We start from the raw sequence: 56,680 nt of genomic DNA, 5'->3' as shown, positions 1-56,680 counted from the left end.
TGGCGTGGAATCCGCACACGATGGCTCGGCCATCAGCAAAGCATTGGATTACAGCCTCAAACGCTGGACGGCGCTGTCGCGCTATCTCGATGACGGCGCCGTACCCATTGACAATAATTGGGCAGAGAACCAGATCCGGCCATGGGCGTTGGGGCGCAAGAACTGGCTCTTTGCAGGTTCACTGCGCAGCGGTAAACGGGCAGCGGCGATCATGAGTTTGATCCAGTCAGCTCGACTCAACGGGCATGACCCGTACGCCTATTTGAAGGACGTGCTCACGCGTCTGCCGACGCAGCGGGCAAGTGAGATTACGGAGCTGCTGCCGCATAGGTGGCGACTGGTTTAGTTGCGCAAGACGGGATGCCCAGACGCATACTGTAGAACTAACCAATCTACTACCGTATAGCGGTAAAGTGCGATGCCTATTCGCTTACGCTCCAGGCAGGAAAATTGATCACCTGAACATATTATTCAGGGAGACGACCTGTGGCAGCGGAGGGTTGCAGTAGTGCGCTGGAGTATTGCAGTAACTCTCGGCCGCCGAGTTTTGCGGTGGCACCTTAGCGCCGAGCCTGAATTCGGAGCACCCGGCCAGCAGGAAGAGCACGCATGCTACGGTGGTGAAGAGTGATTTCATGGTATCCCCTTTTTTGTTCTTGTCGTACTCATTCAGTGGATAACTGAATGGTAGTCAGTATCTGGGCGATGTACATACCTTTGGCTTATCGCGGCAGTGCCACTCATCGGTTCGTTACGAATCCTGAGTTCAGAATGCTCGTGGGAGGTCAGGGGCTACGTGGAGATCTCGAGACCCCACGGGCTGGCTATCTCCGCCTTAGATCATTCGGATGGGGCAGGCCGGCGACATTCCAGGTTATCGATCAGGCGTGTCTTGCCGAGGAACGCTGCTACCAGAATCACCAGATCCTGGTCTGTGGCAGCGGCTGCCTGCAGCGTTCGCGCTGAGCGGATATCCAGGTAGTCCAAGTTGAAACCGGTCTGCTCCAGTGCTGTACCGGTGCTTTGGATCAAGGCGGAAAGATCCTTCTCGCCTCTCTTAATGGTTTCCACCATCCTCTTGAGATTTTCGTACAAGAGGGGGGCGATATTGCGCTCGGCCGGACTGAGGTAGCCATTGCGCGAAGAGAGCGCAAGGCCGTCGGCTGCTCGGACTGTCGGTGCGCCCAGGATGCGGACGGGAAAGTTCAGATCCTGGGCCATGGCTCGGATTACGGCCAGTTGCTGGTAGTCCTTCTGACCGAATATCGCGACATTGGGTTGTACGATATTGAACAGTTTACTGACCACGGTTGCCACTCCTTCGAAATGTCCAGGACGGCTATTGCCGCACAGGTCTTTGGATACCTCGGGAACCGACACGCTGCAGTGGCTGTGTAGCCCGTTCGGGTACATCTCTTCGGTGCCTGGGATGAATAGCAGGTCACATCCCGCTCGAGCCAGGGTTTCCCGATCCTCTCGCGGTGTTCTCGGATAGGCCTGCAGATCCTCCCTGGGGCCGAACTGAAGTGGGTTGACGAAGATACTGGTGACCACAAAGCCGCTTTCCCTGTGAGCCATTTCCAGGAGGGAAAGATGGCCCTGGTGCAGGTTACCCATGGTTGGAACCAGGCCGATGGGCCTGTTCTGCTCCCGAATACTGTGCAGAATGGTGCGTAATTCTTCGATGCTGCCGGTGATGATCATGGGATTTACTCGAGGTCGGTTGGCGGGAACCCATCTGAGGCGGCATGGGTGGGCGAACCGGTTGCGGCACCTGCTCCATGGTCTGCCAAGACAAATGCCGCTGTGCTCAGAGATAGTCGGTGGCTGTGGCCAGCGCCTGCCATTGCAGTTGCTCTCTTTCGACAAATGCGTTCTTGGCCTGGACGATACGCCGTGCGTCGCGGCCGAACTGGATACGTAGTGGCGGCTTATCGGCAGTTACCAACTGCAGTAGAGCCTGAGCCAGTTTCTTGGGGTCACCGGATTGCTTATGGTTATGGCTGATGCCCATTTCTCGGGCAAGCCCCGCCGTCCCTGCATAGTCTTCGATCAGACTCTGCGAGGGGATGAGCGAGGAGGTGTCGAGAAAGTCGGTGCGGAAATGTCCGGGCTCTAGCAGGGTAACCTTGATGCCCAGCGGCAATAGTTCTCCGTGCAATGCCTCTGAAAGCCCTTCCACCGCGAACTTGGTTGAGCAGTAGATGCCGAACCCAGGGCCTGATTGGTAGCCCCCGACCGAAGATATATTGATGATGTGGCCCGAGCGTTGTTCTCGCAACCGAGGGAGTACGGCGCGTGTGACATTGAGCAGGCCGAAGACATTGGTCGCGAAAATTGCACTGACCTCTTCCGCGCTGGCCTCCTCGATAGCACCCAGAATCCCGTAACCGGCATTGTTCACCACGACGTCGATACGTCCGAAACGCGCGATACCGTCCTGTACGGCCCGCCTGGCCGCCGCTTCATCACGGACGTCCAGATCGAGGGCGAGCAGTGATTCGGAGGAGCCGAAGCGCCGGGTCACGGATCGTGCGTCCCGGGCGGTGGCGACTATCGCGTCTCCATTGGCCAGGGCGGCCGCCACGACTTCTGCGCCAAGGCCCCGTGAGCTTCCCGTAATCAGCCAGACGCGTTGACGAGTGGGATGGTCGTTCATGCCTTGTCTCTCTTCTCAGGCATATTATTTATCATGCTTGAACGACCGGGATCTGGGCGTTCGCCGCCGCTTCGCGGAAGTCGGCGATCTGGTCGAAGCTCAGGTAGCGGTAGATGTCGCCAGCCATGCTGTCGATATCCTTGGCGTAGGCCATGTACTCCTCGACGGTCGGCAGTTTGCCGAGAATCGAGGCGACCGCAGCCAGTTCGGCAGAGGCCAGATACACGTTGGCGCCATCGCCCAGACGGTTGGGGAAGTTACGGGTGGAGGTCGATACCACGGTGGAGTTGGCAGCGACGCGCGCTTGGTTACCCATGCACAGTGAGCAGCCCGGCATCTCCATGCGTGCACCGGCCTTGCCGTAGATACCGTAGTAGCCTTCCTCGGTCAGCTGGTGGGCATCCATCTTGGTCGGCGGCGACAGCCACAGGCGCGTCGGGATACCGCCCTTGACCTTGTCAAGCAGCTTGCCGGCAGCACGGAAGTGACCGATGTTGGTCATGCACGAACCGATGAACACTTCGTCGATCTTGTCGCCGGCCACGGTGGACAGCAGGCGGGCGTCGTCCGGGTCGTTCGGGGCGCAGAGGATCGGCTCCTTGACTTCGGACAGATCGATCTCGATGACTTCGGCGTACTCGGCGTCCTTGTCGGCTTCCAGCAGTACCGGGTTGGCCAGCCAGGCTTCCATCGCCTGGGCACGACGCTCCAGGGTACGAGCATCACCATAGCCTTCGCTGATCATCCAGCGCAGCAGGGTGATGTTGGATTTCAGGTACTCGGCGATAGCTTCTTCCGGCAGCTTGATGGTGCAGCCGGCAGCCGAACGCTCGGCGGAGGCGTCGGATAGCTCGAACGCCTGCTCGACGGTCAGGTTGTCCAGGCCTTCGATCTCGAGGATGCGGCCGGAGAAGATGTTCTTCTTGCCTTTCTTCTCGACGGTCAGCAGGCCCTTCTGGATGGCGTAGTAGGGGATGGCATGGACCAGGTCACGCAGGGTGATACCCGGTTGCATCTTGCCTTTGAAGCGCACCAGCACCGACTCCGGCATGTCCAGCGGCATCACGCCGGTGGCGGCGGCGAAGGCGACCAGGCCGGAGCCGGCCGGGAAGCTGATGCCGATCGGGAAGCGGGTGTGCGAGTCGCCACCGGTGCCGACGGTGTCCGGCAGCAGCATGCGGTTCAGCCAGCTGTGGATGATGCCGTCGCCCGGACGCAGGGACACGCCGCCACGGGTGCGGATGAAATCCGGCAGGGTGTGGTGGGTGGTGACGTCGATCGGCTTCGGATAGGCCGCGGTATGGCAGAAGGACTGCATCACCAGGTCAGCCGAGAAGCCCAGGCACGCCAGGTCTTTCAGCTCGTCACGGGTCATCGGGCCGGTGGTGTCCTGAGAGCCGACGGTGGTCATCTTCGGTTCGCAGTAGGTGCCCGGACGGACGCCTTCGACGCCGCAGGCCTTGCCGACCATCTTTTGCGCCAGGGTGAAACCCTTGGTGCTGGCAGCAGGCTGATCCGGCTTCTTGAACAGCTCGGAAGCACCCAGGCCCAGTTCGGCACGCGCCTTCTCGGTCAGGCCGCGGCCGATGATCAGCGGGATACGGCCACCAGCGCGGACTTCGTCGAGCAGTACCGGGGTCTTCAGTTCGAAGGTGGTGATGACGTCGTCGGTGCCGTGCTTGCAAACTTTGCCGGCAAACGGATAGACGTCGATCACGTCGCCCATGTTGATGTTCGACACATCGAACTCGATCGGCAGGGCGCCGGCGTCTTCCATGGTGTTATAGAAGATCGGGGCGATTTTGGTGCCGAAGCAGAAGCCGCCTGCGCGCTTGTTCGGAACGTACGGAATGTCGTCACCGAAGAACCACAGCACCGAGTTGGTGGCGGATTTGCGCGAGGAGCCAGTACCGACCACGTCGCCGACGTAGGCAACCGGGAAGCCCTTGGCCTTGATTTCTTCGATTTGCTTCAGTGGGCCGATGGAGCCCGGCTGATCGGGGGTAATACCATCACGGGGCATCTTCAGCATGGCCAGTGCGTGCAGCGGGATGTCGGGGCGCGACCAAGCGTCAGGAGCCGGGGAGAGGTCGTCGGTGTTGGTCTCGCCGGGCACCTTGAACACGGCCAGGCTGTACTTCTCGGCGATTTCCGGCTTGCTGGTGAACCACTCGCCGTCAGCCCAGGACTGCAGTACGGCCTTGGCGTTGACGTTGCCGGACTTGGCCTTCTCGGCTACGTCATGGAAGGCGTCGAACATCAGCAGGGTGTGCTTGAGTTGCTCGGCGGCAACGGCGCCCAGAGCGGCGTCGTCCAGCAGTTCGACCAGGGTGGCGATGTTGTAGCCGCCCTGCATGGTGCCCAGCAGCTCGATGGCTCGGAACTTGCCGATCAGTGGGGAGCTGTCCTCGCCCTTGACGATGGCCGAGAGGAAGCCAGCCTTGACGTAGGCAGCCTCGTCGACGCCGGGCGGTACGCAGTTGGTCAGCAAGTCGAGAAGGAAAGGTTCTTCGAAGGCGGGCGGGTTCCTCAGCAATTCGACCAGACCGGCGGTTTGCTCTGCGGTCAGGGCCAGGGGAGGAAGACCTTCCTTCTCGCGTGATTTTACGTGTTGGATATAGGACTCGAGCACAGTGATACCTCCTGGCAATGAATAAAAAAGCAGGGGCAGCATTGCCCTCCCGGGGATGACTTGCCCAGCCAGGCAGCCACTCATTCCGCTCCTGCTGAAACCCTGTCGACGCATGTGATCCGTTGTGTATTTCTGTACCAGGCGTCGATACGAAAAGGATGCGTGTTGACAGCGGGGGTCATGACTGTCAAAAATGACAATCAATCAGTTATTGCGTCGACATTGTTGTCATTTTCTCGAATGGAAACAAGAGCCGATTGCTACCGACTGCATGAAAAAATCACATTGCCGAGTGCTATTGCAGCGCACCGGCTCTCCATCACCGACGCAGAGAGAGTGTATGAACGTACTGGTTCCGATCAAAAGAGTGGTTGACTACAACGTCAAGGTTCGCGTCAAGGCGGACAACAGCGGCGTCGACCTCGCCAACGTCAAGATGTCCATGAACCCCTTCTGCGAAATCGCCGTGGAAGAAGCCGTACGCCTGAAGGAGAAAGGCGTGGCGAGCGAAATCGTCGTCGTCTCCATCGGCCCGGCTACCGCCCAGGAGCAACTGCGCACCGCGCTGGCTCTGGGTGCCGACCGTGCCATCCTGGTCGAATCCAATGACGAGCTGAACTCCCTGGCCGTGGCCAAGCTGCTCAAGGCAGTGGTCGACAAGGAGCAGCCGCAGCTGGTGATCATGGGCAAGCAGGCCATCGACAGCGACAACAACCAGACCGGCCAGATGCTGGGCGCCCTGACTGGCTTCGGCCAAGGCACCTTCGCCTCCAAGGTCGAAGTGGCTGGCGACAAGGTCAACGTTACCCGTGAGATCGATGGCGGTCTGCAGACCGTTGCGCTGAACCTGCCGGCGATCGTCACCACTGACCTGCGTCTGAACGAGCCGCGCTACGCGTCGCTGCCGAACATTATGAAGGCCAAGAAGAAGCCGCTGGAAACCGTTACCCCGGACGCTCTGGGCGTTTCCACCGCTTCCACCGTCAAGACCCTGAAAGTCGAAGCGCCGGCTGCCCGCAGCGCTGGCATCAAGGTCAAGTCCGTGGCTGAACTGGTCGAGAAACTGAAGAACGAGGCGAAGGTAATCTAAATGACTATCCTGGTTATCGCTGAACACACCAATGCCGCTCTGGCTGCCGCTACCCTGAACACCGTTGCCGCCGCGCAGCAGATCGGTGGCGACATTCACGTACTGGTCGCCGGTGCCAACGCTGGCGCCGCTGCCGAAGCCACCGCCAAGATCGCTGGCGTGGCCAAGGTTCTGCTGGCCGACAACGCCGCCTACGCCAACCAGCTGCCGGAAAACGTCGCGCCGCTGGTAGCCGAGCTGGGCAAGGGCTACAGCCACATCCTGGCCGCCGCCACCAGCAACGGCAAGAACATCCTGCCGCGCGTCGCCGCTGCGCTGGACGTCGACCAGATCTCCGAGATCATCGCCGTCGAGAGCGCCGACACCTTCAAGCGTCCGATCTACGCCGGTAACGCCATCGCCACCGTGCAGTCCTCGGCTGCCGTCAAGGTGATCACCGTGCGTAGCACCGGTTTCGACGCCGCTGCCGCCGAAGGCGGTTCCGCCGCAGTCGAAGCGGTTTCCGGCCCGGCCGATGCCGGCAAGTCCGCCTTCGTCGGCGAAGAGCTGGCCAAGTCCGACCGTCCGGAACTGACCGCTGCCAAGATCGTCGTCTCCGGCGGCCGTGGCATGGGCAATGGCGACAACTTCAAGCATCTGTACGCGCTGGCCGACAAGCTGGGCGCCGCCGTCGGCGCTTCCCGTGCCGCCGTCGACGCCGGCTTCGTGCCGAACGACATGCAGGTCGGCCAGACCGGCAAGATCGTCGCGCCGCAGTTGTACATCGCCGTCGGTATCTCCGGCGCGATCCAGCACCTGGCCGGCATGAAGGACTCCAAGGTGATCGTTGCGATCAACAAGGACGAAGAAGCGCCGATCTTCCAGGTGGCCGACTACGGCCTGGTGGGCGACCTCTTCGAACTCGTTCCGGAACTGGAACAAGCCCTCTGAAACAGGGCCTGGTGGAATAGCCAGGCACAAGTCCCCAACTTTCCCAGCGGATGCGTTTCTGCTCATCCGCGGGAAGCAGTTTGCCCGCTCCTGCGGAAAGACGGAAACCGGCACTTGATCGATGACGTGGCACCAGGGATTCTGAGCGTTCCCACGTGGAGGCGTCGAACCGCCCGCGTGGAAATGCTGCTACAGACGCTTTACGTCTGCGGGATGCGTAGCGCTCCAGGATCAGGCTCCCATGCTGATGGTTCGACGCCTCGACGTGGGAGCTATCAAACGAAAACGCCCCGTCAAGCGGGGCGTTTTCCTTGGTGCAGGCTATCAGGCTTCTTCTTCGGCCATGATCTGGCCGTCTGCCTTGCCCACTGCTGTGAACATCTTGATGATGTCGCCAGAGGTCACTCGGCGGCGTACTTCACCTTCGGCCAGTGGGGCCGGCCCGCCATAGGACTTGGGTTCGGTATCGACGTTCTGAGCCAAGGCACGTAGCGCTCCGACGGTGCATTTGTCGCGGCCGCCCATCTTGCCGAAGGCGTCGAAGTTGTAAAGGCGCAGGGCGTTGCCATGGGTGATTTTGTCGATTGCACGATCCGATAGACCGTCCAAGGATGCCAGCAGCATGTCAGCGGATTCCGGCCAGACAGTATCGGAATGCGGGTAGTCGCATTCATAGGAAACGTTGTCTTCGCCTATCTCATCGAGATTCTTCAGGCCGAAGCGGTCGTCGATGAAGCAGGTCTGGAAGTGCTCGCGGAACACGTCACTGGGCTTCTTGTTGCCGAAGTCGGCATAGGTCCATGCCTTGTGGTGCTCGTGGACGAAGTCGGCGCGCTCGAGGAAGTAGGGAATCCAGCCGATACCGCCTTCGGACAGGGATATCTTCAGATCCGGATAGCGGTGCAGGGCCTTGAGGTGCAGCCAGTCGGCCGCCGAGTTGACGATGGAAATCGGCATGGTGATGATCCAGGCATCGATCGGCGAGTTCATCGAGGCGTGAGGGGCCTGGGCGCCGGAGCCGATATGGATGTTGATCACCACCTTGTTTTCCGCACAGACCTTCCACAGCGGCTCCCAGTGGGCGTCATGGATGCTAGGTTGGCCTTTCAGCGAGGGGTTGTCGGAGAAGGAGATGGCATGGCAGCCCTTGGCCACGACGCGTTTGATCTCCGCAACGGTGGCGTTGATGTCCCAGTAGGGCACTATGGCGTTGGGGATGTTGCGCCCCGGGTAACTACCGCACCATTCGTCGATATGCCAGTCGTTGTAGGCCTGCAACAGAGCCAGGGCATTCTGCTTGTTGTTGAACTGGTGGAACAGGCTGCCATCGAAGGTCACCACGCTGGGGAAGTTCAGCGACGCAAGTAGACCGTTGGCGTTCATGTCGTCGATACGGGCGTGGATATCCCAGGCACCCTTGCGCATCTGGTCGAAGGAAATCGGCTCGCAGCCGTACTCTTCGCGCAGGCGGCCGACCACGGCGTTGAGTCCGATATTGCCGGCGCGACGGCCTTCAAAGAGCCAGTAATCGGCACCGTTCTTGTCTTTCAGTACCTTGGGGGCGAAGGCTTTCTGGGCAGTGGTGAGGTGCTGCTCGAACATGGTAGGTGGCTCGACGATATGGTCGTCGACGCTGACAAGAATGAGATCATCGAGTTTCATGCGTTATCTCCAGCGCTTAAGCGGCCCCTCATCAGGTGGATCGGGCTGCTCGTAGTTTTTTGTTGTGTGCGATATCGAAAGTTACCCCGAGCCGGGCTGTTCGGCAATAGAAAAACGGACAAATAGTCAGTTATTGGTAGCTGTTCTTGCTGAGTGATGGCCTGCCGGCCTGGCTCTTACCTTCCCGTCGAAGCTGGAAACTGTCAATAGGCCAAGGTTCTTAGGCGCATGAGCAGCGAATTGCCAGGGTGGAGTACCTGCTCTACAAGTAATATAATGTCACCTTTGTGGCCGAGGGATGAGTTGGGGATGACCGCTATGGGTTCAGGAAAGGTTCTGTGCTGGGTTGGTCTGGTGGTGGGGTTGATGGTCGCTACGGGTGCCAGTGCTGTTCCCGATGGTTATCAAGCGGATGAGCGTGAGGCGCGAGAGCTGCTGGAAAGCGCCGTGGCCTACTATCGAGAGCACAGAACGCAAGCCTTGCCTGTATTCAGTCGGCAAGGGGCTTTCGTGCGTGGCAGCCACTATGTCTATGTGCTGGATGTGAACGGCGTGATGTTGGCCAGCGGCGGGCCTTCTGCCAGCCTTATTGGTAGTAATCTGCTGGCACAGCTGCCATCGGATCTGAAGAAGTCCTTCACTGAAGCGCTCGAGGTGCAGGAGGGGCAGGGGATTCAAGAGGCGGAGTATCGCTGGAGAAACTGGCAAACCGGCCGTGTCGAACGCAAGCGGGTTCTCTTTCAGCGTGTTGGCGATGTGCTTCTGGGGGCCGGATATTTCGTCTCGAGAGCATCCCAGGCCAATGCCCTGGAGTTGCTGGAAAAGGCTGCCACAGCGGTGGCTTCCGAGCCGCAACAGACCTTTACGGCGATCAACGCTGAGAACCTGGCTTTCCTTCAGGATGATCTGCGTCTTTGTCGTCGACATGAGCACATCACGCTACGTGGCTCATGGCTATAACCGGCGCGTGGTCGGTACCGACTTTCGCCGGGTGAAGGATCCCCAGGGCAAGCCGGTTGGGCAGGCAATGCTGGCCGCGGCGGAGAAAAAGAGCACCGGGGAGTACGATTATCTCTGGGAGAATCCACTGAGCCGGAAAATCGAGCGCAAGCACACCTATTTTCGGCGAGTAGGGACGTACCTGATATCGGTTGGTTACTACGAGAATGCCGGTAGGTGAGTTCGAGTCTCGGCGCCGGCTATCTGCAGGGCGATCCGTTGGCAGAGGGGAATAAGGGCTTGTGGGTCGCCATCACAGCCTTCCTGCCAGATTCCGAGTCCCGTCAGCATGGAGAGAATAGCCGTACTTGCCAAGTTGTTCTGCGCGAAAAGGCCCTGGTCTGCACCTGAGGCGAGTAGGTTCTTCAGTTCCCGTTCATAGCAGGTCTTGATCGCGATGATATGTTGTCGGCTGCCTTCCGGGAGGCTGCGCAAGTCCATGCTGGCGATCAGGCTTTCGGCCTTGCGCTCGCTCTGGAAAGACAGGTGGTGGGCGACAAAGGCTTCAAGACAATGCCGCGGGTTGCGCGACTGTCTGGCGAAGTCTTGCCAGGACTGCAGCAGATCCTCCATATAACTGGTGATCAGGTCGAGCAGGAGATCATCCTTGCTCCTGTAGTAGGCATAGAGTGAGCCCGCCTGCAGGCCGCAGCTCTTCGCCAGTTGTCGCAGCGAAACAGCCCCGAAGCCGTGCAGTGCGATCAACTGGATGGCGTTGGATCTGATCTCTTCGATCCTGGACATGCAGCGTGTTCCTGCGGCTCAGCTTGCGAGGCTGGCCGCCAGATCCTTGAGGCTGACCGACTCGTCGGACAGGTTTTCGAGCGCGCCGGAGAATCCCATCTGTACGAGTTTCTTGATGGCCATGAACTCCTGCTGCCGGTTGACGCAGTCGGCCGCGATCAGGCGTCCTTCACGCGCATAGAAGGCCACGAAAGAGCGCAACGCCCTAGAGCCTCGCAGCAGCACCTGGTCGTAGCCCTGGCTGATGCCGGCAATCTGCAGCTTTAGATCGTACTGATCCGACCAGAACCAGGGTAGCGAGCGGTAGGGGGCCTGTTTGCCGACAATGGCCGCGGCTGCGGCGCGTGCCTGTTCAATGGCGTTGGGGATGGACTCCAGGCGCATGCGGCAGCTGTAGTGCTCATTGAGATGATTGCTGCAGTCGCCGATTGCGTAGACATCGGTGGCGCTGGTGCGGGAATGGTCGTCCACCAGTATGCCATTCTCCACCGCAAGGCCAGCCTGTTCGGCCAATGCGGTGTTGGCTATGGCACCTACGCCGATCAGCACGAGGTCGAGCGGAATGCGTGTGCCGTCGATAGTGACCAGGGACTCCACTTTCCGGCCCGAGGCGTCGAGGCAGAGCTGCTCCAGTTGGGCGTTCACATGCAGTTCGATGCCGGCGGCACGGTGTACCTGTTCGTAGAAGCTCGATACTTCGGCGGCCGTAACGCGTGCCAGCACGCGAGTCTGGGCCTCCAATACCGTGACCTGCAGCCCGTTTTTGCGGGCGGCGGCAGCGACCTCCAGGCCGATGTAGCCTCCGCCGACGATCACCAAGCGCTGGCCCTCCACCAGTTGATCGCGAAGGCGCTCGGCGTCCGCCTGGCTACGCAGGTAGTGCAGGTTGTCCGCTTGGCGCTCGCCTGCTCCGGTGATATCGAGCCGCCGTGCCCGGCTGCCGGTGGCCAGGATCAGGTGGTTCCAGGGCAACTCCCGTCCATCGGCAAGGCGAACGTACCGTTCGTCGAGGTTCAGGCTGCTGACCTCCACCCCATTCAACATCTCGATGGCGGCTTTCTCATAGGCTGCGGCCGGGCGAATGGGCAGGGCTTCTGCGGCGAGGGTTCCGTCTAGGAACGCCTTGGACAGCGGTGGGCGCTGGTAAGGCAGACCGGGTTCATTGCTGACGATCAGGATGCGCCCTTCAAAACCGTTCTGGCGCAACGAGACGGCAGCCTCGCTACCGGCGTGGCCACCGCCGACGATCAAGGCGCAGGCCTGTGGGTGGGAGGTTTTCATGGTAGTTCTCCAGGAGCACCAGGCTCGATTCAGTCTATTTCCAGCATGGCGAAGTCTTCCTTGGTTGCCCCGCATTCAGGGCAGATCCAGTCCTCCGGAACATCTTCCCAGCGGGTACCGGGCGCGATGCCTTCATCAGGCAGGCCCAGGGCCTCGTCATAAATGAAACTGCAGAAAAAGCATTGCCACTTCTTCATATCTACTCCGGGTTCAGGCTGTGCCAGTTGATGGCATCGTTTTCGTTTGTCATTTGTGGTTTTGTCGACCAGGTACGACAGGCTGCCTTCAGTCGATATGCACCAGTACCTTGGCGGACTGGTGCGGATCCTGTGCCATGGCAAAGGCTTCGGCGAAGCGGTTGAACTTGAACGTGTGGCTGCACATGCCTTCGAGCGTCAGGCGATCGTCACCCAGCATCGCGAGGACTTCCGGGAACTCGTTGGGGTAGGACAGGGAGCCGTGAATGGCGAGCTCCTTGATCAGGATCTGAACCATGTCCAGCTCTACCGGCTGTTTGTGGGTGGCCAGTATCAGGATACGGGCCATGTCCTTGGCCATGCTGACCGTCTGCTGGAGCAGTGCGCCTTGTCCGGCGCAGTCGATGTACAGGGAGCAGTCCACCAGGGGTTGTCCCGTGAGCTTGCCGGGGACGGTGCCGAAGTTCTTCTGCAGCGCGGTCTCCAGTGCTTCCCGTGCCGGATTGATGGTCTGCTCGGCGCCGAGCTGGCGGGCGCGTTCCAGCCGCTCGTCGACAATGTCGACCACGGCGATTCGCTCGACGCCACGATGTTTGAGGGCGGCAACGACGCCGAGGCCGATGGGGCCGGCACCGAACAGGACGACCCGGTCGCCAGGTTCGGCCTGGCACAGGTTCAGACCGTGAACGCCGACTGCGACGGGCTCGGTCAGGACGGCGCGCTCGAACGCCAGGCTGTCGGGAATGGGGAAGATCGATTCGCCCAGAACCGCATCGCGTACCAGCAGGAATTCGGCAAAGCCGCCATGTTCGGGGTCGCCAGTGCCAATGCGATTGCTCCCCTTCATCGGGTGAACCACGACGCGCTGGCCGATCGCGATGTCCCGCACCGCCTCACCCACCTGGTATACGGTGCCTGCCAGTTCATGCCCGAGGGGCATCGGTTGCGGACTCGGGCTGCCGATGTAGCCATTCCTGGCGAAGTTGAGGTCGCTGCCGCAGATGCCGAACACGGCGACCTTGACCACCACGTCCCGTGAACCGGCCTGAGGCATCGGTACGTCGTCGATGCGCAGATCCTGCGGGCCGTACAAACGGACTTGTTTCATTTTCACCTCCGGCTATGGGGAGCAGTGCGCCTGGCGTCGGCTCAGGCCTGCAGGTTCTCGCGGCCTTTCACCAGGCGCAGCGGGGTATACACCATGACCACGCTGCCATCCTGTTTGATTACCTGGTTGCGGGTGCGCACGAGGCCCATGCCTGGCTTGCCCTTGCTCGGGCGGGACTCGATTACCTCCACCTCGACATGCAGGGTGTCGCCGGCGAAGGTCGGCCCCTTGATGTCCAGCTCCATGTTCAGGAAGGCCACGCCCACACCCTGCAGGGCTGTCTGGAACAGCAGGCCCTCGGCCATGCAGAAGACCTGGCCGCCGGGCACCAGGCGACCGTCGAAGCCCGCGTCGCGCAGGAACTCCTGGTTGGTGAACAGCACTTCCAGCATGCCGGTGGCGGAAATGAAGTTGACGATGTCCGCTTCGGTGATGGTGCGGCCGTAGGTCTTGAACCTGCGGCCTACTGGCAGTTCGTCCCAGGTGAAGCCGGTGCCGATGGTTTCGATCTCGCTCATGCTGCGCGCCTCGTGGTTCTTGTCAGAACAGTCAGATCGGATCCCAGGTGGTGAGCTGGGGCGAGGGGATGTTCTCGTAAAAGGAATTTTTCATTGCGGGGATGGCATGTTCGGCGATGCTTTCCGGTGTCCAGCCATCGCTGCGGTGTACCGAGCGGAGCACGCGGGGCTGGGAATAGAGGTAGATCTCGTTGGCGCGCACGCCGAAGACCTGCCCGGATACGCCGGCGCCTGCATCGCTGGCCAGGTAAACCGCCAAGGGCGCGATCTTGCGGGGCTCCATGGTCTTGAGTTTCTCCATGCGCGCGGCGGTTTCCGGATCGTCGGTGGGAACCGAGGCGGTCATGGCGGTCCAGGCAAAGGGAGCGATGCAGTTGGAACGCACGTTGTAGCGTGCCATATCGAGGGCAATGCTCTTCGACAGGCCCGCCAGGCCCAGCTTGGCCGCCGAATAGTTGGCCTGCCCGGGATTGCCGATCAGCCCGCTGGTAGAGGTCATGTGGATATAGGCACCGCTGTTCTGGGCCTTGAAGTACGGGGCCGCGGCACGAGCGACATAAAAGGAGCCATTGAGATGGACGTCGATCACGGCTTGCCATTCTTCGAGGCTCATCTTGAAGAAGAAGCGGTCGCGGACGATGCCGGCATTGTTGACCACGCAATCCACTTTGCCGAAGTGATCCATGGCGGTTTGCACGATGCGCTGCGCGGATACCCACTCGGAGACACTGTCGGTACTCGCCACGGCCTCGCCGCCCGCTGCGCGAATCTCCCCGACTACGACTTCGGCTGCGCTACCCCCCGACTCGGTTCGGCCCAGATCGTTGACCACAACACGTGCGCCCTGTGCCGCGAAGGCCAGGGCAAACTCCCGGCCTATACCGCTCCCGGCCCCGGTAATGACTACGACTTTTTCTGCAACCATGTTCGGCATGTCGCCTCCTGAGCTGTCTTCTGGGTTTCCATGCACTGGGTGGGTGTGCGTGGGCCATGCCCTTATAATAACTGTAAATGTGTCAGTTATGTATAGGGGGTGGTGCTATTTTCGATCCTTGCTGATGACGTAAAGGTGCTGGGTCTAGTGGATATGGGTAGATGGTGTTGTTGGATTACCCTTTATAGATTCGACTGAGAGCTGTCATTTTGTTTATTATTAGGGTGCTTGCGCTCGTCAGGTTCGAGGGGCTAATGGCCTCAGGCAGGTCGACGTCGGGTTTGGCGTGCCAATCTTGAATTCATGAGTTAAAGGGAGAGAGGGTCGCGCATGGCGTATGAAATCAGCATGAACAAGCAGGGGCAGGTGCTGGGCCGTAAGGGCCAGGAAACACGCCAGCGCTTGATGGCCGCTACTCGGCGCCTGCTTTTCACCCATCCATTGGTGGACATCACGGCCGTTGCCATCTCCAAGGCTGCAGGTACGTCCTCTGCCAGCTTCTACATGTACTTCGATGATGTTCAGGATGTGCTCTATTCGCTGGCCCTGGAGGCCGGTGAAGATATGGCCAATGTATCGAAGCTGCTTGAGGAGCCTTGGCCTGTCGAGCGATTCGAGGAGGAGGCCCTGCGCTTGATTGAAGCGTTGAACGGGGTCTGGAGTCGTCATCGAGAAGTGCTGCGCTACCGCAACCTCGAGGCTGATCGGGGGGATCCGCGTTTTGAGGAACTGCGGATGAACACCTATATTCCGTTCATCGAGCGTTTTGCCAAGCTGATTCTTGCCGTCAATCCGGCAGTTGGCAGCCGAAAGAAAAGTGATGCTTATGCCGAAGCCACTGTGCTGCAGGCGGCGATGGAGCGCTTGGCTTCGACTGACCCGGTGGTGATGGAGCGCGGGCTGGGTTCCAAGCGAATCAACGCGGCCATTGCGCGCATCGTGGTGCAGACCTTGCGCTCCGGCATGCCTGATGAGGCTGCTGGCACCGCCCCGACTCCTCGTGCCCGCAAGCCGCGCGTCACCAGGGCCTCGGCTGCGAAAGCGACGACCGAGGGCTGAGTCCGTTTGCCTGGTGGAGTACCTGCTCAGGCTTCGAACTCGATGAGGCCATGGCTGAGTACCGGCTTGTCGCGCTCAACCACATGCATGCGGAACAACGCGAGGCCTGGTTCGATCCGCCATAGCTCGATGCGCATGGTCTCGCCGCTGTACATCGGGCCGGCATAGCGCACCGACAGGCTGCGCAGACGTGTGGCGTCATTGTCGCAGGCCATCTGCAGTACACCGCGACCGGCTAGGCCGAAACAGCCGACGCCACGAATCATCGCCTGGGTCGTGCCTTGGGTTTGCGCCGCGATGGCGATATCCGCGGAGAGGCGGAAGGGTGTATCCGCCTCCCTCGGCGTGAGAATTTCCAGTACCTGATCCGCGGGGCGCTCCGGCAATGGCATGGGGCGCGGTGTATCTTGCGGCTTCCCGCCAAATCCACCGTTACCGCGCAGGACGGTGGTGACTTCTATGGTGGCTACGGTTTCGCCGGCCGGTTCGCTGAGTGTCAGCGTCTGCAGCATGACGGCGCCTCTCTCGGTGCCGCGATCAAAGACCTCGTCGATCTTCTGTGTGACCACCAGTTCACCTTCGCTGGCCAGTGGGCGATGCACGCGCAGGGTTTCCTGGGCGTGGACGATCTGTTGCCAGGCGATACCGGTGCGTGGATCCTTCTGCCAGAACTCGCCATCGGCCAGGGCTACCGCGGACATCGGCAATACCTGCAGCTCCGGGCCGGGTTCGAGGTAGGGGCGGTCGGCTGTGGCCCATTCCTTCGATGCGCCCGCGCCGAAGCCGCGAGCAAAACGGATGCAGTCTTCCTGACCGTAACGGCGGGTTACGGCGGGGAAGGGCCAGTCGATAAGTGTTTGATAGAAGAGGGACACCTGGAAACTCCGGAGCAGTTGAAGGGGGCATACCAGCGCACCTGCGCTCCCGCCTGTGCGGGAGCGACGGCACGTATTTTTCTGATCAGGACTGGGCTTTCTTGGCCGCTTCCATCGATGCCCGCATGCCGGCGGCCGCGACCTCGAAGTGCTCCTTGGTCGAGGTGCTGAGGATGTGGGTGTCGAAATGCGCCATGATCGAGTTGCGGAAGCCCATGATGTCCGCCGTGCGGTTGAGCGAGCGCTTGAGCATGCGAATGCCGATGGGGGGGGCTGCGGCGATGCGATTGGCCAGATCCAGGGTGAACTGCTCCAGGTCGGCGCGGGGAACCACATGGTTGACCATGCCCCACTCCTTGGCCTCGGCGGCTGGCAGACGCTGGCCGGTGAAGAGGAACTCCTTGGCCTTGCGTGTACCCATCACCCAGGGGTGTACCAAAGCTTCCACCGAGGCGGCGGCCAGGCTGTGACCCACCGGATCGCTGAAGAAGGCATCGTCGGCGGCGACCAGCATGTCGCACATGTTGGCGACCATGAAGCCGCCGGCGATGCAGGCACCCTGTACCTGGGCGATGGTCGGCTTGGGGAAGTCCCAGATGCGCAGGGCGTTGCCCAGGTAGTGCTCGCTTTCCCACAGCCAGTGCTGTTCGGGCGAGTAGTCGCCGCGCTTTTCCATGCCGTCCATCAGGTCGTGGCCGGCGGAGAAATGCTTGCCGTTGGCGCCGATGATCAGCACGCGGATGGTGTCGTCGCGCTTGGCGCAGTCCAGGGCGTGGTCAAGCTCGGCCAGCAGGTTCTCGGTTTCCGCGTTGGCCTGGGCCGGGCGATTGTGGCAGATCCTGGCTACCGGGCCGAGGACTTCGTAAGTGATTTCCGAGTAGTTCATCTTGTTATTCCTCGAGGCGGCTAGGCAGCGAATTCCACGTAGCCATTGTTGAGAATGACCAGGTCGCGCTCTACCACGCGCGCCCGGAAACCGGCTTTGCCCGGGCCTTCCAGCCACACTTCGAGCTTGAGTGTTTCGCCCGGGTACATGGGCGCGGCGAAGCGCAGGTTGAGCACCTGCAGGCGTTCGGGCTGGTTGTCGCACAACAGTTTGACCAGCGCCCGACCCGCCATGCCGTAGCTGCTCATGCCGTGCAGAATCGGTTTGTCGAACCCCGCCCGGGCGGCGAAGGCCGGGTCGATGTGCAGCGGGTTGAGATCGCCGGAGAGGCGGTAGATGGTCGCCTGCTCCGGACGACTGGGCAGCTCGATGCTGAGGTCGAAGGGGCGGTCTTCCGGCAGCGCATGGGGTCTGGGCTGGCCTTCGGCGGTGCCGCCGAAGCCGCCATTGCCGCGCATGAAGGTGGACCAGCTGGACGTGGCCAACAGCTCTTCGGTGTCGGCATCGTAGATGCGGCGCGACATGTACATCACCGCACCCTTGTCCGCGCCCTTGTCGTAGATCTCGTCGACGCTGTCACGGCCGATCAGGGTGCCCTGTGCTGGCAGGGGCTTGTGGATGCGCAGGAACTGCTCGCCGTGCAACACCTTGCTCAGGTCGATGCCGGCTTGCGGATCGGCCATCCAGAACTCGCCACTGGCCATGATGGTGGCCATGGTCGGCAGGGCCTTGAGGCCTTTCTCGTAGACGAATTGCAGGTCTTCGGCAGGCAGCGGGTTGCTGGTCGCGGCGCCTACGCCCAGGGCATAGAGGATGGTGTCGCGAGTGCTGTAGCTCTGCCGGCCTTCGCCGATGGGCCAGTTCTTGATGCGTTGGTAGTCGAGAGGCACGTCGTATTCCTCGGTGGGCCGTTTCTGGTCTCTAGCATTACGCTTCGATTGAAAACTGTCAAACAGTCAGTTACATAATGTAGTATGCCCGTGTTGGGCATTGAATGCGGGTGCTTGATCTGCTTTTCATGACGGCATTTCAGTTGGCTCATGGTGCCGGAACTCCCGTGCCGAAGCGCGGAGAGACCTCCGGGCAAGGGCCGAAGCCCGCCCAAACAAGAACATTCTGGAGACAGACAATGGCTCTACTTGAAGGAAAAGTCGCGATCATCACCGGTGCTGGGCGTGGCCTGGGTGCCTCTTATGCACAGCTCCTGGCGGCTGAGGGCGCGGCCGTGGTGGTCAACGACCTGGGGCGTGACGAGAGCGGCGGCTATACCGCCGAGGCGGTGGTCGCAGCCGTGCGCGCCGCCGGTGGCCGCGCCGTGGCGCATACCCGGGACATCTCCACGGTGGAGGGTGGCCAGTCGCTGTTGACCACCGCCCTGGATGCGTTCGGTCGTGCCGATATCCTGATCAACAATGCCGGCATCCTGCGCGACAAGTCGTTCCTCAAACTGGCCGAGGAAGACTGGGACGCGGTGCTCAAGGTCAACCTGAAGAGTATGTACGCCGTCACCCAGCCGGTCTTCGCCTGGATGAAGGAAAACGGCGGTGGGGTGATCGTCAATACCGCCTCCACTTCGGGGTTGGTGGGGAACTTCGGCCAGAGCAACTATGCGGCGGCCAAGTGCGGTGCCTGGGGGTTGTCCAACGTGCTGGCCATCGAGGGGGCCAAGTTCGGTATCCGCGTCTGGACCCTGGCGCCGGCTGCCATTTCCGCCCTCACCGCGCCGTTGATGGACGAGGCGACCAAGGCCGAGATGGCACCCGAGTTCGTGGCACAGGTGGTGCTGTACATGGTCAGCGAACTGTCCGGCCAGCGCACCGGCCATTGCCTGTTCGCTTCCGGGCAGAGTGTGCGCGAGCTGAAGCTGGTATCGGCCGAGGGCATTCCCGGTGGTGGCAAGGATGCGGCCTTTGATGCCCGCAGCCTGGCGGCGGCCGAGAGCAAGGTGTTCCGCCCCGAGGCGGCGTTGACCATCATGGACTTCGCCAAGTAACAGCCCTGCAGAGAGACGGGGCGTGTGGCCCCTAGGAGTACGACATGAGCAACAAGGTACTGGTCGCCGGTGTGGGGATGGTCAAGTTCACCAAGCCCGGCAAGAGCGAGATGTATGACGTGATGGGGGGCGATGCCGCCGCCCTGGCGCTGAAGGACGCCGGCATCGACTATTCCGAAGTGCAGCAGGCCTTCGCCGGCTTCGTTGCCGGGGACACCTGTTCCGGGCAGACCGCGTTGTACCGTGTCGGCATCACCGGCATTCCGGTAATCAACGTCAACAATGCCTGTGCCAGTGGATCTTCTGCCTTGTTCCTGGCGCGTCAGGCTGTGGCCAGCGGTGTGGTCGACGTGGCCCTGGCGGTCGGCTTCGAGCAGATGAACCCGGGGGCCATGTCCACCGGTGACGCGGCGCTGCGCACACCGATCACGGTGAAGATCGACGAGGCGGTGCGCAAGATCCGTGGCTGGGACGACAACGCCCCGAGCGGGCCGCAGTACTTCGGCGGTGCGGGTGCCGAATACCTGGAGAAGTACAACGTTTCCGCCCATCTGTTCGGCCGCGTTTCGGTCAAGGCGCGCAGCCATGCGCTGCGCAACCCTTATGCACTGTTCACCGAGCCGCTGACCCTGGAGCAGGTGATGACCTCGCCGCAGATCTTCGGCCCGGTCACGCGCCTGATGTGCTGCCCGCCAACCTGTGGCGGGGCAGCTGTGGTGGTGGTTTCCGAGGCGTATGCGCGCAAGCATGGCCTGCGCAACTGCGTGGAAATCGCCGGCATGAGCCTAACCACCGACACGGCCGATAGCTTCGATTCCGGCAGCATGCTCAACGTGGTCGGCGCGGGCATGACCCGTCGCGCGGCGGCCCAGGCCTATGAGCAGGCCGGCGTGGGGGCGGAGGACATCGATGTACTCGAGTTGCACGACTGTTTCTCGCCCAACGAGGTCATCACCTATGAGGCGCTCGGCGTGTGCGAGGAGGGTGGTGCCGAGAAATTCGTTCTCGACGGACAGAATACCTATGGCGGTCGTGTGGTCACCAACCCGTCCGGCGGCCTGTTGTCCAAGGGCCATCCCCTGGGCGCCACCGGCCTGGCGCAGATTACCGAGCTGACCTGGCACCTGCGCGGCCAGGCTGGTGATCGCCAGGTGGAGAATGCCCGCGTCGCCCTGCAGCACAACATCGGCCTGGGGGGCGCCGGGGTGGTCACCATCCTCAAGAGCATCTGAGGCTGAAGCGCCCGGCGTTTGCCGGGCGCCTGTTCAATGAGATCAATGGGAGAGATGCTGATGAGCGAATCCATGCCCCAGCACTACCGGGAGATATTGCTCGGTATCGGGGAGAACCCCGCTCGTGAAGGCCTGCTGGACACCCCCAAGCGCGCTGCCAAGGCCATGCAGTACCTCTGTCACGGCTACCGGCAGACGCTGGAGGAAGTCACCAACGGCGCACTGTTCAGCTCCGACAACAGCGAAATGGTGTTGGTGAAGAACATCGAGCTGTACTCGCTGTGCGAGCATCATCTGCTGCCGTTCATCGGCAAGGCTCACGTCGCCTACATTCCCAACGGCAAGGTGCTCGGCCTGTCCAAGGTGGCGCGCATCGTCGACATGTTCGCCCGCCGCCTGCAGATCCAGGAAAATCTCAGCCGGCAGATCGCCGAAGCCATCGAACAGGTCACCGGCGCCCTCGGCGTGGCGGTGGTGATCGAGGCGCAGCACATGTGCATGATGATGCGCGGTGTGGAGAAGCAGAACTCGTCCATGGTCACCTCGGTGATGCTCGGTGAGTTCCGCAACAACCCGGCAACCCGCAGCGAGTTCCTCCAACTGATCGGACGAAAGTAGCCAATGGCGGGCCTACAACCTGGCATGGCGCGCATCCGTGTCAAGAATCTGAGTTTGCGCACCCATATCGGCATCAAGGAAGAGGAGATTCTCAATAAGCAGGATGTGCTGATTAACCTGACTATTCTTTATCCCGCCGCCGAGGCGGTGCGGGACAACGATATCGAACATGCATTGAACTATCGCACCATCACCAAGGCGATCATCGGCCATGTCGAGGGCAATCGTTTCGCCTTGCTGGAACGCCTGACTCAGGAGATTCTCGATTTGGCGATGCGGGATCCGCGTGTGCGTTACGCTGAAGTGGAGGTGGATAAACCGCACGCCCTGCGCTTCACCGAGTCGGTTTCGATAACGCTGGCTGGCAAGCGCTGAGCGTATTCGTTTTGTGTGTGCCTGCGCGCTGTGGCCGACCAATAGGTGATCGGCTATCGACGATCATGACCAGCAGGCTGGCTCCTTCGCTTGATCTGCATAAGGGCGCAGGCGGAGGTCTGGAGTCTGGTTTGTAGACGGCCAGATTAGTGCTGTTCCGCGTTTCAGGATAAAGCCGGCTAGAGGAGTTCGCCCCTCCACCAAAAGAGGGGCGCTCGTTTCATGCGCTGACAGGTGTGGTCAGTCGCTGCCATAGCTGGGTGCCATCCTGTGCCAGCACCTGCCGGCCAATCCGCTCCGACCACCAATGCTCGCTGCCGGCCTCGGCCCGCCATTGCCAGAGACGGCGGGTGTAGTAGTGCAGGCTGTGCTCGTCGGTTACGCCGATGGCGCCGAACACCTGGTGAGCGATGGCGGCCGCGCGGGTAGCGGCGCGGCCGACCAGGCTCTTGGCCACAGCGGCGCCGTAGCTGGCGTTGCCGGCATCCACCTGGCGGGCGGCATAGAGGCCGGCGACCTGGGCGGCGGCAGTCTGGGAGGCAAGTTCGGCGACCATTTGCTGGATCGCCTGGAACTTGCCGATTGGCCTGCCGAACTGCACGCGGGTGTTGGCGTATTCCACACAGAGATCGAGCACCTGGGTTAGAGCTCCTGCCATCTGCATGCCGCGCAGCGTGGCGAGATAGGGGCGCAGACCCAGCTCGTCGAGGAACGGCGCCGTGGCGCTTTGCAGGGGGATGGCGTCTTCCAGTTCGAAGCGGGCGCAGGGCAGGCGGTCGAGCGTGTCGATGGCCTGTTGATGCCCGGCGTCGCTGCGTACCAGGCAGAGATGCATGAGGCCCTCGCGCTGGGCGGCGAGCAGCACATGGCCGGCCATTGGCAGCCAGCTCACCTGGGCAGCCTGGCCTTGCAGCCTGCCGAGGGCGTCCAGCTGGAAGACTTCGTCGCAGATGGCCAGCATGCCTTGCGGTACCTCCAGCCCCGCACGGGATAGCGCCCAGGCGGCAATGCTGGTTTCACCGACCGGCAGCGGCGTGGCGTGGGTGCCGCAGAGGCGCAGCATCGGCTCGCTCTCGGCCCAGCTGAGGCCGGCGCCGCCGGCGTCCTCGCTGCCGAGGGCGAGGGTGATGCCCAAGGCCTCGACGTCCTGCCAGAGGCCCTGGTTCAGTTGGCCATCCTCGGCATCGACCCAGGCCTCGCGGTTGATGCGGTCGGCGAACAGGCGCTGCACCTGTTCGGCGAGCATTTCGCTGATGTTCATTTCACTGTTACTCATTTAAGTCCAAGCCCCTTGGCGATGATGCCGCGCAGGATTTCCCGGGTGCCGCCGCGCAGGGAGAAAGAGGGGGCGTTCTGCACGAGGAACGCCTGCAGCTCGCTGAGCTGGTCGCCGCAGGCAATACTCGACGGGCAGTCCAGCAACTCGCGAACCAGATCCGGCATGCGCTGCTCGTGGATGTTGCCAAGGTCTTTCACCAGGGCGGCTTCCCTGGCGGGGGAGTGACCATCCTGCAGTTGCCCGACGATCGACAGCGACATTTCCCGCAGGACGGCGATCTCGGCCACGGCTTCGCCGAGGCGGCGGGCGGCCAGGCGGTCGTCGCTGCCGTTCGCACGCAGGGCGTCAATGGTCAGCGGCAGCAGCGGGAAGGCACTCATGTAGCGATCCGGCTGGCTGCGCTCGAAGGCCAGTTCGCCACTGGCCTGCGCCCAGCCATCACCCTCGCGGCCAACGATCATGTCGTCGGCGACAAATACGTCATCGAAGGTCACCTCGTTGAAGTGGGCCTCGCCGGTCAGGTCGTGGATGGGGCGCACTTCGATGCCGGATGAGCGCATGTCGATGAGGAACTGCGACAGGCCCTTGTGTTTCTCGTCGGCTGAGCCACCCGTGCGAAACAAGCCGATCATGAAGTCGCACAGGTGCGCATTGGTGGTCCAGACCTTGCGCCCGTTTAGGCGCCAGCCACCTTCGACACGGGTGGCGCGCGAGCGCAGCGAGGCCAGGTCGGAGCCGGAATCCGGTTCGCTCAGGCCGATGCAGAATGATGCCTCGCCCCTGGCGATCAGTGGCAGGAAGCGCTGACGTTGCGCCTCCGTGCCCAGGCGCAGCAGCAGCGGCCCGCTCTGGCGGTCGCCGAACCAGTGGGCACCCAGGGGCGCGCCGGCGGCGAGCATTTCCTCGACCATCACGTAGCGCTCCAGGCCGGAGCGTTCATGGCCGCCATAGGCTGTCGGCCAGGTCATGCCGATCCAGCCACGCTTGCCGACTGCACGGCTGAACTCGCGGTCGAAGCCGGTCCAGGAGTGGCCGATTTTCCAGCCGGACCATGCCGGCGAGGCTTCGGCGAGGAAGGCGCGAACCTCTTGGCGCAGGGGCTCGAGGCTGGCGGGCAGCACGAGCGGGTTGAAGTTGAAGGCACTGGTCACGATGGCTTCCTCAGATCACGTTGCGCTGGCGCAGGTCGGCGATCTGCGCGGCAGAAAGGCCGAGCCATTCGCCGAGCACGCTGTCGGTGTGTTCGCCGATGGCGGGTGGCGGCAGCTTGTATTGCACCGGTGTGGCCGAGAAACGCATGGGGCTGGCCGCACTGCGCACGCTGCCGTTCAGCGGATGCTGCTGGGTGACAATCATTTCGCGCTCGATCACATGGGGATCATGTTCCAGGTCGGCCATGCCGTTGATCGGCCCGCAGGACACGGTGTTGGCATTCAGGTGCTCGATCCACTGATCCTTGCTGCGGCCGCGCAGGGCTTCGGTGAGCTGTTTCGAGAGTTCCTTGCGGTTGGCTACCCGTGCGCCGTTCTTGGCGAAGAGCGGATCCTCGACCCAGTCCTCGCGCCCCACGGCCTTGGCCAGGCGGATGAACTCGCGGTCGTTGAAGGTGGCGATCAGGATGTAGCCGTCATCCACCTGGTAGACGCCGTAGGGCGAGGCGCTCGGGTGATCGTTGCCGGTGCGGCCCAGTTCCTGGCCGCCGTTGAACCAGGCGGAGAAGGTGTTGAGCAGGGTGGCGACCTGGGAGTCGAACAACGATACGTCGATGTGCTGGCCCTCGCCGCTGGCGTGGCGGTGGTTGAGCGCACCGAGCACGCCGATTGCGGCGTACAGGCCGGCGCAGATATCCGCCACCGGGATGCCTACGCGCATCGGCCCGTCGCCGGGTTCTCCGTCGCGATGACCGGTCACCGACATCACCCCGGCCATGGCCTGAGCCAAGTAGTCATAGCCGGAGCGGTTGGCGTAGGGGCCGGTCTGACCGAAGCCGGTGATCGAGCAGTAGATCAGCCGTGGATTGATTCGCTTCAGATCGTCGTAGCCCAGGCCGTATTTGGCCAGGGTGCCGGTGCGGTAGTTCTCCAGCAGCACGTCGCAGTTGGCCACCAGTTGGCGGATAAGCCCGGCGCCTTCGGCCTGGGCGAAGTCCACGGTGATCGAGCGTTTGTTGCGGTTGGCCGCCTGGCTGTAGGTGGATTCCTGGTGCGACTGGCCTTCGGTGCCCTTGATCCAAGGGGGGCCGATGCGGCGGATGTCGTCGCCTTCACCCTGGCGTTCGACCTTGATCACCTCGGCGCCGAGGTCGGCAAGAATCTGCCCGGCGTAAGGGCCGGCTATCACCCGGGTCATGTCGAGGACACGGATACCGCCGAGTGTTTCTGGATGCAATTCGTTCATGGTCATACCGCGATGGTGTAGCCGCCGTTGACCGACAGCACCTGGCCCGTGATGTAGGAGGCGCCTTCGGAGAGGAGGAAACATACCGGCACCGAGACTTCCTCCGGCGTGGCGAAGCGGCCCAAGGCGATCTGCTGCAGGTAAGTGTCGAGGAAGCGCGGGTCGGTACGCACTTTTTCGGTCATGGCGGTCTCCACCATGCCGAAACACACGGCGTTGGCGCGCACGCCGTACTTGGCCCATTCGCGGGCGGCGGTCATGGCCATGCCGAACATGCCCGACTTGGCCGCCGAATAGTTGATCTGCCCGAGGCTGCCGCGTCGACCGGCATCCGAGGAAATGAACACGATGGCTCCGGGTGCCTGGTCGCCGGCCTTGCTGCGCTCGATCAGGTGGCGGCCGACGGCCTGGGTGAACAGGAAGGAGCCGGTCAGGTGCACGTCGAGCACCAGTTGCCATTGCTCCAGGGTCATCTTCTCGATCATTGCCGGGCGGCCGATACCGGCGTTGTTGACCAGGCCATGCACCGCGCCGAAATGCTCCACGGCGGTGGCCACGGCGTGTTCAACGAAGGCCGCGTCGGAAACGCCGCCTACCAGCGGCAGGTAGCGCTCACCCAGGTCGGCGGCGGCGCCGTGTAGCGCCTCGTCGTTGAGATCGACGGCCGCGACGTTGCCGCCCAGCTCGATGACCAGTCGGGCGATGCCCAGGCCGATGCCCTGGCCGGCGCCGGTGATGATGATGGTGCGTCCCGCAAGAGACATCGGGTTGTTGTTGGCCATGATGTTCGCCTAGTTGCTGTGTGGGTCGAAAACGACGAAGGACTGTTCCGGGCCTGCGCAGATGCGTGCCTTGACGCGCAAGCCGATGTGCACCTGGTCGGCCGGCAGGCCCTCGACCCGGGACATCAGGCGCGGGCCTTCGTCCAGGTCGACCAGCACCACGGTATAGGGCTCGACTGGCGGTTTGGGGCGTACCACGGTGACCGCATAGACCGTGCCCAGGCCCGAGGCCTCCACCCATTCCAGGTCGGTGGCACCGGTGCCGGGTTCCAGCACTCGCGGATAGAAGAAATGGCGCTGGCTGGAGCGACTGCGCTGGAGCATGAAGCGCCCCTCTTTGAGGAACCCTTGGAATTCGAGATCGGGGCATAGGCTCATGGTCGACGCCTGGAGTGTGGTTGCGAATTGAAGGTGGATAGCTGTCTATTGGTCATTGTTTGTTCGGGCCACCCTTCATTGGTCGGTTGACTAGGGCTTGCATTGGGTAAAAACTGTCAATCAGTTAGTTTTTAATATGCGTGCATTCAAACGGCGAGTCAAGCCGAGGCCGCTTGCGCAGAAACGGGATATCCGATGACCGATAGCACTAGCTCTCTCTGGGCGCCTTTGCGCTTCCCCACTTTTCGCTGGTTGTGGCTGGGTGCCCTGGCGATGAACCTGGCGATCTGGATGCAGAACGTCGGGGCGGCCTGGCTGATGGTGTCGCTGACCACTTCGCCGATGCTGGTGGCGCTGGTGCAGACCGCCATCAGCCTGCCGGCCTTTTTCTTCGGTCTGCCGGGAGGGGTGTTCGCCGATATCTTCAACCGGCGCAGCTACCTGCTGGTGACCCAGGTCGGCATGCTGCTGGCGGCGCTGGCTCTGGTGCTGGCCTGTGTCAGTGGGCTGGTCGGCCCGATGCTGTTGCTCGGGCTGACCTTTGCTTTCGGCATCGGCTTCGCCCTGCAGGGCCCGGCCTGGTACACCACCCAGGCCGAATCGGTTCCGCGCGGCTTCCTGGCTTCGGCGCTGGCGCTGTCCTCGGTGTCCTACAGTTCGGCCAGGGCCATTGGCCCGGCGCTGGCCGGTGGGGTGGTGGCTGTGTCGGGTATCGTCAGCGTATTCGTCATCTGCGCCATACTGCTGCTTGGCTCGCTGCTGGTGGTGCTGCATATGCGTCGTACGGAGCATGCGCATGCCTTGCCCGCCGAAAGCCTGTGGTCCGGCCTTCGTGGTGCGTTGCGCTATGCCCGTCACTCCGCAGTGATACGGGCGCAGTGCTTGCGCACACTGGCGTTCGTCACGGCGGGTAGCGGTTTGTGGGCGTTGCTGGCGGTGGTGGCCAGTGAGTCGGGGGGCGCAGGCGGCTATGGTCTACTGCTTGGCAGCGTAGGCGCCGGAACCATGTTCGGTGCCCTGGTGCTGCCGGTGCTGCGATCGCGACTGGAGATCAACCGGATGCTGGCGGTGGCCTGCCTCGCCTATGCCTTGGGTGTACTGGTGGTGGCGCAACTGGAGAACATCTGGATCCAGTGCGGTGCGCTGTTTGTCGCCGGGATCGGCTGGATGTGCGTGGGCACTACCAACCTGGTGGCGATCCAGTCCGCAGTGCCACCCTGGATACGCGCCCGCTCCGTGGCCATCTACATGCTGGTGTTCCAGGGTTCGCTGGCCATGGGGGGGGCTGCTTGGGGTCTGGTGGCTACACAGATGGGAACCCGTGAGGCACTGCTGGTTTCCTCGATAGCCGTCGCCATTTCGTTGCTGGTCATGTGGCGCCATCCCACCCGGTTGGGCGAGGAGGCCGAGGTCACGCCCTCGACCAGCGAGGTGCCGGTGTTCTCTTTCGCGGAGCTGCAACCCCAGGACGGTCCCGTAGCCATCCAGATTGCCTACCAAGTCCACGAAGAGGATCGCCAGGAGTTCCTGCGTCGTATCCATGCAGTGGGGGTCAAGCGGCGCCGGGATGGTGCCGGTTTCTGGCGTCTGTACCGCGAATTGGAACAACCTGACTGGTATGTGGAGCGCTTTATAGTCGACTCCTGGTCGGATTACCTGCGCCAGCAGACCCGCGCCACCCTGGCGGATCGTGAGGCCGAGGCGCAGGTGTTGGCCCTGCACAGGGGGGAGGAGCCGCCGCGGGTGTCTCATTACGTCAATGAGCCTTTGCCGCGTTCATAGCCCGCTGGGAGGCACGCGCAGCGTTTGCACTTTCAGAGATTCAGGTAGTGTTCCATACCGGACGGCGCCTGCTTGCGGGCCGGGTCGTAGAACGGCGAGAACACCTTGAGCAGACGCGGCAGGCTGGCCTTGGTTATGCGTCGCTTGACCTGCCGCTGGCGTTCGAGCGAGGCGTCGCGTTCCGTCGCCGTCAGGCCGTGACGATCCTGTTCGAGCAGGTAGGCATTGACCCGCTTGACGTGGCTGCCGATATGGCCGACCGCGTAGACGAAGCCATACAGGCGGTACAGGTAGCCGCGCAGGCCGTGGCCGTAGAGTGCCTTGTACACGTCATAGCAGACGCTGCGGTGCTCGAACTCCTCGGCGAGGTGCCATTTCCATAGCGTCACGGCGCTTTCGTCGGCGCCCTCCAGGTAGTCGTCCAGTTCGGTGAAGAACACTTCGGCGCTGGACGAGCCCATGGCCTCGAAGCCTTCGGAGTAGGCCAGCAGGAAACGCAGCGGTTTGTCTGCCAGCCAGCGCCGGTAGTCGGCCTCGTAGGGTGCCTCCAGATCGCGCATGCCGGCGTAGCCGCTGTCGTACAGGCGCTGGTTGAAGGCGACATGGCGCTTGCAGTGCTGCACCTCCTGCTTGATGAATATATCCACGTCCTCCAGCAGGCGCTGCTGTCCGGGGCGTTTGGCCAGTTCGTCGCGGGCGCGCATCATGACCTTGACCAGGAAGGGTTCGACGTGGGCCGGCACCGTGGAGGCGGCGTTGTAGTACTGGGCGAACTCACGATTCGGCGCCCAGTTCGGGCGCACGTCGGAGAAGTCGATGGTGGGGCTGCGAACGCGCATCGTGTGGTTCCTCTTGCTGGGGTTGCGCGAAAGGCCGGGCGCCACGCCAGGGCGGGCGCCCGACGGGTCAGGCGAACATCTTCACCACTTCACCCGAGGTCACCGGCTGGCCGCTGTGGTTGGACGGGTTGTGCCCGCCCATGCCGGCCACCGGCGTGACGTTGACGTGCGTGGCCTTGGCCCGCAGGGCGCCCACGGTGCAGTTGTCGCGGCCGAGGCTGGCGAAGGGGTCGAAGCGGAATTCGCGCATCGCGTTGAGGTGGGTGGCCTTGTCGATCAGTTCCTTGGGCAGGTGCTTGATCGCGCTCCACACGGTTTCCGGCGATTTCGGCCAGACACAGTCCGAGTGCGGGTAGTCGCACTCCCAGGCGACCATGTCCATGTTCAGGAAGTCGGTGCTGTGCAGGCCGAACTGGTCATCGATGAAGCAGGTCAGCACATTGCGCTTGAACAGCTCGCTGGGCAGCAGTTCGCCGAAGTCGGCGTTGGTCCAGGCATGGTGGTGCTTGTAGACGAAGTCTGCGCGTTCCAGCAGGTAGGGAATCCAGCCGATCCCGCCCTCGGCCAGGGACAGACGCAGGTCGGGGAATTTCTTGAACACCGGTGAGAACAGCCAGTCGGCGGCGGCATTGGAGATGGCCATGGGCATGGTCACGATCCAGGCGTCGATCGGCGAGTCCATCGACGAGTGTGGCGCCTGGTTGCCGGAGCCGATGTGGCTGCTGATGACGATGCGTTCCTCGACCGCCGCCTGCCACAGCGGATCCCAGTAGCCCAGGTGGATGCTTGGCAGGCCTACGGCCGCCGGATTGTCCGGGAAGGTCACCGTGCGGCAGCCCTTGGCTGCGACGCGCTTGAGCTCGGTGACGCAGGCCTGCACGTCCCACAGCGGCAGGATGGACAGAGGGATGAAGCGTCCGGGCGCCGCGCCGCACCAGTCCTCGATGTGCCAGTCGTTGTAGGCCTGGATGATCGCCAGTGCCGCGCGCTTGTCGCTGGAGGCGATCAGACGGTTGCCGGCGAAGTGTGGGAAGGTCGGGAAGCAGATCGCAGCCAGCACGCCATCGGCATTCATATCCTCGACGCGCTTGGCCACGTCGAAAGTGCCGTGGCGGATCTGGCTGTAAGCGGTCGGCTCCATGCCATACTCCTCCGGCGGCCGCCCTACAACGGCGTTGAGGCCGAAGTTGGGGATCACCTGACCGTCGTAGACCCAGGTGTCGGCGCCCTTGTCGTTGGTCACTAGGCGCGGCGCGATGTCCTTGTATCTGGCCGGCAGGTGCTTGTCGAACAGGTTCGGCGGCTCGATGACGTGGTCATCGACGCTGATCAGGATGAGATCGTTCATGTCCATGTTCGTACCCTCTTGTTGTTGTCGATGGGGTCAGTTGCGAGCGCCTTCGAGCAGGCCCTTGAGATTGCTGTGCATGATCTTCTTGGTGTCGGCGTCTGACAGGTTCGCGATGTCCTTGAAGAAATCCAGCGGATGGCTGAGGCCCTCCGGGTGCGGCCAGTCGCTGCCGAACAGCACGCGATCGGCACCCACCAGCTCGATCACCTTGTCCACCGGGTCCTCGTAGAACGGCGCGATGTAGACGTGTTCGCGGAAGCTTTCCAGTGGATCGCGCTTGAACGATTTGGGCATCTTTGAATAGACCTGTTCGAAGCGCTTGAGCAGCGGCTCCAGCCAGGCCGAGCCATTTTCCAGCACCGCTACGCGCACGCTGGGGAAGCGGTCGAACACACCATGGCAGACCAGGGCCGACAGCGAGTCGGCGATGGGACGGCCCATCCAGTCGAGCATCTCGTTGAACGGATCCTTTTCGAAGGGGCGGAATTCGCCTTGGCCACCGGTCGTCCACCAGCGGTAGATACGGTTGTATCCGGAGTCGGAGACGTGGTGGATGACGAAGATCTTCGACTCGTTGACGCGCGCCCAGAATGGGTCGAACTCCTTGAAACCATGCGAGCGGCTGCCACGGATGCCGGCCACCGGAGCGGGGCGGATCAGTACGCAGCGAGCACCGGCGGCAAGCAGGAAGTCCAGCTCCTTGCAGGCGGTTTCGCAGTCCGACAGGTTGATGGCACCGGCCGGAAACTGGCGGCCGTTGCCGAAACCGTATTCATCGGCGACCCACTGGTTGAGCGAGTGGAACAGCGCCTGGATGGTTTCCGGCTTGTGCTCCAGGCGCTCCTCGATGATCGAGGCCAGGGTTGGCAGCACGATGGCCGCGTGGATGCCTTCCTTGTCCATGACCTTCAGGTGTTCGGCGCCATTATGGAAAGACGGATGGGACGGGATAGGGTCGCCGCCGTACTCGCGCAGGGATAGTCCCTCTGGGTTGTCGCCGCGATACCAGCCTTCGTGGGAGCCGACAGCGGCGACATAGTTGAAAGTCGGATTGGGGATGTAGTCGGAAATGACACCGCCGACGGCCAGCTTGGTACGACCGTTGATCTGCACGTACTGGAAGTCCTTGTGGAACTCCTTGGGCAGGTGGCGCAGGAAGGCCTCGGGTGGTTCGTAGTAATGCTGGTCGCAGTCGTAGATGGGGTAGTTGATAGTGCTCATACGCTGATCCTCGGTTGTTGTTATGGCTGGGTGGAAGGCCCGCAGCAATTACATGCCGACGTTCTCGTGCGACTCTTGATCTGTGTCAATAGGTGAATGAATGTCAGTTATTTTCTTGCGAAGTGGAAACGAAAAACCGGCCGCTGGGGCCGGTTTCTTGGTTCCAGAGCGTTGTCTTCAAAGGCGTTCGAGCACAACGGCGATACCCTGGCCGCCGCCGATACACATGGTCACCAAGGCATAGCGGCCGCCTGTCCGCTGCAGTTCATAGATCGCCTTGATGGCGATGATGGCACCGGTGGCGCCTATCGGGTGGCCAAGGGAAATGCCCGAGCCATTGGGGTTGACCCTGGCCGGGTCCAGGCCCAGTTCACGGCTGACGGCGCAGGCCTGGGCGGCGAAGGCCTCGTTGGCTTCGATTACATCGAGATCGCTCACTTCGAGCCCGGCACGCGCCAGAGCCAGGCGCGAGGCTGGCACGGGGCCGATGCCCATGTGCAGCGGGTCGACGCCGGCGTGGCCATAGGACAGCAGCCGGGCCATGGGTTTGAGGCCGCGTTGCTCGGCGGTTTTGCGCTCCATCAGAACCAGGGCAGCCGCGCCGTCGTTCAGGCCCGACGCGTTGCCGGCGGTGACGCTACCGGCTTCGCGGTCGAACACAGGCTTGAGCCGGGAGAAGTCTTCCGGCGCGGCGTCGCGGCGTACATGCTCGTCGGTGTCGAACCGCACCTGTACCCGGCCTTTGAGGGTGATCGGCAGGATCTGCTCGCGGAAGTGCCCCTGCTCGATGGCACGTGCCGCACGGCGATGGGACTCAAGCGCCAGGGCGTCCTGTTCCTCGCGGGAGATGCCATGGCTCTTGGCGACGTTCTCGGCAGTGATGCCCATATGTACGCCATGGAAGGGGTCGGTGAGGGCGCCTGTGAGCATGTCGGCGAGTTTCGCATCCCCCATGCGCGAGCCGAAGCGGTTGCTGCTGCTGGAGTAAGGCGCACGGCTCATGCTCTCGGCACCACCGGCCACCGCGACCTTGCTGTCGCCCAGCAGGATGCCCTGTGCGGCGCTGATGAGCGCCTGCAGGCCTGAGCCACACAGGCGGTTCAGCGTCAGAGCCGGTGCCTGCTGGGCGATGCCGGCCTGTATCGCCACTACCCGGCTGAGGTACATGTCGCGAGCCTCGCTGTGGATCACATTGCCGAATATCACGTGATCCACTTCGGTGCCCGATACACCGGCCCGGAGCATGGCCTCCTTCGTCACCAGGGTGCCCAGCTCCGTGGGTGGCAGATCTTTCAGGCTGCCGCCGAAGTCGCCGATGGCCGTGCGAACCCCACTGACGATCACCACTTCATGCTCGCTCATCTTCGTTCCTCATATTTGGCGTTGCACTATAAAGATAACTATTCGTCAGTTATTATCCTATGCTCGTCGCCGCCATTACCAGCGTTGCGGTGTGCCGCCGCACCACTTGAACACGACCCTGCCTGAACAAGAACAATGAGGGTATCGCCATGAAGTTTCTGCTGAGTCCCGGGATATCGCTGATGAATCGCCTGAGTTTCGCGATGAAGTTCAGCCTGATCTGTATCCTGTTCTTCATTCCGCTGCTGGGCACCAGCTACTACCTGGTGCGGGATGTTCATCAGCAATGGCGCGCTGCGCAAAACCTGCTCAATGGTCTGCCCCTATTGCAACGCGCCTTGACGCTGCACGATCGGCTCGGGCTTTTACAGGATCTGACGCTGATTCAAGAGCGGCTCAGCCCGTCCGACAGAACCAGCGATAGTGCCGCTACCATCAGCCGTGCCGAGCAGGAAGCGCTGGCGCTGGTCAGGCAGATGGCCGGGGACGATGCGTTGCTGGTCGCCGGTTTCGAGGAAAAGCGCGGCGAGATGCAGCAAGGTATCGAACAGCTCATTGCCCTTTCGGGGGCTGCGCCGAAGCGAGAATTGGCCGGACAGTTGGTTCTGCGTGGTGAACTGCTTCAGCAACATATCCTGGCCCACCTGGGCCTGAGTCGGGACGCACATCCGCTGGTACGGCAGGTCGGCGAATTGCTGGGTGTCACTGCCCCGGAGATCGTGCGCATGTTCCAGGGGGCTAGGCGGGAGGGGGCCGCTGCCCTGGGGCAGAAGTTCCTGGGAGGCAATAGCAGCATCCTGCTGGATCGTCTGGTGGAGGAGATCGAACAGGCTGGCGGCAGCTATGGACTCCAGCTCGACGGGGTGATGGCCGCTGCCCACGGCGATGTCGAGCTGACACGACTGGCCAAGCTCAGTCTGGAGAGCCTGGATGAGGCGCGCAGGCAGGTGGATGAGGAGGTGCTGAGCGCGGTGGACCTGACGGCCCCCTGGATGCCATTTTTCGAACGCATGAGTGGGCTCATCGAGCGACATCAACGGTTGAGCGAACAGGCACTCGCTGTGCTCGGGCAAGAATTGCAGGCGCGGGCAGCCGAGGCGAGCCGGCAGATGGTGCTGCTGATCACGGCCCTGGTCGGCGTGTTTCTGCTGATTCTCTACCTCTATGCCTCGTTCTACATGTCCACCCGGCGCACCCTCGGGCGCCTCGGGGAGGCCATGCAGCGCGTGGCCGCCGGCGACATGACCGCCAACCTCCTGGTGGACAGCCGCGACGAACTGGCGGACCTGGGGCGGGTATTCAACGGCACCGTCGGACAGATCCAGGAGCTGATCCGGCGGGTCAGCGGGGTGGCTGCCCAGGTCAACGATCAGACCGGGCAGGTACAGTCGATTTCCGCGCAAAGCTCCCGCGCCGCCACGGAGCAGCGCGCCCAGCTCGAACAGGTCGCCACGGCGATGAACGAGCTGTCCGCCACGGCCCAGGAAGTGGCGCGTGGTGCGGTCGCCGCCGCCGATTGCGCGCGCAGTGCCAACGACGAGACGGTGCGCGGGCGTGACCGGGTGCGCGAGCAGGTATCCGGAATCCAGCGGGTCGCCACCGAGATCGATCGTTCCATGCTGGTGATCAACCAGTTGGCCGCTGACAGCAATGCCATCGGCCAGGTGCTGGACGTGATCAAGAGCATCGCCGAGCAGACCAACCTGCTGGCCCTCAATGCCGCGATCGAGGCGGCACGGGCGGGGGAGCAGGGGCGTGGCTTCGCGGTGGTGGCCGATGAGGTGCGGACCCTGGCGCGTCGTACCCAGCAATCGACCACGGAAATCGAGCAGATGATCGCCAACCTGCGCCAGCGGGTGGGGGAAACGGTCGGGAGCATGGCCGAGAGTCACCGGGTCGCGGGTGCTACCGCCAGCGAGGCGGATCATGTCGAGGTGGCGCTGGACAATATCCTGCGCGCCATCGGCACCATCGTCGACCAGAGCCAGCAGATCGCCGCGGCGGCGGAGCAGCAGACCGCCGTATCCCTGGAAATCGACAAGAACCTGGTGGAGATCAACCAGATGGGCGCGCTGACCGCCGAGGGCGCCGAACGGGCCGAGCAGGCCAGCCAGGCGCTGCATGGGCAGGTGGATAACCTGCAGCAGGTCATCGGGACGTTCCGCATCTGATGGCCGGCATGACGCCACCGGGCCATCGACCCGACGCCGAGGACGCAGCGAGGAGCCCGGCGCTGCACGACACGCCTGCTGTCACGGCGCTGTCCCTGCCGCCTTTGCTGTTTGCCAACATGGCCTGCACGGTGGCCGTGGTCTCCTTCGTATCCCTGGCCGGACCGATTTCGCGCCTGCTCGGCCTGCAGCCTTGGCAGGCGGGCTTCGCCGTTACCCTGGGCGGCATCCTGTGGATGTTGCTGGCCCGCTTCTGGGGCGCGATGGCTGACCGCCACGGGCGCCGGCATACCTTGCTGCTGGGGGCGGCGGGCGTGACCCTGGCCTACTGGTGCATGTGCGCGGTGATCGTATTGTCGCTGCGCCTACTGCCTCCGGCGTTGCTGGCGTTTATCGGGCTGGTGCTCACCCGGGGGGCGGTAGGGGCCTTCTACTCGGCGATTCCCACTTCGGCCCAGGCCCTGATCGCCGATCACTATGCTCCGGCAGAACGTGCTGGCGCCCTGGCGGCGCTGGGAGCCTCCGGCGCCTTCGGTATGGTGGCCGGTCCGGCCCTGGCTGGTGTGCTGGCGCAGTCCAGCCTGACCCTGCCGCTGTATGTCACCGCGCTGTTGCCGGCCATCGGTTTCCTGGCCCTGTGGTACGCCATGCCGCGCCATGAGCAGCCGCGCCGTCGTAACGAGACACCGCTGCGCCTGGCCGACCCGCGCTTGCGTCGGGCCATGTCGGTCAGCCTGGTGGTGGTGACCGCCATCGGTGCCGCGCAGATGACCACGGGTTTCTATGCCCTCGATCACCTGCACCTGGAGCCGGTGGATGCGGCCCGTGCTGCCAGCCTGGCGTTGACGCTGACCGGTATCGCGATGATCCTGGCGCAACTGCTGGTGCGGCGCCTGGGCTGGTCGGCGCAGCGGCTCATCCGCATCGGTGGCCTGGTCGCGGCGGCGGGTTTCTTCATCACCGCGATGACGTCCACGGTCACGCTGCTGGCCGTCAGCTTCTTCATTTCCGCTCTGGGCATGGGCTGGCTGTTCCCGGCCTTCGCGACCCTGGCGACGAACGCCGTGGAGCCCCACGAGCAGGGTGCGGCGGCGGGGTCGATCGGGGTCATGCAGGGGTTGGGCATCGTGCTCGGTCCGCTGGCCGGGACGCTGTTGCACAGCGTCGGTGCGACGGTGCCATTCTGGGTGTTGGCGGTATTGCTGACGGTTACGGCGCTCTGGCCGTCAGGGGCCGGATCGGCCCTTGACTCCGGCAAGCACTCGCACTGAACTAAGTGCAAGGCACTTCTACTTCGTCTTGGAGGACTCAGTCATGAGTCAGTGGGGAGGACATCCGCCGCTATGGCCGATCCTCTGCGCGGGTGCGGAGCAACATTGGCCACAGGCCGCATCTTTGCTCAGCGCGTTGGGGAGTGCGGGCATTGGCGCGTGGTACTGGGAAATCGCCACGGGACGTTTCTACTGCACTTCGCTGGCACTGCAATTATTCGGGCTTGACGAAGAACCCTCCAGGCCAACCCAGTATCTCGACCTCGTTGCGCCAGAAGATCGCAACGAAGTGCGTCTGCTGTTCCACAATGCTCTCAATCACGCCGCTTCGCTTCCCATCACCCGCCACCGCATCTATTCGCCAGACGGTGATCTGCAATGGCTGGAAGTCAGCGGCAACCGTGAGTACATCGATGAAAAACAGTGCCTGGTTGGAGTACTCCGCAACCTCACGAACCACGAGCGACAGGCCGTTGAGGCACTGCTCGAAGCCGGAAGCAAATATGTCAAGGCCTTCCAGACCAGCCCCAACGCCATTCTGATTACCGAACGCCACAGCATGCGCATCATAGATGCCAACGATGGTTTCTACAGAATGACGGGTTATCACCTCGAGGAAATTTTCGGGAAGGTCAACCGGGAAGTCGGCCTTGAGCCGACGCAGCCGGAGGAGGCAGAAGCAGCGGCTTATCTGCTGCAGCGCGACGGCTGTATACGCCACCTGGAAACGAGTGGCAGGCACCGTGATGGTACGTTGCGTCGAGTCGAAGTGACGGCCGAGCCGATCATTGTGCAAGACCAGGAGTGCCTGTTGTTCACGATTCACGACGTTGGCAACCTGAAGACAGCTCAAGAGTCCATCGAGCATCTGGCCTATCACGATTCGCTGACCAACCTGCCCAATCGCGCCCTGCTGATGGATCGCCTGGTCCAGCAGATCGCCTTGCTCCAGCGCCACGACCTGCGCGGTGCCTTGCTGTTCCTCGATCTGGATAATTTCAAGCACATCAACGACTCGCTTGGCCACCCGGTCGGCGACGTCGTGCTGAAGATGGTCACCACCCGCCTGGAGGCCAGTGTGCGCCGGGAGGACACGGTGGCGCGCCTCGGCGGCGATGAATTCGTGGTGCTGATCTCCGGCCTGGAGGGCAAGCGTGCCGAAGTCAGCCGGCAGGCCCACCAGGTGGCGGAGAAACTGCGTGGTCTATTGGCCGAGCCGATGCTGCTGGATGGTCACCACCTGCAGGTAACCCCGAGCATAGGCATCGCCCTGTTGCCCGATCACGGCGACAACCCCACTGATCTGCTCAAGCGCGCCGACATCGCTCTTTACCGGGCCAAGGATTCCGGGCGTAACACTATCCAGATGTTCCACAAGGCCATGCAGGACGCCGCCAACGAGCGCCTGAGCCTGGAAAATGACCTGCGCCTGGCCCTGGAGCGTGGCGAGTTCGAGCTGTACTTCCAGCCGCAGGTGGATGCCCGCGACGACCGGGTGACAGGCGCTGAGGCCCTGCTGCGCTGGAACCACCCGAGCCTTGGGTCGCAGTCACCTGCACAGTTCATCCAGGTGCTGGAAGAGAGCGGACTGATTCTGGAAGTGGGTGCCTGGGTACTGAGAGAGTCTTGCCGCATCGCCGCGCAACTACTGGCGGACGGCTTGATCGACTGCCGTGATTTCCAGCTTTGCGTCAACATCAGTCCCCGGCAGTTCCGCCAGAATAATTTCGTCAACCTGGTCGAGTGCTGTCTGCAGAAAAACGGTCTGGCCGCCAATATGCTCAAGCTGGAGATCACCGAGAACATCGCCATCCAGAATCTTGACGACACTATCGGCAAGATGCACCGCATGAAGCAGCTCGGCCTGAGTTTCGCCATGGACGACTTCGGCACCGGCTACAGTTCGCTGACTTACCTCAAGCGTCTACCTGTGGATATGCTGAAGATCGACCGGTCGTTCGTCCGTGACGTTACCAATGACCCCAACGATTCGGAGATCGTTCGCGCCATCGTCGCCATGGCACGCAACTTCAACCTGCAGATGATCGCCGAAGGTGTCGAGCGGCATGAGCAACTGGAGTTGCTCATGCAGCAGGGTTGCTATCAGTACCAGGGCTACCTGTTCAGCAAACCCTTGCCGTTGGCGCAGTTCTGCCAGTTGCTCAAGGACAATCGCTGAAGCGTTAACGGAGGAAGCCGGACAGTCCTTGAGCGTCTCCCGTAGGATGGAGTGATCTGCATGATGGAATACCCATAACCAAAAAAGGGCATGGATGCGCTCCATGCCCTTTTTTGTGTTGCGCTATGGGGTCAGTCGCGCACGCCTTCCAGCAGACCCTTGAGGTTGCGGCACATCACGCGCTCAGCCTGCGCATCGCTGAGATCCTCGATGTCCTTGAAGAAGTCCCACGGATGGCTCAGGCCTTCCGGGTGCGGCCAGTCGCTGCCGAACAGCACGCGGTTGTCACCCATGATCTCGCAGATGCGCAGTACCGGATCTTCGTAGAAGGGCGAGATGAAGACGTGCTTCTTGAAGCTCGCTACCGGATCCTGCTTGAAGGCTTTGGGCATCTTCTTGTAGTTCATCTCCAGGCGCTCCAGCAGCGGTTCCAGCCAGGAGCTGCCGTTCTCCAGCGAGGCTACGCGCACGTCCGGGAAGCGGTCGAAGACGCCGTGGCAGACCAGCGAGGTCAGGGTGTCGGAAATGGCGCGGCCCATCCAGTCGAGGGTCTCGGCGAACGGATCCTTCTCGAAGGGGCGGAATTCACCCTTGCCGCCGGCGGTCCACCAGCGGTTGATCTTGTCGTAGCCGGAGTCGGAGACGTGCAGCATGACGAAGATCTTCGCCTCGTTGACGCGAGCCCAGAAGGGGTCGAACTCGGCCATGCCCGGCGCGCGGCCTTCCAGCGGGTTCTTGGTTCCGGCGACCGGGGCCGGGCGGATACCCACTACCCGGGCGCCGTGCTTCAGGACGAATTCGAGCTCTTCGACGGCACGGTCGACGTCGTACAGGTTGATCATCGGCACCGGGAACAGGCGGTTCTCGCGTGCGAAGCCGCACCCTTCGGCCAGCCAGCGGTTTGCCGAGTGCATCAGAGCGGCGATCACGTCCGGCTTGTCGGCCAGGCGTTCTTCGATCACCGAGGCCAATGTGGGAATGAACAGGGCGGCGTGGATCTTCTGCTCGTCCATCACCTTCAGGTGCGCGGCACCGTCGAAGAAGGCCGGATCCGAAGGTATCGGGTCACCGCCGAACTCACGCAGGGAGAGGCCATCGGGGTTTTCCCCGCGGTACCAGCCCTCGTGCGCACCTGGCGCAGCCACGACATCGAACGTCGGGTTGGGAATGTAGTCGCTGATCATCCCGCCGACGGCCAGTTTTGTGCGGCCGTTGATCTGCACGTACTGGAATTCCTTGCGGTACTCCTTGGGCAGGTGGGTCAGGAAGGCCTCTGGCGGCTCGTAGAAGTGCCGGTCGACATCGTAGATCGGATAATTGACGTTGCGCATCATGACCTCTGCTGACGGTCTGGTTGAATAATGAAACTGACTGTATGTTAGTTATGTGCGTGCGTCAATACACATGAAATATGGGTGGATTAACAGTTCTTAACTGACGTGTTGTCATCGGTTGGGCCGGTGGCCAGGAGAATGAAGAATGAGCAAGGTGTTGGCGGGGAAGGTTGCAGTGGTTGTCGGGGGAAGCAGCGGCATAGGCCTGGCGACCGTGATCGAGCTGCTGCGCGCTGGCTGTACGGTGCGCGCCACCGGCGTTTCCCAGGCGGAGATAGAGGCGTGTCGAGCGGATCCGGACGCTGCCGGTGCGTTATTCGACCTGCTCGATGTTCGCGATGGTGCGGCGGTGACGAACTATTTCGCGAGCCTCCCGCGCCTGGATATCTTGGTCAATTCCGCCGGTATCGGTCGAGGAGCGGCCGAATTCGAAGAGGAGGGTTTCCTGCAGACCCTGGAGATCAACCTCAACGGCACCATGCGCTGCTGCTATGCCGCGCGAGAGCTGTTGACCCACCAGGGTGGCTGCATCGTCAACCTCGGTTCGGTGATGAGCTTCTTCGGCAGCCCCACGGCGCCGGCCTATGCCGCCAGCAAGGGCGGCGTGGCCCAGCTGACCCGTAGCCTGGCGGTGGCTTGGGGCAAGGATGGCATCCGCGTCAATGCGGTGGCTCCGGGCTGGACCGATACACCTATGACCCGTGGTATCCAGGAGCATGCCACCGAGCGCAACGCCCGTGTCCTGGCGCGCACCCCGCTGGGTCGTTGGGCCCGGCCGGACGAGATCGCCTCCTGCATCCTGTTCCTGGCGTCCCCTGCGGCATCCTTCGTCACCGGCACTGTGCTGGCGGCCGATGGTGGATATATGGCCAACGGCCTTTGAAGAGAACCGTGCTCTGGGCGCGGCATTGTGTTACCCAAACGGGCCCGGCTTGCCGGGCCCGTTGTATTTCCGTTGCCTAGGCGCCGCGTGGTCGGCTTGAACAGGTGTAGGTCAGGGCATAGCCTTCGCAGCGTACACCGGCCAGGTCAGAGATCGGCTGGCAGGAAACTCATCAAGATAAACGACAGTGTGTCGTCAATTTGGTAATGAGGTGTCATATTCGTGGGCAAGACGTCCAATACAAGTGATGCAGTGACGTTCGACCATTCGGTCCACAGCGAGCAGGGTGCCCGCCTGGCCGAGCTGGTCGATGAGGTACTGCGTCTGCATGGCCGTGTGATGAGCGCGAGGAAGCCTGCCGTGCTGGGCAGTTCCGCCCAGATCTTTGTGCTCGCCTCGGTGGTTCTGGCGCAGGAGCCGCCAACCGTGGCGCGCATTGCGCGCAGCCTGGGCTACAGCCGTCAGGCGGTGCAGCGGGTGGCCGATGTGCTGGTGGAGGGCGGTTATGTCCTCTACGCGGACAACCCGCATCACAAGACCTCCAAGCAGTTGCTGCCCACCGACAAGGGGAAGCAGGTCTATGCCGAGGCCAACCGGGAAAGCGCGGAGTGGACCGAGCGAACCTCCCGTGGACTGGAGGCCGGGGAGCTGGAACAGGCATTGAGCGTATTGAGGCGAATTCGCCGGAATCTCGAGCAGGACAAACAACTGTCCGCGGGAGGGCCGGCCTGACGACAAGAAGCAGGTAATCGGGAGGTGAGTCGATGGTCGCGACAACGAGCAATCCACACCGCAACAGCAGGCGGGCGGTGCGGACAGTCAAGGGACGCAATGGATGACCACGACACTTCCCGATTTCGATGGCCTGCTCGACTGGACGGCCCTGGCTGCCTGGATCGACTCCGCTGGCCTGCCCGGCAATGGCCCGGTCACCGAGATCAGCCAGCTCAGCGGTGGTTCGCAGAACAATCTGTTTCTCATGCGGCGCGGCGACGCTCGTTTCGTGCTGCGTCGCCCACCTCGCCATCTGCGCGCTAACAGCAACGAAACCATGGCGCGCGAAGCCAGGGTGCTGGCGGCAATTGCCGATAGTGCCGTGCCCCACCCCCGCCTGCTGGCGGCCTGCACCGATGCCTCGGTGATGGGCGTCAACTTCTTCGTCATGCAGCCCCTGGAGGGTTTCTCGCCTGCTGGCTCATTGCTGGGGAGGTACGCCACGGACGCCAACTGGCGCCGGCGCATGGGTGAGGCGTTTGTCAGCGCCGCGGCCGCCCTTGGCGGACTCAATTATCAGGCGCTTGGCCTGGAAGGTTTCGGCAGGCCGCATGACTGGCATGGTCGTCAGGTGGAGCGTTGGCGCTCGCAACTGGATGGTTACCGTGACACGCCTGGCTATGGCGAGGCTTCGCTGCCCCATGTGGATGCGGTTGGCCGCTGGCTGTCCGACAACGTTCCGCAGGATGGCCGCATTGGTATCATCCACGGTGATTTCCAGTGGCCCAATGTGATGTTCTCCCTGGAGGCACCGCGCATTTCCGGGCTGATCGACTGGGAACTCTCGACCCTCGGCGACCCGCTGCTGGATCTGGCCTGGGTACTGACTTCCTGGCGTGAGCCGGGTGACCCCGAAGGTGGCGTTGGTGCCAAGCCAGTGGTCGAGCCCTGGGATGGCTTCATGAGCCGCGCCGAACTGATTGCCCTCTACGGCGAACTGAGCGGGCGCGACATGAGCGCCATGCCGTGGTTCTTCGTCCTTGCCTGCTACAAGCTGGCCTGTCTGCTGGAGGGCACCTACGCCCGCTCACTGATAGGCAAGGCGCCGCAGGAGATGGGCACCTACCTGCACGACTACGCCACCTGGCTGATGGCCAAGGCCCGACAACTTATCGCGGCCGCCTGACGCGGCTCCGTCGACACTGGGAGAACGATGACCATGTGGGACTTTTCCACCGAACCCGAATTTCAAGCCAGGCTGGACTGGATCGACCGTTTCCTGCGTGAGGAGGTGGAGCCGCTGGACGTGCTCTATCCCTCGGTCAGCGTGGTCTACGACACCCGCCACGCCAAATCTCGCGCGATCCTCAAGCCCTTGCAGGACAAGGTGCGCGAGCAGAAGCTCTGGGCCTGCCACCTCGACCCGCACCTGGGCGGCGAAGGCTATGGCCAGCTCAAGCTGGCACTGATGAACGAGCGCCTGGGGCGTTCGCTGTGGGCGCCCACAGTGTTCGGCACTGCCGCCCCGGATACCGGCAACGCCGAGATCCTCGCCATGTTCGGCAGCGAGGCGCAGAAGGCGCGCTACCTGCAACCGCTGCTGGACGGCGACATCGTGTCCTGCTTCTCCATGACCGAACCCCAGGGCGGTGCCGATCCGCGGGTGTTCACCACCACGGCGGTGCGCGATGGCGAGCACTGGGTGATCAGCGGCGAGAAGTGGTACTCCTCCAACGCCCGCTACGCCGAGTTCATCCTGGTGCTGGCGGTGACCGACCCGGACGCGCCGATCCAGAAGCGTATGTCGATGTTCATCGTGCCACGCGAGACGCCGGGGCTGGAGATCATCCGCAACGTGCCGCACATGGGCGAGCGCATCGAGCAGGACGAGGCCACCGAAGGCTATCTGCGCTACAACGGGGTACGTGTGCCGCTGGACCATCTGCTCGGTGACGTCGGCGGCGGTTTCGCCGTGGCCCAGGCGCGCCTAGGCGGTGGACGCATCCACCATGCCATGCGCACGGTCGGCCAGTGCCAGCGTGCTCTTGACATGATGTGCGAGCGCGCCCTGAGCCGGCATACCCAGGGCACCTCGCTGGCGGAAAAAGGCACGGTGCAGGCGATGCTAGCCGATACCCAGATCGAGCTGGAACAGTTCCGCCTGCTGGTGCTGAAGACCGCCTGGATCATCGATAACAGCCACGGCGATCCGCGCCAGGCGCGGGCGCATATCGCCATGGTCAAGGTGGCGATGGCGAAGATCTATTACGAGATCGTGCGCCGCGCCATCCACCTGCACGGCTCCCTCGGCGCCACCTTCGAGACGCCGCTGGCCTACATGTGGAACAACGTGCCGACCATGGGCCTGGCCGACGGGCCGACCGAGGTCCACCAGATCACCGTGGCCCGCGAGCTGCTGCGCAAGTACAAGCCCGCCGAGGGCCTGTTTCCCAGCGAGCACCTGCCGCCGAAGATCGCCGCCGCGCGTGCACGCTATGCCGACATCCTGGGAGCGCAGTGATGAGCAGGAACAATCCGTTCGATCTCAGTGGCAAGGTCATCCTGGTCACCGGGGGCAGCCGTGGGCTGGGTTACCAGATGGTCAAGGCCTTCGCCGAGCAGGGCGCCGACCTGATCATCGCCAGCCGCAAGCTGGAGGCCTGCGAAGCCGTGGCCGGGGAAGTGCGCGCCCTGGGCCGACGCGCCCTGGCGGTGGCCTGCCATGTCGGCAAGTGGGACGAGGTGGAGCGTCTGGTGGAGGTGGCCTACACCGAGTTCGGACGCATCGACGTGCTGGTGAACAACGCTGGCATGTCGCCAGCGGTGCCCAGCCACGAGGTGAGCGAGGAACTGTTCGACAAGGTGCTTGGCCTCAACTTCAAGGGGCCGTTCCGCCTTGGCGCGCTGGTTGCCCAGCGCATGGCGGCGGGCGCGGGTGGCTCGATCATCAACGTCAGCAGCACCGGTGGCATCCGCCCGTCGCCGCAGATCATCCCCTATGCCGGGGCCAAGGCGGCTCTCAACGCCATGAGCGTCGGTCTGTCCCTGGAGTACGGGCCGAAGGTACGGGTCAACACCATCTCCGCCGGGCCTTTCCTTACCGACATTGCCAAGGCCTGGACTCCAGAAATGCGCGAGACCTGCGGCAATGCCCTAGGCCGCCCCGGGCGCCCGGAGGAAATCGTCACCACCGCGCTGTACCTGGCCAGCCCCTGCTCCAGTTACACCACGGGCGCGCTGATCAAGGTGGATGGCGGCCTGCCATAGCACGGCGGCCGGAGCGCTATCCGGCCAATCCGTCCTTCACGTCATACAACAAGAACAAGAGGTCGATGCCATGCAATTAGCAGGCAGGAATGCGATCGTCACCGGCGGTGCCCGTGGCATAGGCGCCAGCGTGGTGCGTGCCTATGTCGCCGAGGGTGCGCGGGTGGTGTCACTGGATGTCCTGGACGAGCAGGGCCGAACCCTGGTCGCGGAGCTGGAGACCAGCCATCCCGGCCAGGCCCTGTTCCACCATTGCGATATCGCCGACAGGGATCAGGTGGATGAAGCCTTCCGCCTGGCCGTGGACTGGCTGGGCGGGCTGGATATCCTGGCCAATGTCGCGGCGGTGGAACGCACCGCGCCTGCCGAGCACATCGAGCAGCCGGACTGGGACCTGATCTTCGACGTCAACGTGCGCGGCACCCTGCACACCAATCAGGCGGCCTTCCCTCATCTGAGGGATAGAGGCGGTCGCATCATCAACTTCGGCTCCGCCGCCGGCCTGGGCGGCATGCCCGGGGCTGCCCACTACGCCGCGTCCAAGGGCGCGGTACTGGCCTGGACCCGCACCCTGGCCCAGGAGTGGGCGCGCCATCGCATCACGGTCAACGCCGTGGCACCGATGATCTGGACCCCGATGTACGACGCCCACCGGGCCAAGATGAGCGTCGACGAGCTGGCCGCCCATGATCAGATGCTCAGTCGCATCATTCCCTTGGGCGGAAAATTGGGCGACGCCGAACAGGACCTGGCACCGGTGATGGTCTTTCTCGCAGGGGAGGGCTCACGTTTCATCACGGGGCAAACCCTCTGTGTGGACGGCGGCACTGTGCCGGTTCGCTGAGGGAGACGAGTAATGCACGAATTTTCCAACAAGACCGTCGTGATTACTGGGGCGGCCAGCGGCTTGGGCCTAGCGATGGCTCGGGTCTTCCTGCGTGAAGGCATGCGCGTGGTGCTGGGCGATCTACCGGGACCTGCACTGGACGCGGCGCGGGACAGCCTGGCAGGGCTGGCCGGTGAAGTATTGGCAATCCCCGTGGACGTTTCCGATGCTGATTCGGTGGAGGCCCTTGCCCGTCAGGTAGATGCCATCGACGGGGCGGACATCCTGTGCAACAACGCCGGCATCACCGGTGACCGGCCACGCAACAGCTGGGAGCACGACCCGGGCAACTGGCGGCGGGTGCTGGACGTCAACCTGATGGGCGTCATTCATGGCCTGCACAGCTTCGTGCCACGCCTGCTGCGTCAGGGCCGCCCGGCCCATATCGTCAACACCGCCTCGATGGGCGGTTTGCTGGCCATTCCCTATATCGCGCCCTATGTGGCGGCCAAGTCGGCCCTGGTGGCGGTGTCCGAGTCCCTGGCCCTGGAACTGGCCGGCGAGGGGGCGGGCATCGGTGTCTCGGTACTCTGTCCCGGACTGGTGCGCACCGGCCTCACCAGGCCGGGCCGCGACCATCCGCTGTCGCGGGTGGCGCAGCCTTCCGCCGCTGCCCTGGCTTTCCAGCAGGGCACCCAGCAGGCACTGGAGCAGGCGCGCCTGAGTGCCGACGACGTGGCGGAGCAGGTGCTCGCCGCTATCCGCGAACAACGCTTCTATGTGCTGACCCACGAAGGCTCACTGGCGCTGGCGGGGCAGCGCTGGCAACGCCTGCTTGGCGAATACCCATCCGGAGTCTGAAACCATGAGCTTTTCCACCCAACTCAACGACAAGGCGCTGCCCGGCTGGTCCGTCGGTCAGATGGATACCGTCAACGACGTGGTGCGCCGTGCGGCGCGCGAGCATGGCGACCGCCAGTTTCTAGACGTGTTGGGCGATACCTACAGCTTCGCCGACATCCAGCGCGAGAGCTGCTGGCTGGCCAATGGTCTGGCGACCCTGGGCCTGGTCAAGGGCCAGACGGTAGTCACCCTGATCGACAACAATGCTGACGCGGTGCTGCTCTGGTTCGCCCTGAACAAGCTGGGCGCCATCAGCGTGCCGGTGAACACCGCGCTCAAGGGCGACTTCCTACGCCACCAGATCGCCGATGCCAGCGCCGAACTGGTGATCGCCGAGACCGAGTACGTCGAGCGCATCGCCCTGGTGCAGGAGTCGCTACCCGGTCTCAAGCACATTGTCCACCGTGGCACCGCACCCGCGGCGGACTTCGGCGGGAAGACGCTGCTTGCACTGGAGGCGCTGCGCAGTGACGACGCCAGTGATCCTCAGGTCGAGGTGCTGCCCAGCGATCTGACCATGCTCATCTATACCGGCGGCACCACCGGCCCATCCAAGGGCTGCATGATCAGCCACAACAACGCCTGCAACGAGGCACGGTAGATCATCGAGGCTCACGGGCGAACGCCTGACTCCATCACCTGGACGCCGCTGCCTCTGTTCCACCTCAATGCCACGGTCACCACCATCCTGTGCAACCTGATGATCGGCGCCCGCTCGGTGATCTATCCGCGCTTTTCGGTCTCCGGGTTCTGGGCCGATATCGAACGTAGCGGCGCCATCGAGGCCAACCTGCTGGCCTCGATGGGCCCGCTGCTGGCCGACGCGCCGGACAACGAAGCGATGAAGCGCTGCTACGGCCAGCTCGACAAGGTCTATTCGGCGCCGTTCCTGCCGGAACTGCAGGCACGCTGGCGCGAGCGCTTCGGCGTGCGCTACACGGTCGGCGGTGCCGGTTTCGGCCTCACCGAGTGCGCCATCGTCACCATGCTGCCCTTAGGCCAGCCGGACAAACCCAACTGCGCGGGGCGTCGCTGTGACTCGTTCGATATCCGTGTGGTCGATGAGCATGACGTCGAGCTGCCCTATGGCACGCCCGGCGAGCTGATCGTGCGCCCGCTCAAGCCCCATGTGATGTTCGAGGGCTACTGGAACCGCCCGGCCGACACTCTCAAGGTTATGCGCAACATGTGGTTCCACACCGGCGACATCGGCAAGATGGACGAGGATGGGTTCTTCTTCTTCCTCGACCGCAAGAAGGACTACATGCGCCGTGGCGGCGAGAACATCTCGGGTTTCGAGATGGAACGCAGCTTCCTCGTCCATCCGCAGATCGAGGAGGTGGCGGTGCATGCGGTGTTCTCGGAACTGTCGGAAGACGAGGTGAAGGTGACTGCCGTGCTGCGCGAGGGCAGCACGCTCAGCGAAGAGGAGCTGTGTCGCTGGGCCATCGAGCGTGTGCCGTACTATGCGGTGCCGCGCTATATCGAGTTTCGCGACGAACTACCTCGCAGTCCGGTAGGGCGCATTCTCAAGTACCGCTTGCGTGATGAGGGGGTGACCGAGAGCACCTGGGATCGAGTCAAGGCCAATGTCACTTTTGACAAGCGCTGACGAAATCACCGAGAAGGCAATAAATAAACAAGTGTCATTTATTGCCTTTCTCTGTATAGAATCGGGGAAAACAACAAGAGCACTGTGGAGCTTCCATATGTCGCAATCCCAACCGAAATCCGCTCCTTCACTGGCGATCGACCTTACCGAATTCCGCCAGGGCTGGCGGATCCTGATCCTCTCGCTGTTGGGGATCGGCACTTCCGTCTCGGTCGTTCCGTTGTACTCCTTCGGCTCTCTGGTTCTGCCGCTGCAGGAGGGGCTTGGCTGGTCTCGCGAGGAAATCCAGCCGGCCATCTCCTTCCTGCTGGTCGCCACCATCATCGCTGTGCAGATCAGTGGCTGGCTGATCCGCCGCCATGGTCTGCGTCCCGTGGCCATTATCTCGCTGATCACGTTGTCACTTTCCTATTGGCTGATCACCTTCATCACCGAGGTCTGGCAACTTTATGCCTGCTACACCCTGATGGCATTCGCCGGGATGGGGACGACCATGGTGACCTGGACACAATTGGTCAACCTCTGGTTCGAGCGCAATCGTGGCCTGGCGCTGGCGATCATTCTCTGTGGTACCGGCAGCGCAGCATTGATTCTGCCTCCGCTGCTCAGCTGGGCAATCGAGCTGGCAGGCTGGAAGGCCGGCTTCTGGATTCTTGCGTTGCTGCCGTTGCTGATAACCACGCCTCTATCGATTTTCTGGATACGCAGTGACAGTCCGGCCAGCGCCGCCGTCACCCGTGCCGTGGGCGGGCCGCTCGGTCTTGGCGGCTTGTCACTGAGCGAGACGGCCCGTTCGCTGCGCTTCTGGTTGTGCAACGTCGCGCTGCTGCTGTCGGTCACCGCAATGGTCGGCATGGTCACCAGCACCATTCCGATGCTGCGCGACAAGGGTCTATCGGCTAGTGATGCGGCGATGGCCTTCAGTGTCTACGGCGTATCGTTGATTCTCGGGCGGGTGGTAGTGGGTTACTTGGTCGATCGGCTGTGGGCGCCTGGCGTGGCCTTCGTGGTGCTGGCTATGCCCGCGGTGGGTTGTCTGATGTTCTCTGTGGTGGATACCCACCTGCACAGCCTGATGCTGGCCTCGGCGCTGGTAGGCCTGGGTGCCGGGGCGGAAATGGACATCGCGGCCTTCCTCATGGCGCGCTACTTCGGCATGCGCGACTACAGCAGGATATTCAGTCTGCATATGGGCTTCATTGGTCTGGGGGCGGCTCTGGCACCGCTCTACTTCAACTATCTCTTCGCGCAGTCCGGTTCCTATTCGGGACTGCTGCTGCACTGCACTATCAGCTTTGCCCTGGGGGCCGTACTGTTGCTGCTCATGGGACGCTATCCGGATTTTGGCAGGCCTCTGGAGCGCAAAGAACATGGTGAAGTGGAGAATGACAGCATGGGATCTCCGTTGCGGAGCCGGGGTCAGGAGGCGTGATGTCGGATAGAAACGCACAGGAGCTGAGCAGCTTCCTGGAGAGTGTCGACCCTTTGCTGGGAATGGATCCGCTGCTTACGCATCTGGAAATCCTTGGCGCTCCATCGTTCGATGAGCGCGGTGCGCAGCTGCGGCTCAGGCTCAAGAACTTCCATATGAATGGTGGGGCGTCGGCTCATGGCGGTTTGATCATGACCATACTGGACGTGGTTCTGGCCTGCAGCACCCTGGGCCAGGGTAGTGGTCGTAGCTGCGTCACCGTGGAGATGAAGGCCAACTTCATCCGCCCAGGAGGTGGGGTGGGTGATTTGCTCATTGCTCAGGGTTTCCTGCGGGCCAGCGGTAAATCACTGGCATTCTGCGATGGCGAGGTGCGCAACGAGCGGGGCGAGTTGCTGGCCACCGCCACCGGCACCTTCAAGTATGTCAATCGCAAGCTGCCGGCGGTATGAACCATCCGGGCTGCCGTCAGTCGGCGAGCGTTCCGAACAGCCGATGCGGATCCAGGTGCTCCTTGAGTTCAAGGAACGGCTGCGAGCGGGTCGTTGGGTTGTGCCGTAGGGGGAGTTCCGTTGCGCCGGGGGTGAAGCCGCTGGCATAGCCACCGAGCCGCTCGGCAAGACGGCGCACCGCCGCGGCCGGGGCATCGCTTTTCAGCCAGCGCTGGGCGCCGCACCAATCGAGCAGTATGGCACCCGGCAGCTCCGGCGATAGCGGCGCATCCTCAGGCAGCGACAGGCGCCAGAGCGGCCGAGGGTCGCGGAAAAAACCTAATTGGTGTTCACGCAGCTCTTCCCAGAAATTGGCGTTGGCTTCCAGCCCACCCAGCTGATCGCTGGCCTTGCGAACCGTAGCCGCACTGCCTTCCAGGCGCAGGTAGAGGGCGTCTCCGGTATGGCAGAAGGCGCTGATGGGGGAGGCGCATAGCCGCCATTTCCTCATCAGGGAGAGGGCGAAGCCGCGCTCGATCTCCAACCTCAGCGTCCGGCTACACGCCGGCTTGGCACGGACTTTCAGGCAGATCTCGGTAAACAAGCCCAGTTCGCCGAGGCTTCCCGCCAGCAGTTGGCTGGGGTTGCCGACCAGTATCGACTCCGTCGCGTCGATACCAAACCCCCGCTGACGACCCAGGCCATCGATCAGCCTACCTCCCAGCAAGTGCTTGCCTACCGCTCCCGCCCAGGGTTGACGTGGGCCGGCCAGGCCACAGGCAACCATGCCGCCTACCGTGGCCGTTGGCGCAAAACTCGGTGGCTCGAATGCCAATGTCAGCCCTTTGCCGTTCAGAGCCTGGTTCAGCTCCGCCAGTAGAGTCCCCGCGCGGGCCCTGATTGTCATCCGTTCGGCATCGAGATGGAGAATGCCGCTATGGTCGCGGCTGTCGAGTTCCGTCGCCTGATGTGCCTGGTGCAGGAACCTCTTGCTCTTGCCGCCCCTGATGTATACGGGAGTGCGACTGTTCAGTGCACTCCTGACGGTGTCGACCAGTCGGTCGCTGGCATCCTGATCGTTCATGGGAACCGCAGCAGTTGATTCAATAATTGACTAATTGTCAGTTTATTGGGTAGTGTCGAGGTCAACAAGAGATAAGTTGGGTGGCCCCGTCCGCTGCTTGGGAAGAATGATGGGCATCTCGGGAGTACGAGTCTTTCATGATGGTTTTGCATACGGAGTCACCTCTGGCCTGGGGCCAGAAGCAGTTGGCAGAGTTATTCCAACTAGGCCGACAGTCTGCGTCCGTTTTCACCGCCGATATCCATGACATCAACCTGAACGGCCGGGTGTTTGGTGGGCAACTGCTGGGGCAGGCGCTGATGGCGGCCAGGCAATGCTGCCCGAACAAGGAACCGGCCACCTTGCACTGCCTGTTTCTGCAAGGGGCCCGAGTGGATCTGCCCCTGCAATACGTGGTGACTCCGCTGCAGGATGGCAAGCGGTTTACCAGCCTGCATGTGGCCGGACGCCAAGGCGAGCGCAAGGTTCTGGACGCCCAGGTCAGCTTCCAGGCGTCCATGGCGGGCTTCTTCCATATGGAGATGGCCGATGACCTGCCCGGGCCGGATGAGCTACTGCCCATGGATGAACTGCCGGGTGGCGCCTGGGGGCGTTTCGAGAAGTCCTGTCTGGAGCTACGAATCATTGAAGCGGAGCACTACCTGCGGCGATCTCCACCGGTTCCTGCGGTCGCCTACTGGGTGCGTTTGCGCCACAGTTTACCGGACGACCCCGCCATTCACGCCTCGGCGTTGGCCTATCTCAGCGACTTCTGGATCAACAGCGCGGCTATCAGCTATCACGTCCCCCTGGATGACGCTCGGGAGCGGCTGTTCATCGCCAGCCTCAACCACTCGCTCTGGTTCCACCAGGCCTGCCGCGCCGACGATTGGCTGCTGTTCGTCTGCGAAAGTGCCAGCATGCAAGGGGGGAGGGGGCTGACACAGGCCCGCGTCTACGACAGTTCGCGGCGTCTGGTGGCTTCCACTGCTCAGGACTGCCTGGTGAGTGAGCGTCAGTAGCCGATGGATGCTGGGCCATGACGCTGGCCGCCTGGTTCCGGACCATGGAGCGAATGCGCTCAGGGGAGGGGCAATGGATGATGTCGTTGCAGAAACTCGATAATGGCTCCGTTGAACAGATCGTTCTTGTCACCAGCGACCATGTGTCCCGCGCCCTCGATATCGACGAAGTCGAGGTGTGGCAGCATTTCGCGTAGCTCTCGTACACCCTCGGGGCTGACCACGTCGCTCTGCCGGCCACGCACCAGTAGCGTAGGAATCTCGACACCGCTTGCGGCGGCCTTCATCTGCTGGCCGATCCGCGTGACCTTCTCTAGGTGGTTGCCTTGCATGAAACGCGGATCCCAGTGCCAGTACCAGCGGCCATCGTCGCGTTGACGCAGGTTCTTGCTGAGACCGTTGAGATCGCGCGATGGGCGTCTGTTCGGGTTGTAGGCGGCGACTACTTCGGCGGCCTGCTCCAAGGAGGCGAAGCCTTCCGGGTGCCGGGTCATGAAACCGATGATGTGCTCGATACCTTGGATTTCAAGGCGTGGTGTGACATCTACAAGAATGAGCGCCGAAGCGAGGCCGGTATGGTGTCCGCAGGCGATCAGCGACTGCACGCCACCCATGGACGCGCCCACCAAGGCGGGGCGTTCGCCAAGAGTGGCGATGACGGCAAGCAGATCGTCGACCTGCGCGTCTGTGCTGTAGTCACCGTCCTCGGGCCAGTCGGATTCGCCATGGCCGCGAGCGTCCAGGGAAATCACCCGATAACCCTTGGCGGCTAGTACCTTGTGTGCTCGCGCCCAAGAGTGGCGGGTTTGCCCGCCACCATGGAGAAGGATCACCGGGGGAGCGCCTTTCGGGCCCGAGACATCCGCCGCCAAGCGGTTGCCCGAGCCACCTGTGAAGTAGGTGCTTGTTCCTGTCATTTGGTTCCTTCCAGCACCTTCAGCGCTTATTGAGCTTGAAACCGGCCTTTTCACGATCCCAGGTGGTGGTGGTGACGCCTTCGTCACGCAGCTGGAACTTGTAGACGCGACCCAGGGGGCTCTTCGGCAGGGCGCTGCGGAACTCGATATAGCGCGGCACTGCGTAGTAGGGCATCTGTTCGGCAGCCCAGTGGCACAGGTCTACCTCGCTCAGGCTGGTGTCCGGCTTGAGGGTGATGGTCACCTTCAGTTCATCCTCGCCCAGATCGGAGAGCACTGCGTGGGCGGCCACTTCGTCCACAGCCGGATGCTGGAGGAAGGCGCTTTCCACCTCGAAGCTGGAAATGTTCTCGCCACGGCGGCGCAGGTAGTCCTTCTTGCGGTCGAGGAAGTAGAAGTAGTCATCCTCGTCGAACATGCCGATGTCGCCGGTGTGGAACCACATGTTGCGCATGACCTTGAGGGTATCTTCCGGACGCTTCCAGTAGCCCTCGAACATGATGTGAGGCTTGCGCGGACGGACGATGATCTCGCCGGGGGTGTTGGGCGGCAGTTCGTTGTCGTGGTCATCGACGATGCGTACGTCGAAGTATTCCGTGTTGCGCTTACCGGAGCTGTTCGGCCGCATCGGCGTACCGAATGGCAGGATGGTCGGCAGCGAGCATTCGCTCAGGCCGAAGCCGCCGACAACGGTGTGGGTGACGCCGAAGCGCGTCTTCCATGCCTGCTGCACTGGTTCCGGGAAAGGTGCGCCCCATACGCCTTTGATCTGGCCGTAGCAGCGCTTCATTGCGTCGTTGTCCGGCGCGCCGGCCAGCATCGGCATCATCGCCGCCAGCAGACCCACGTCATTGGCACCGGTACGTTCGATTTCCGGCCAGAAATTGGACACCGAGAAGCGTGGGTAGATGGCGACCTGGGCGCCGACCATCATGTTGCACAGGACGCTGGTGGCCACGGCATTGAAGTGGAACAGCGGTAGCGGCGTCCAGGTGATGGTTGTTTCATCGCGATTGGTGATCATCAGCATCTGTCGCGCCAGGCTGCACGTATAGTTGTGGCTGATCATGCAGCCTTTGGACGGGCCGGTGGTGCCACCGGTATAGATGAGCATGGCCAAATCGCCAGGTTGCACATCAACCTCGGGTTCGCTGGTGTCGTCGCTGAGCAGGCCGGCCCAGGGTAGCAGTTGCTTGTTAAACACCAGGTCGGGCGTGGTGCCGCGATAGACCAGGGTTTCCAGGTTGGGCAGCTTGTCGGCGATGTTGGCCACGCGCTCGGCATAATCGTGTTCGGCGATCACTACGGCAGCATCGGCGTCGGATACCTGATGGCGCAGGAAATCGCCCTTTAGTGCGGTGTTCACCGGCACGCTTATCGCGCCGAGCTTGTTGATGGCGAACCAGATGACGACGGCGTCGGCCGAATTGTCGAGGATGGTGACGACGGTCTGACCTTTGCTCACTCCCAGGCCTTTTAGCCCATTGGCCAGGCGGCAGGCAGCCCGGTTCAGGTCGGCGAAGCTGTAGGTCTCGCCAAGGAACTCGAGGAATTGGCGGTCGCCGTACTTCTCCGTAGAGCGTTGCAGTACGGCGTTGATGGTGTCGACCTGATCAGTGCTCCAGCCGGGTTCGCGTGCTGACATATATCTGGACCTCGATGTTGTTTTTGTAGGCGCTTCTCGTCGAGCCTGGGACGAGAAGCCGTTCCGCTATCATCCCGCAGTCGGTTTTGCCGCATTGATTGCGTGAGCTATCCTTAGAAAAACTGACTGTTTGACATTTTTTAGAGTCTGCCGCAGTCTGGATGGGGGGTCAATACTCTCTCGAGTGGCTCCTGGGAACCTGCCCGAAATCTGATAACAAGCAAAAGAGGAAGCTCCATGGTGTCGGCTCTGGAACGAACAGCGATCATTTCCGGGATTGGCCAGTCGGCCGTGGGGCGCAGGTTGGGGCGCACGGGGTTGGATCTTACTTTGGAAGCCATTCTCGCAGCATTGACGGATGCAGGGCTCGATCGCAGCCAGATAGACGGAGTGGCCAGCTGGCCGGGCTATCGTGCCGACATGCCGGCCTTCTCGCCGGTTTCCATTGGCCAGGTCAAGGAAGCCTTGGGCCTGGAGCTGAACTGGTATTGCGCGGGCAACGAAGCCACCCAGATGAGCGGTTTGATCAATGCCTGCATGGCTGTGGCCTCGGGTCAGGCTCGCCATGTTCTGTGCTTTCGTACCGTAACCGAGTCCAGCGCCCTGGCGCAGGGTGTGCGCTCCAGCACTGTGGGGGGCTCGGCGCCACGGGTATCCGGTTTCGGTGAGTTCTTGGTGCCGTTCCAGGCCACCTCCGCCGCCAACTGGGTGGCCCTTGCCGCCAGCCGTTATTTCCATGAATTCGGTACCCGCCGGGAACAGTTGGCGGCCATTGCCCTGAACGCTCGGCGTAACGCCATGCTCAACCCCAAGGCGGTCTATCGCGACCCGCTGAGCCTCGACCAGTACATGAGCACCCGGATGATTTCCACGCCGCTGTGCCTGTTCGACTGCGATGTGCCGGTGGATGGGGCTACCGTGCTTATCGTTTCACATCGTGACACGGCGCCGGATCTACGCAGCAAACCGGTGTTCGTCGAATCCATCTGTGGCCCGTTCAGTGGCCGGGATGCCTGGGATCAGATGGATGATCTCACCCGTTACAGTGCCGAAGCCTGTGGCAAGCGTCTGTGGAGCCGAACCGACTACAAGCCGGCCGATGTGGATGTGGCCGAGCTGTATGACGGCTTCAGCTTCCTCACCTTGCTCTGGCTGGAGGGATTGGGCTTCTGCGGGCGGGGCGAGGCGGCGGCCTTCGTCGAAGGAGGCCAGCGTATCGCCCTCGATGGCGAACTGCCCCTGGCGACCCACGGCGGTCAGCTATCGGCCGGTCGCCTGCATGGTCTTGGCCATGTGCACGAGGCGGTGGTGCAGTTGCGTGGCGAGGGCGAGGCGAGGCAGGTGCCAGGGCAGCCGAAACTGGCCGTGGCCAGTAATGGCGGGGGGCCTCTGGCTGGTGCGGTACTGCTGTCGCGTGAGTGATTCCTGATTGCTCGTGCAATACGACATGAGCGGATGGAAAAGATCCTGGATAACCATAAAAACAAAAGCTCAAGGAGACGGGCATGAGAATCCTGATCGCCGTATTGTCTTTTTTTGGCCTGCAACTGCAATCGCTCGCCGCCGCGCCCCTGGTGATCGGTCTTAGTTACCCCAGTACCGGGAGCTACAAGTGGGAGGGGCTTTCGCAAAAGCGTGGGGCGCTGATGGCGGTAGAGGAGATCAACCGCGAAGGGGGCATTCTGGGGCGGCCACTCAAGCTGGTCAGCCGCAACAGTGGCGCCACGCCCGATCGGGCGGTGCAGAATGTCGAGCGCCTGGCGGCTGATGGCGCCGTGATGTTGATGGGGGGTGCGTCCAGCGACGAAGTCATCGCCGCCGGCGAGC

General features: G+C 62.6%; 48 protein-coding genes and 4 pseudogenes (1 of these 52 running past the window's edge). 26 read left to right on the top strand and 26 right to left on the bottom strand.

From position 1 onward, the window contains the following. Window positions 1–19: 19 nt before the first annotated feature. A pseudogene (locus G7020_RS09930) lies at window positions 20–346 on the top strand (IS66 family transposase); the annotation flags it as partial. Window positions 347–840: 494 nt separating this feature from the next. Here G7020_RS09930 and panC read toward each other — a convergent pair. The 3 genes from panC to acnB form a co-directional block, all read right to left on the bottom strand. Further along, a complete protein-coding gene (gene panC / locus G7020_RS09925; RefSeq protein WP_100549908.1) occupies window positions 841–1,704 on the bottom strand; it encodes a pantoate--beta-alanine ligase in 864 nt (287 codons plus the stop codon). Between the two features lie 106 nt (window positions 1,705–1,810). Continuing rightward, entirely contained in the window at window positions 1,811–2,659 is an 849-nt protein-coding gene (locus G7020_RS09920; RefSeq protein ID WP_100549907.1) for an oxidoreductase, read from the bottom strand. A 31-nt stretch (window positions 2,660–2,690) separates the two neighbouring features. Further along, on the bottom strand, window positions 2,691–5,291 hold the full coding sequence (acnB, locus tag G7020_RS09915) for a bifunctional aconitate hydratase 2/2-methylisocitrate dehydratase (RefSeq protein ID WP_181083951.1): 2,601 nt from the start codon (window positions 5,289–5,291) through the stop codon (window positions 2,691–2,693). A 340-nt stretch (window positions 5,292–5,631) separates the two neighbouring features. Here acnB and G7020_RS09910 point away from each other — a divergent pair, with 340 nt between their 5' ends. Together G7020_RS09910 and G7020_RS09905 are read left to right on the top strand one after the other, a co-directional pair. Beyond that, entirely contained in the window at window positions 5,632–6,381 is a 750-nt protein-coding gene (locus G7020_RS09910; RefSeq protein ID WP_125853294.1) for an electron transfer flavoprotein subunit beta/FixA family protein, read from the top strand. Then, a complete protein-coding gene (locus tag G7020_RS09905) occupies window positions 6,382–7,311 on the top strand; it encodes an electron transfer flavoprotein subunit alpha/FixB family protein (RefSeq protein ID WP_125852329.1) in 930 nt (309 codons plus the stop codon). Between the two features lie 324 nt (window positions 7,312–7,635). Here G7020_RS09905 and G7020_RS09900 read toward each other — a convergent pair whose 3' ends face one another. Next, complete coding sequence (locus G7020_RS09900; RefSeq protein WP_100549903.1) at window positions 7,636–8,973, bottom strand: amidohydrolase family protein; 1,338 nt, start codon at window positions 8,971–8,973, stop codon at window positions 7,636–7,638. Between the two features lie 318 nt (window positions 8,974–9,291). Between G7020_RS09900 and G7020_RS09895 the strand changes: the two are divergent. After that, a pseudogene (locus tag G7020_RS09895) lies at window positions 9,292–10,153 on the top strand (cache domain-containing protein). Here G7020_RS09895 and G7020_RS09890 read toward each other — a convergent pair. The 6 genes from G7020_RS09890 to G7020_RS09865 all read right to left on the bottom strand — a co-directional run bounded on the left by G7020_RS09890 (window position 10,132) and on the right by G7020_RS09865 (window position 14,754). Then, the gene (locus G7020_RS09890; protein ID WP_100549902.1) at window positions 10,132–10,716 is read right to left on the bottom strand and encodes a TetR/AcrR family transcriptional regulator; all 585 of its coding nucleotides are present in this window, start codon (window positions 10,714–10,716) and stop codon (window positions 10,132–10,134) included. The pseudogene G7020_RS09895 and the gene G7020_RS09890 overlap by 22 nt on opposite strands. An 18-nt stretch (window positions 10,717–10,734) precedes the next feature. Then, complete coding sequence (locus G7020_RS09885; protein ID WP_100549901.1) at window positions 10,735–11,997, bottom strand: NAD(P)/FAD-dependent oxidoreductase; 1,263 nt, start codon at window positions 11,995–11,997, stop codon at window positions 10,735–10,737. 29 nt (window positions 11,998–12,026) lie between these two features. Beyond that, entirely contained in the window at window positions 12,027–12,194 is a 168-nt protein-coding gene (locus G7020_RS09880; RefSeq protein WP_058151106.1) for a rubredoxin, read from the bottom strand. Between the two features lie 88 nt (window positions 12,195–12,282). Then, entirely contained in the window at window positions 12,283–13,302 is a 1,020-nt protein-coding gene (locus G7020_RS09875; RefSeq protein ID WP_100549900.1) for a zinc-dependent alcohol dehydrogenase, read from the bottom strand. A gap of 41 nt (window positions 13,303–13,343) precedes the next feature. Continuing rightward, entirely contained in the window at window positions 13,344–13,820 is a 477-nt protein-coding gene (locus G7020_RS09870; protein WP_058151108.1) for a MaoC family dehydratase, read from the bottom strand. A 31-nt stretch (window positions 13,821–13,851) separates the two neighbouring features. Continuing rightward, complete coding sequence (locus tag G7020_RS09865; RefSeq protein WP_100549899.1) at window positions 13,852–14,754, bottom strand: SDR family NAD(P)-dependent oxidoreductase; 903 nt, start codon at window positions 14,752–14,754, stop codon at window positions 13,852–13,854. A 330-nt stretch (window positions 14,755–15,084) separates the two neighbouring features. Here G7020_RS09865 and G7020_RS09860 point away from each other — a divergent pair, with 330 nt between their 5' ends. Then, window positions 15,085–15,813: a TetR/AcrR family transcriptional regulator gene (locus G7020_RS09860; RefSeq protein WP_058151110.1), complete on the top strand. Its 729-nt coding sequence runs from the start codon at window positions 15,085–15,087 to the stop codon at window positions 15,811–15,813. A gap of 26 nt (window positions 15,814–15,839) precedes the next feature. Here G7020_RS09860 and G7020_RS09855 read toward each other — a convergent pair whose 3' ends face one another. The 3 genes from G7020_RS09855 to G7020_RS09845 form a co-directional block, all read right to left on the bottom strand. Continuing rightward, window positions 15,840–16,688: a MaoC/PaaZ C-terminal domain-containing protein gene (locus G7020_RS09855; protein ID WP_181083949.1), complete on the bottom strand. Its 849-nt coding sequence runs from the start codon at window positions 16,686–16,688 to the stop codon at window positions 15,840–15,842. A gap of 85 nt (window positions 16,689–16,773) precedes the next feature. Then, the gene (locus G7020_RS09850) at window positions 16,774–17,574 is read right to left on the bottom strand and encodes an enoyl-CoA hydratase (RefSeq protein ID WP_100549897.1); all 801 of its coding nucleotides are present in this window, start codon (window positions 17,572–17,574) and stop codon (window positions 16,774–16,776) included. Between the two features lie 20 nt (window positions 17,575–17,594). Continuing rightward, a complete protein-coding gene (locus G7020_RS09845) occupies window positions 17,595–18,464 on the bottom strand; it encodes a MaoC/PaaZ C-terminal domain-containing protein (protein WP_100549896.1) in 870 nt (289 codons plus the stop codon). Window positions 18,465–18,703: 239 nt separating this feature from the next. Between G7020_RS09845 and G7020_RS09840 the strand changes: the two genes are divergently transcribed. The 4 genes from G7020_RS09840 to folX are packed head-to-tail and all read left to right on the top strand — an operon-like array spanning window position 18,704 to window position 21,792. Beyond that, complete coding sequence (locus tag G7020_RS09840; RefSeq protein ID WP_100549895.1) at window positions 18,704–19,567, top strand: SDR family NAD(P)-dependent oxidoreductase; 864 nt, start codon at window positions 18,704–18,706, stop codon at window positions 19,565–19,567. Window positions 19,568–19,611: 44 nt separating this feature from the next. Further along, window positions 19,612–20,799: a lipid-transfer protein gene (locus tag G7020_RS09835; RefSeq protein WP_100548572.1), complete on the top strand. Its 1,188-nt coding sequence runs from the start codon at window positions 19,612–19,614 to the stop codon at window positions 20,797–20,799. Window positions 20,800–20,859: 60 nt separating this feature from the next. Further along, window positions 20,860–21,417, top strand: coding sequence for a GTP cyclohydrolase I FolE (gene folE, locus G7020_RS09830; RefSeq protein WP_058201311.1), 558 nt, complete (start codon window positions 20,860–20,862; stop codon window positions 21,415–21,417). A gap of 3 nt (window positions 21,418–21,420) precedes the next feature. Next, window positions 21,421–21,792 (top strand): dihydroneopterin triphosphate 2'-epimerase, encoded by a 372-nt coding sequence (gene folX, locus G7020_RS09825; RefSeq protein ID WP_100548571.1) that lies wholly within the window; start codon window positions 21,421–21,423, stop codon window positions 21,790–21,792. A 220-nt stretch (window positions 21,793–22,012) separates the two neighbouring features. Here folX and G7020_RS09820 read toward each other — a convergent pair whose 3' ends face one another. From G7020_RS09820 to G7020_RS09800, 5 genes are read right to left on the bottom strand one after another with little or no spacing between them, the layout of a single operon-like run. Then, window positions 22,013–23,068 (bottom strand): acyl-CoA dehydrogenase family protein, encoded by a 1,056-nt coding sequence (locus G7020_RS09820; RefSeq protein ID WP_100548570.1) that lies wholly within the window; start codon window positions 23,066–23,068, stop codon window positions 22,013–22,015. Continuing rightward, window positions 23,065–24,222 carry an acyl-CoA dehydrogenase family protein gene (locus tag G7020_RS09815; RefSeq protein WP_058151118.1) on the bottom strand — a complete coding sequence of 386 codons (1,158 nt, stop codon included), beginning with the start codon at window positions 24,220–24,222 and terminating at the stop codon, window positions 23,065–23,067. Before G7020_RS09815 ends, G7020_RS09820 begins: the two co-directional genes overlap by 4 nt. A gap of 10 nt (window positions 24,223–24,232) precedes the next feature. Next, complete coding sequence (locus tag G7020_RS09810; protein ID WP_063890512.1) at window positions 24,233–25,468, bottom strand: CaiB/BaiF CoA transferase family protein; 1,236 nt, start codon at window positions 25,466–25,468, stop codon at window positions 24,233–24,235. Between the two features lie 2 nt (window positions 25,469–25,470). Beyond that, complete coding sequence (locus G7020_RS09805; protein ID WP_058151120.1) at window positions 25,471–26,250, bottom strand: SDR family NAD(P)-dependent oxidoreductase; 780 nt, start codon at window positions 26,248–26,250, stop codon at window positions 25,471–25,473. Window positions 26,251–26,259: 9 nt separating this feature from the next. Next, window positions 26,260–26,628, bottom strand: coding sequence for a Zn-ribbon domain-containing OB-fold protein (locus tag G7020_RS09800; protein ID WP_058151121.1), 369 nt, complete (start codon window positions 26,626–26,628; stop codon window positions 26,260–26,262). A gap of 195 nt (window positions 26,629–26,823) precedes the next feature. Here G7020_RS09800 and G7020_RS09795 point away from each other — a divergent pair, with 195 nt between their 5' ends. After that, window positions 26,824–28,410 carry an MFS transporter gene (locus G7020_RS09795; protein ID WP_100548569.1) on the top strand — a complete coding sequence of 529 codons (1,587 nt, stop codon included), beginning with the start codon at window positions 26,824–26,826 and terminating at the stop codon, window positions 28,408–28,410. A gap of 32 nt (window positions 28,411–28,442) precedes the next feature. Here the strand turns inward: G7020_RS09795 and G7020_RS09790 are convergent, their stop codons facing one another. The 4 genes from G7020_RS09790 to G7020_RS09775 form a co-directional block, all read right to left on the bottom strand. Then, entirely contained in the window at window positions 28,443–29,249 is an 807-nt protein-coding gene (locus G7020_RS09790) for a metal-dependent hydrolase (protein WP_100548568.1), read from the bottom strand. Window positions 29,250–29,316: 67 nt separating this feature from the next. Beyond that, window positions 29,317–30,603 carry an amidohydrolase family protein gene (locus G7020_RS09785; RefSeq protein WP_100548567.1) on the bottom strand — a complete coding sequence of 429 codons (1,287 nt, stop codon included), beginning with the start codon at window positions 30,601–30,603 and terminating at the stop codon, window positions 29,317–29,319. 30 nt (window positions 30,604–30,633) lie between these two features. Next, window positions 30,634–31,821 carry an amidohydrolase family protein gene (locus G7020_RS09780; protein ID WP_100548566.1) on the bottom strand — a complete coding sequence of 396 codons (1,188 nt, stop codon included), beginning with the start codon at window positions 31,819–31,821 and terminating at the stop codon, window positions 30,634–30,636. Window positions 31,822–31,998: 177 nt separating this feature from the next. Next, complete coding sequence (locus G7020_RS09775; RefSeq protein ID WP_058151126.1) at window positions 31,999–33,183, bottom strand: acetyl-CoA C-acyltransferase family protein; 1,185 nt, start codon at window positions 33,181–33,183, stop codon at window positions 31,999–32,001. Window positions 33,184–33,332: 149 nt separating this feature from the next. On the opposite strand from G7020_RS09775, the gene G7020_RS09770 reads away from it, so the two are divergent. The 3 genes and pseudogenes from G7020_RS09770 to G7020_RS09760 form a co-directional block, all read left to right on the top strand. Continuing rightward, on the top strand, window positions 33,333–35,354 hold the full coding sequence (locus G7020_RS09770; protein ID WP_100548565.1) for a methyl-accepting chemotaxis protein: 2,022 nt from the start codon (window positions 33,333–33,335) through the stop codon (window positions 35,352–35,354). An 8-nt stretch (window positions 35,355–35,362) separates the two neighbouring features. After that, on the top strand, window positions 35,363–36,625 hold the full coding sequence (locus G7020_RS09765; protein WP_371916381.1) for an MFS transporter: 1,263 nt from the start codon (window positions 35,363–35,365) through the stop codon (window positions 36,623–36,625). Between the two features lie 172 nt (window positions 36,626–36,797). Beyond that, window positions 36,798–38,804 (top strand): annotated as a pseudogene (locus G7020_RS09760) (putative bifunctional diguanylate cyclase/phosphodiesterase); the annotation flags it as partial. A 131-nt stretch (window positions 38,805–38,935) separates the two neighbouring features. Here G7020_RS09760 and G7020_RS09755 read toward each other — a convergent pair. Continuing rightward, window positions 38,936–40,138, bottom strand: coding sequence for an amidohydrolase family protein (locus G7020_RS09755; protein ID WP_165284751.1), 1,203 nt, complete (start codon window positions 40,136–40,138; stop codon window positions 38,936–38,938). Between the two features lie 145 nt (window positions 40,139–40,283). Between G7020_RS09755 and G7020_RS09750 the strand changes: the two genes are divergently transcribed. The 10 genes and pseudogenes from G7020_RS09750 (at window position 40,284) to G7020_RS09705 (ending at window position 50,227) form a co-directional block, all read left to right on the top strand. Beyond that, window positions 40,284–41,021, top strand: coding sequence for an SDR family NAD(P)-dependent oxidoreductase (locus G7020_RS09750; RefSeq protein WP_100548563.1), 738 nt, complete (start codon window positions 40,284–40,286; stop codon window positions 41,019–41,021). 222 nt (window positions 41,022–41,243) lie between these two features. After that, window positions 41,244–41,753: a MarR family winged helix-turn-helix transcriptional regulator gene (locus G7020_RS09745; RefSeq protein WP_100548562.1), complete on the top strand. Its 510-nt coding sequence runs from the start codon at window positions 41,244–41,246 to the stop codon at window positions 41,751–41,753. Between the two features lie 103 nt (window positions 41,754–41,856). Then, the gene (locus tag G7020_RS09740) at window positions 41,857–42,921 is read left to right on the top strand and encodes a phosphotransferase family protein (RefSeq protein WP_100548561.1); all 1,065 of its coding nucleotides are present in this window, start codon (window positions 41,857–41,859) and stop codon (window positions 42,919–42,921) included. A gap of 27 nt (window positions 42,922–42,948) precedes the next feature. Beyond that, complete coding sequence (locus G7020_RS09735; RefSeq protein WP_306426622.1) at window positions 42,949–44,256, top strand: acyl-CoA dehydrogenase family protein; 1,308 nt, start codon at window positions 42,949–42,951, stop codon at window positions 44,254–44,256. Next, window positions 44,256–45,002, top strand: a complete 747-nt coding sequence (locus G7020_RS09730; RefSeq protein WP_058151134.1) for an SDR family NAD(P)-dependent oxidoreductase — start codon at window positions 44,256–44,258, stop codon at window positions 45,000–45,002. Before G7020_RS09735 ends, G7020_RS09730 begins: the two co-directional genes overlap by 1 nt. Window positions 45,003–45,072: 70 nt before the next feature. After that, on the top strand, window positions 45,073–45,846 hold the full coding sequence (locus G7020_RS09725; RefSeq protein ID WP_058151136.1) for an SDR family NAD(P)-dependent oxidoreductase: 774 nt from the start codon (window positions 45,073–45,075) through the stop codon (window positions 45,844–45,846). Between the two features lie 12 nt (window positions 45,847–45,858). Further along, window positions 45,859–46,689, top strand: coding sequence for an SDR family NAD(P)-dependent oxidoreductase (locus G7020_RS09720; RefSeq protein WP_100548559.1), 831 nt, complete (start codon window positions 45,859–45,861; stop codon window positions 46,687–46,689). A gap of 4 nt (window positions 46,690–46,693) precedes the next feature. After that, window positions 46,694–48,343 (top strand): annotated as a pseudogene (locus tag G7020_RS09715) (AMP-binding protein). Between the two features lie 97 nt (window positions 48,344–48,440). Then, window positions 48,441–49,775 carry an MFS transporter gene (locus tag G7020_RS09710; protein ID WP_100548558.1) on the top strand — a complete coding sequence of 445 codons (1,335 nt, stop codon included), beginning with the start codon at window positions 48,441–48,443 and terminating at the stop codon, window positions 49,773–49,775. Next, window positions 49,775–50,227: a PaaI family thioesterase gene (locus tag G7020_RS09705; protein ID WP_100548557.1), complete on the top strand. Its 453-nt coding sequence runs from the start codon at window positions 49,775–49,777 to the stop codon at window positions 50,225–50,227. The genes G7020_RS09710 and G7020_RS09705 overlap by 1 nt, the downstream gene beginning before the upstream one ends. A 16-nt stretch (window positions 50,228–50,243) precedes the next feature. Here the strand turns inward: G7020_RS09705 and glcE are convergent, their stop codons facing one another. Then, window positions 50,244–51,290 (bottom strand): glycolate oxidase subunit GlcE, encoded by a 1,047-nt coding sequence (gene glcE, locus G7020_RS09700; protein ID WP_100548556.1) that lies wholly within the window; start codon window positions 51,288–51,290, stop codon window positions 50,244–50,246. A 137-nt stretch (window positions 51,291–51,427) separates the two neighbouring features. On the opposite strand from glcE, the gene G7020_RS09695 reads away from it, so the two are divergent. After that, window positions 51,428–52,291 carry an acyl-CoA thioesterase gene (locus G7020_RS09695; protein ID WP_100548555.1) on the top strand — a complete coding sequence of 288 codons (864 nt, stop codon included), beginning with the start codon at window positions 51,428–51,430 and terminating at the stop codon, window positions 52,289–52,291. A 59-nt stretch (window positions 52,292–52,350) separates the two neighbouring features. On the opposite strand, the gene G7020_RS09690 is transcribed toward G7020_RS09695, so the two are convergent. Together G7020_RS09690 and G7020_RS09685 are read right to left on the bottom strand one after the other, a co-directional pair. Then, window positions 52,351–53,208, bottom strand: coding sequence for an alpha/beta fold hydrolase (locus G7020_RS09690; RefSeq protein ID WP_058151148.1), 858 nt, complete (start codon window positions 53,206–53,208; stop codon window positions 52,351–52,353). A 19-nt stretch (window positions 53,209–53,227) separates the two neighbouring features. After that, window positions 53,228–54,853: an AMP-binding protein gene (locus G7020_RS09685; RefSeq protein ID WP_100548554.1), complete on the bottom strand. Its 1,626-nt coding sequence runs from the start codon at window positions 54,851–54,853 to the stop codon at window positions 53,228–53,230. Window positions 54,854–55,090: 237 nt separating this feature from the next. On the opposite strand from G7020_RS09685, the gene G7020_RS09680 reads away from it, so the two are divergent. Both G7020_RS09680 and G7020_RS09675 read left to right on the top strand, forming a co-directional pair. Continuing rightward, window positions 55,091–56,275 (top strand): thiolase family protein, encoded by a 1,185-nt coding sequence (locus tag G7020_RS09680; RefSeq protein WP_100548553.1) that lies wholly within the window; start codon window positions 55,091–55,093, stop codon window positions 56,273–56,275. An 83-nt stretch (window positions 56,276–56,358) separates the two neighbouring features. Then, window positions 56,359–56,680, top strand: partial view of an ABC transporter substrate-binding protein gene (locus G7020_RS09675; RefSeq protein ID WP_058151153.1) — the beginning only. The gene runs 875 nt beyond the window's last position; 322 of the gene's 1,197 nt are visible here — the first part of the coding sequence; its start codon is at window positions 56,359–56,361; its stop codon lies beyond the right edge, outside the window.

The organism is Stutzerimonas stutzeri (genome assembly GCF_013522825.1).
In the GTDB taxonomy this organism is placed as follows: Bacteria; Pseudomonadota; Gammaproteobacteria; order Pseudomonadales; family Pseudomonadaceae; genus Stutzerimonas; species Stutzerimonas stutzeri_AK.
The sequence above is the reverse complement of the archived record's forward strand: the minus strand, read 5'-3'. Positions and strand labels throughout refer to the sequence as shown.

Excerpts from the sequence above, each read along its gene's own strand:
- panC (WP_100549908.1), bottom strand. The coding sequence starts at position 1,704 with ATGATCATCACCGGCAGCATCGAAGAATTACGCACCATTCTGCACAGT.
- G7020_RS09920 (WP_100549907.1), bottom strand. The coding sequence starts at position 2,659 with ATGAACGACCATCCCACTCGTCAACGCGTCTGGCTGATTACGGGAAGC.
- G7020_RS09910 (WP_125853294.1), top strand. The coding sequence starts at position 5,632 with ATGAACGTACTGGTTCCGATCAAAAGAGTGGTTGACTACAACGTCAAG.
- G7020_RS09905 (WP_125852329.1), top strand. The coding sequence starts at position 6,382 with ATGACTATCCTGGTTATCGCTGAACACACCAATGCCGCTCTGGCTGCC.
- G7020_RS09900 (WP_100549903.1), bottom strand. The coding sequence starts at position 8,973 with ATGAAACTCGATGATCTCATTCTTGTCAGCGTCGACGACCATATCGTC.
- G7020_RS09890 (WP_100549902.1), bottom strand. The coding sequence starts at position 10,716 with ATGTCCAGGATCGAAGAGATCAGATCCAACGCCATCCAGTTGATCGCA.
- G7020_RS09885 (WP_100549901.1), bottom strand. The coding sequence starts at position 11,997 with ATGAAAACCTCCCACCCACAGGCCTGCGCCTTGATCGTCGGCGGTGGC.
- G7020_RS09880 (WP_058151106.1), bottom strand. The coding sequence starts at position 12,194 with ATGAAGAAGTGGCAATGCTTTTTCTGCAGTTTCATTTATGACGAGGCC.
- G7020_RS09875 (WP_100549900.1), bottom strand. The coding sequence starts at position 13,302 with ATGAAACAAGTCCGTTTGTACGGCCCGCAGGATCTGCGCATCGACGAC.
- G7020_RS09870 (WP_058151108.1), bottom strand. The coding sequence starts at position 13,820 with ATGAGCGAGATCGAAACCATCGGCACCGGCTTCACCTGGGACGAACTG.
- G7020_RS09865 (WP_100549899.1), bottom strand. The coding sequence starts at position 14,754 with ATGCCGAACATGGTTGCAGAAAAAGTCGTAGTCATTACCGGGGCCGGG.
- G7020_RS09860 (WP_058151110.1), top strand. The coding sequence starts at position 15,085 with ATGGCGTATGAAATCAGCATGAACAAGCAGGGGCAGGTGCTGGGCCGT.
- G7020_RS09850 (WP_100549897.1), bottom strand. The coding sequence starts at position 17,574 with ATGAACTACTCGGAAATCACTTACGAAGTCCTCGGCCCGGTAGCCAGG.
- G7020_RS09840 (WP_100549895.1), top strand. The coding sequence starts at position 18,704 with ATGGCTCTACTTGAAGGAAAAGTCGCGATCATCACCGGTGCTGGGCGT.
- G7020_RS09835 (WP_100548572.1), top strand. The coding sequence starts at position 19,612 with ATGAGCAACAAGGTACTGGTCGCCGGTGTGGGGATGGTCAAGTTCACC.
- folE (WP_058201311.1), top strand. The coding sequence starts at position 20,860 with ATGAGCGAATCCATGCCCCAGCACTACCGGGAGATATTGCTCGGTATC.
- folX (WP_100548571.1), top strand. The coding sequence starts at position 21,421 with ATGGCGGGCCTACAACCTGGCATGGCGCGCATCCGTGTCAAGAATCTG.
- G7020_RS09820 (WP_100548570.1), bottom strand. The coding sequence starts at position 23,068 with ATGAGTAACAGTGAAATGAACATCAGCGAAATGCTCGCCGAACAGGTG.
- G7020_RS09810 (WP_063890512.1), bottom strand. The coding sequence starts at position 25,468 with ATGAACGAATTGCATCCAGAAACACTCGGCGGTATCCGTGTCCTCGAC.
- G7020_RS09805 (WP_058151120.1), bottom strand. The coding sequence starts at position 26,250 with ATGGCCAACAACAACCCGATGTCTCTTGCGGGACGCACCATCATCATC.
- G7020_RS09800 (WP_058151121.1), bottom strand. The coding sequence starts at position 26,628 with ATGAGCCTATGCCCCGATCTCGAATTCCAAGGGTTCCTCAAAGAGGGG.
- G7020_RS09795 (WP_100548569.1), top strand. The coding sequence starts at position 26,824 with ATGACCGATAGCACTAGCTCTCTCTGGGCGCCTTTGCGCTTCCCCACT.
- G7020_RS09790 (WP_100548568.1), bottom strand. The coding sequence starts at position 29,249 with ATGCGCGTTCGCAGCCCCACCATCGACTTCTCCGACGTGCGCCCGAAC.
- G7020_RS09785 (WP_100548567.1), bottom strand. The coding sequence starts at position 30,603 with ATGGACATGAACGATCTCATCCTGATCAGCGTCGATGACCACGTCATC.
- G7020_RS09780 (WP_100548566.1), bottom strand. The coding sequence starts at position 31,821 with ATGAGCACTATCAACTACCCCATCTACGACTGCGACCAGCATTACTAC.
- G7020_RS09775 (WP_058151126.1), bottom strand. The coding sequence starts at position 33,183 with ATGAGCGAGCATGAAGTGGTGATCGTCAGTGGGGTTCGCACGGCCATC.
- G7020_RS09770 (WP_100548565.1), top strand. The coding sequence starts at position 33,333 with ATGAAGTTTCTGCTGAGTCCCGGGATATCGCTGATGAATCGCCTGAGT.
- G7020_RS09765 (WP_371916381.1), top strand. The coding sequence starts at position 35,363 with ATGACGCCACCGGGCCATCGACCCGACGCCGAGGACGCAGCGAGGAGC.
- G7020_RS09755 (WP_165284751.1), bottom strand. The coding sequence starts at position 40,138 with ATGATGCGCAACGTCAATTATCCGATCTACGATGTCGACCGGCACTTC.
- G7020_RS09750 (WP_100548563.1), top strand. The coding sequence starts at position 40,284 with ATGAGCAAGGTGTTGGCGGGGAAGGTTGCAGTGGTTGTCGGGGGAAGC.
- G7020_RS09740 (WP_100548561.1), top strand. The coding sequence starts at position 41,857 with ATGACCACGACACTTCCCGATTTCGATGGCCTGCTCGACTGGACGGCC.
- G7020_RS09735 (WP_306426622.1), top strand. The coding sequence starts at position 42,949 with ATGACCATGTGGGACTTTTCCACCGAACCCGAATTTCAAGCCAGGCTG.
- G7020_RS09730 (WP_058151134.1), top strand. The coding sequence starts at position 44,256 with ATGAGCAGGAACAATCCGTTCGATCTCAGTGGCAAGGTCATCCTGGTC.
- G7020_RS09725 (WP_058151136.1), top strand. The coding sequence starts at position 45,073 with ATGCAATTAGCAGGCAGGAATGCGATCGTCACCGGCGGTGCCCGTGGC.
- G7020_RS09720 (WP_100548559.1), top strand. The coding sequence starts at position 45,859 with ATGCACGAATTTTCCAACAAGACCGTCGTGATTACTGGGGCGGCCAGC.
- G7020_RS09710 (WP_100548558.1), top strand. The coding sequence starts at position 48,441 with ATGTCGCAATCCCAACCGAAATCCGCTCCTTCACTGGCGATCGACCTT.
- G7020_RS09705 (WP_100548557.1), top strand. The coding sequence starts at position 49,775 with ATGTCGGATAGAAACGCACAGGAGCTGAGCAGCTTCCTGGAGAGTGTC.
- glcE (WP_100548556.1), bottom strand. The coding sequence starts at position 51,290 with ATGAACGATCAGGATGCCAGCGACCGACTGGTCGACACCGTCAGGAGT.
- G7020_RS09695 (WP_100548555.1), top strand. The coding sequence starts at position 51,428 with ATGATGGTTTTGCATACGGAGTCACCTCTGGCCTGGGGCCAGAAGCAG.
- G7020_RS09690 (WP_058151148.1), bottom strand. The coding sequence starts at position 53,208 with ATGACAGGAACAAGCACCTACTTCACAGGTGGCTCGGGCAACCGCTTG.
- G7020_RS09685 (WP_100548554.1), bottom strand. The coding sequence starts at position 54,853 with ATGTCAGCACGCGAACCCGGCTGGAGCACTGATCAGGTCGACACCATC.
- G7020_RS09680 (WP_100548553.1), top strand. The coding sequence starts at position 55,091 with ATGGTGTCGGCTCTGGAACGAACAGCGATCATTTCCGGGATTGGCCAG.